Source organism: Candidatus Accumulibacter meliphilus (assembly GCF_036625345.1).
Lineage (GTDB): Bacteria > Pseudomonadota > Gammaproteobacteria > Burkholderiales > Rhodocyclaceae > Accumulibacter > Accumulibacter meliphilus.
Window position 1 is genome coordinate 519,045 of the sequence record NZ_JAZKTZ010000001.1, and the last position, 57,671, is coordinate 576,715.

The 57,671-nt window shown below is 62.2% G+C and carries 45 protein-coding genes and 2 pseudogenes (2 of these 47 cut by a window edge); 17 read left to right on the forward strand and 30 right to left on the reverse strand.

All coding sequences use genetic code 11. The features are described from left to right. The 3 genes from V5B40_RS02315 to galE form a co-directional block, all read right to left on the reverse strand. Positions 1 to 578, reverse strand: partial view of an MG2 domain-containing protein gene (locus V5B40_RS02315; protein WP_332352994.1) — the start only. Its footprint begins 4,585 nt before the window's first position; the window shows 578 of its 5,163 coding nt (coding positions 1-578); it begins with the start codon at positions 576 to 578; its stop codon lies off the left edge, out of view. 121 nt (positions 579 to 699) lie between these two features. Next, a complete protein-coding gene (locus V5B40_RS02320; RefSeq protein ID WP_332352996.1) occupies positions 700 to 1,518 on the reverse strand; it encodes a symmetrical bis(5'-nucleosyl)-tetraphosphatase in 819 nt (272 codons plus the stop codon). Positions 1,519 to 1,527: 9 nt separating this feature from the next. Next, positions 1,528 to 2,532 carry a UDP-glucose 4-epimerase GalE gene (galE, locus tag V5B40_RS02325; RefSeq protein WP_332352999.1) on the reverse strand — a complete coding sequence of 335 codons (1,005 nt, stop codon included), beginning with the start codon at positions 2,530 to 2,532 and terminating at the stop codon, positions 1,528 to 1,530. A 245-nt stretch (positions 2,533 to 2,777) separates the two neighbouring features. Here galE and V5B40_RS02330 point away from each other — a divergent pair, with 245 nt between their 5' ends. After that, positions 2,778 to 2,960 (forward strand): hypothetical protein, encoded by a 183-nt coding sequence (locus V5B40_RS02330; protein ID WP_332353001.1) that lies wholly within the window; start codon positions 2,778 to 2,780, stop codon positions 2,958 to 2,960. On the opposite strand, the gene V5B40_RS02335 is transcribed toward V5B40_RS02330, so the two are convergent. Together V5B40_RS02335 and V5B40_RS02340 are read right to left on the reverse strand one after the other, a co-directional pair. Then, the gene (locus V5B40_RS02335; RefSeq protein WP_332353003.1) at positions 2,957 to 3,265 is read right to left on the reverse strand and encodes an H-NS histone family protein; all 309 of its coding nucleotides are present in this window, start codon (positions 3,263 to 3,265) and stop codon (positions 2,957 to 2,959) included. The two genes, V5B40_RS02330 and V5B40_RS02335, sit on opposite strands and share 4 nt — an antisense overlap. Positions 3,266 to 3,528: 263 nt before the next feature. Next, a complete protein-coding gene (locus tag V5B40_RS02340) occupies positions 3,529 to 4,398 on the reverse strand; it encodes a flavin reductase family protein (RefSeq protein ID WP_332353004.1) in 870 nt (289 codons plus the stop codon). Positions 4,399 to 4,519: 121 nt separating this feature from the next. Between V5B40_RS02340 and V5B40_RS02345 the strand changes: the two genes are divergently transcribed. The 4 genes from V5B40_RS02345 to V5B40_RS02360 all read left to right on the forward strand — a co-directional run bounded on the left by V5B40_RS02345 (position 4,520) and on the right by V5B40_RS02360 (position 8,007). Continuing rightward, entirely contained in the window at positions 4,520 to 4,663 is a 144-nt protein-coding gene (locus tag V5B40_RS02345; protein WP_332353005.1) for a hypothetical protein, read from the forward strand. Then, positions 4,656 to 5,714, forward strand: a complete 1,059-nt coding sequence (gene mutY / locus V5B40_RS02350; RefSeq protein ID WP_332353007.1) for an A/G-specific adenine glycosylase — start codon at positions 4,656 to 4,658, stop codon at positions 5,712 to 5,714. The genes V5B40_RS02345 and mutY overlap by 8 nt, the downstream gene beginning before the upstream one ends. Positions 5,715 to 5,896: 182 nt before the next feature. Next, on the forward strand, positions 5,897 to 6,577 hold the full coding sequence (locus tag V5B40_RS02355; protein WP_332353008.1) for a heavy metal response regulator transcription factor: 681 nt from the start codon (positions 5,897 to 5,899) through the stop codon (positions 6,575 to 6,577). Continuing rightward, complete coding sequence (locus tag V5B40_RS02360) at positions 6,574 to 8,007, forward strand: heavy metal sensor histidine kinase (RefSeq protein WP_332353243.1); 1,434 nt, start codon at positions 6,574 to 6,576, stop codon at positions 8,005 to 8,007. The genes V5B40_RS02355 and V5B40_RS02360 overlap by 4 nt, the downstream gene beginning before the upstream one ends. A gap of 9 nt (positions 8,008 to 8,016) precedes the next feature. Here the strand turns inward: V5B40_RS02360 and V5B40_RS02365 are convergent, their stop codons facing one another. Then, positions 8,017 to 10,239 carry a carboxy terminal-processing peptidase gene (locus tag V5B40_RS02365; protein WP_434735814.1) on the reverse strand — a complete coding sequence of 741 codons (2,223 nt, stop codon included), beginning with the start codon at positions 10,237 to 10,239 and terminating at the stop codon, positions 8,017 to 8,019. Between the two features lie 413 nt (positions 10,240 to 10,652). Here V5B40_RS02365 and V5B40_RS02370 point away from each other — a divergent pair, with 413 nt between their 5' ends. Further along, positions 10,653 to 11,981: an alpha-amylase family glycosyl hydrolase gene (locus V5B40_RS02370; RefSeq protein WP_332353009.1), complete on the forward strand. Its 1,329-nt coding sequence runs from the start codon at positions 10,653 to 10,655 to the stop codon at positions 11,979 to 11,981. A gap of 104 nt (positions 11,982 to 12,085) precedes the next feature. Here the strand turns inward: V5B40_RS02370 and V5B40_RS02375 are convergent, their stop codons facing one another. Further along, a complete protein-coding gene (locus tag V5B40_RS02375; protein ID WP_332353010.1) occupies positions 12,086 to 15,259 on the reverse strand; it encodes an efflux RND transporter permease subunit in 3,174 nt (1,057 codons plus the stop codon). A gap of 11 nt (positions 15,260 to 15,270) precedes the next feature. After that, positions 15,271 to 16,470 (reverse strand): efflux RND transporter periplasmic adaptor subunit, encoded by a 1,200-nt coding sequence (locus tag V5B40_RS02380; RefSeq protein ID WP_332353012.1) that lies wholly within the window; start codon positions 16,468 to 16,470, stop codon positions 15,271 to 15,273. Between the two features lie 186 nt (positions 16,471 to 16,656). On the opposite strand from V5B40_RS02380, the gene V5B40_RS02385 reads away from it, so the two are divergent. Then, positions 16,657 to 17,268: a TetR/AcrR family transcriptional regulator gene (locus tag V5B40_RS02385; RefSeq protein WP_332353014.1), complete on the forward strand. Its 612-nt coding sequence runs from the start codon at positions 16,657 to 16,659 to the stop codon at positions 17,266 to 17,268. 84 nt (positions 17,269 to 17,352) lie between these two features. Here the strand turns inward: V5B40_RS02385 and V5B40_RS02390 are convergent, their stop codons facing one another. The 4 genes from V5B40_RS02390 to fabR form a co-directional block, all read right to left on the reverse strand. Next, positions 17,353 to 22,518, reverse strand: coding sequence for a HEAT repeat domain-containing protein (locus V5B40_RS02390; RefSeq protein ID WP_332353017.1), 5,166 nt, complete (start codon positions 22,516 to 22,518; stop codon positions 17,353 to 17,355). After that, positions 22,515 to 23,405: a TIR domain-containing protein gene (locus V5B40_RS02395; RefSeq protein WP_332353019.1), complete on the reverse strand. Its 891-nt coding sequence runs from the start codon at positions 23,403 to 23,405 to the stop codon at positions 22,515 to 22,517. The genes V5B40_RS02390 and V5B40_RS02395 overlap by 4 nt, the downstream gene beginning before the upstream one ends. After that, positions 23,398 to 24,714 (reverse strand): SIR2 family protein, encoded by a 1,317-nt coding sequence (locus V5B40_RS02400; protein WP_332353021.1) that lies wholly within the window; start codon positions 24,712 to 24,714, stop codon positions 23,398 to 23,400. The genes V5B40_RS02395 and V5B40_RS02400 overlap by 8 nt, the downstream gene beginning before the upstream one ends. A 258-nt stretch (positions 24,715 to 24,972) precedes the next feature. Next, a complete protein-coding gene (gene fabR / locus V5B40_RS02405; RefSeq protein WP_332353025.1) occupies positions 24,973 to 25,641 on the reverse strand; it encodes an HTH-type transcriptional repressor FabR in 669 nt (222 codons plus the stop codon). A 244-nt stretch (positions 25,642 to 25,885) separates the two neighbouring features. Here fabR and V5B40_RS02410 point away from each other — a divergent pair, with 244 nt between their 5' ends. After that, entirely contained in the window at positions 25,886 to 27,709 is a 1,824-nt protein-coding gene (locus V5B40_RS02410; RefSeq protein WP_332353245.1) for an acyl-CoA dehydrogenase C-terminal domain-containing protein, read from the forward strand. 76 nt (positions 27,710 to 27,785) lie between these two features. After that, positions 27,786 to 28,244 carry a hypothetical protein gene (locus tag V5B40_RS02415; protein WP_332353027.1) on the forward strand — a complete coding sequence of 153 codons (459 nt, stop codon included), beginning with the start codon at positions 27,786 to 27,788 and terminating at the stop codon, positions 28,242 to 28,244. Positions 28,245 to 28,843: 599 nt separating this feature from the next. Here the strand turns inward: V5B40_RS02415 and V5B40_RS02420 are convergent. The 3 genes from V5B40_RS02420 to V5B40_RS02430 form a co-directional block, all read right to left on the reverse strand. After that, on the reverse strand, positions 28,844 to 31,018 hold the full coding sequence (locus tag V5B40_RS02420; protein WP_332353029.1) for a tetratricopeptide repeat protein: 2,175 nt from the start codon (positions 31,016 to 31,018) through the stop codon (positions 28,844 to 28,846). Next, positions 31,015 to 31,983, reverse strand: a complete 969-nt coding sequence (locus V5B40_RS02425; protein ID WP_332353031.1) for a hypothetical protein — start codon at positions 31,981 to 31,983, stop codon at positions 31,015 to 31,017. The genes V5B40_RS02420 and V5B40_RS02425 overlap by 4 nt, the downstream gene beginning before the upstream one ends. Positions 31,984 to 32,721: 738 nt before the next feature. Beyond that, positions 32,722 to 34,011: an IS1380 family transposase gene (locus tag V5B40_RS02430; protein ID WP_332353033.1), complete on the reverse strand. Its 1,290-nt coding sequence runs from the start codon at positions 34,009 to 34,011 to the stop codon at positions 32,722 to 32,724. Between the two features lie 455 nt (positions 34,012 to 34,466). On the opposite strand from V5B40_RS02430, the gene V5B40_RS25100 reads away from it, so the two are divergent. Then, positions 34,467 to 34,658: an aminopeptidase gene (locus tag V5B40_RS25100; RefSeq protein ID WP_434735815.1), complete on the forward strand. Its 192-nt coding sequence runs from the start codon at positions 34,467 to 34,469 to the stop codon at positions 34,656 to 34,658. A gap of 12 nt (positions 34,659 to 34,670) precedes the next feature. Then, positions 34,671 to 34,841 carry a hypothetical protein gene (locus tag V5B40_RS02440; protein ID WP_332353035.1) on the forward strand — a complete coding sequence of 57 codons (171 nt, stop codon included), beginning with the start codon at positions 34,671 to 34,673 and terminating at the stop codon, positions 34,839 to 34,841. A gap of 71 nt (positions 34,842 to 34,912) precedes the next feature. Here V5B40_RS02440 and V5B40_RS02445 read toward each other — a convergent pair whose 3' ends face one another. Further along, on the reverse strand, positions 34,913 to 37,939 hold the full coding sequence (locus V5B40_RS02445; protein ID WP_332353037.1) for an ankyrin repeat domain-containing protein: 3,027 nt from the start codon (positions 37,937 to 37,939) through the stop codon (positions 34,913 to 34,915). Between the two features lie 322 nt (positions 37,940 to 38,261). Between V5B40_RS02445 and dnaE the strand changes: the two genes are divergently transcribed. Beyond that, a complete protein-coding gene (dnaE, locus tag V5B40_RS02450) occupies positions 38,262 to 41,738 on the forward strand; it encodes a DNA polymerase III subunit alpha (RefSeq protein ID WP_332353038.1) in 3,477 nt (1,158 codons plus the stop codon). A gap of 8 nt (positions 41,739 to 41,746) precedes the next feature. Continuing rightward, a complete protein-coding gene (locus tag V5B40_RS02455) occupies positions 41,747 to 42,223 on the forward strand; it encodes a WbuC family cupin fold metalloprotein (RefSeq protein WP_332353039.1) in 477 nt (158 codons plus the stop codon). Between the two features lie 40 nt (positions 42,224 to 42,263). Here the strand turns inward: V5B40_RS02455 and V5B40_RS02460 are convergent, their stop codons facing one another. Next, positions 42,264 to 43,067 carry a trimeric intracellular cation channel family protein gene (locus tag V5B40_RS02460; RefSeq protein WP_332353040.1) on the reverse strand — a complete coding sequence of 268 codons (804 nt, stop codon included), beginning with the start codon at positions 43,065 to 43,067 and terminating at the stop codon, positions 42,264 to 42,266. Between the two features lie 203 nt (positions 43,068 to 43,270). On the opposite strand from V5B40_RS02460, the gene V5B40_RS02465 reads away from it, so the two are divergent. The 4 genes from V5B40_RS02465 to V5B40_RS02480 all read left to right on the forward strand — a co-directional run bounded on the left by V5B40_RS02465 (position 43,271) and on the right by V5B40_RS02480 (position 48,613). Further along, the gene (locus V5B40_RS02465; protein ID WP_332353041.1) at positions 43,271 to 46,804 is read left to right on the forward strand and encodes an AsmA family protein; all 3,534 of its coding nucleotides are present in this window, start codon (positions 43,271 to 43,273) and stop codon (positions 46,802 to 46,804) included. 161 nt (positions 46,805 to 46,965) lie between these two features. Then, positions 46,966 to 47,742: a DUF3750 domain-containing protein gene (locus V5B40_RS02470; RefSeq protein WP_332353042.1), complete on the forward strand. Its 777-nt coding sequence runs from the start codon at positions 46,966 to 46,968 to the stop codon at positions 47,740 to 47,742. A gap of 95 nt (positions 47,743 to 47,837) precedes the next feature. Further along, the gene (locus V5B40_RS02475) at positions 47,838 to 48,401 is read left to right on the forward strand and encodes a sugar transferase (protein WP_332353043.1); all 564 of its coding nucleotides are present in this window, start codon (positions 47,838 to 47,840) and stop codon (positions 48,399 to 48,401) included. Beyond that, a complete protein-coding gene (locus V5B40_RS02480) occupies positions 48,398 to 48,613 on the forward strand; it encodes a hypothetical protein (RefSeq protein ID WP_332353044.1) in 216 nt (71 codons plus the stop codon). The genes V5B40_RS02475 and V5B40_RS02480 overlap by 4 nt, the downstream gene beginning before the upstream one ends. 650 nt (positions 48,614 to 49,263) lie before the next feature. Here the strand turns inward: V5B40_RS02480 and V5B40_RS02485 are convergent. The 13 genes and pseudogenes from V5B40_RS02485 to V5B40_RS02545 all read right to left on the reverse strand — a co-directional run. Continuing rightward, on the reverse strand, positions 49,264 to 50,241 hold the full coding sequence (locus V5B40_RS02485; protein ID WP_332353045.1) for an alpha/beta hydrolase: 978 nt from the start codon (positions 50,239 to 50,241) through the stop codon (positions 49,264 to 49,266). A gap of 32 nt (positions 50,242 to 50,273) precedes the next feature. Continuing rightward, positions 50,274 to 50,498, reverse strand: coding sequence for a type II toxin-antitoxin system HicA family toxin (locus tag V5B40_RS02490; RefSeq protein ID WP_332353046.1), 225 nt, complete (start codon positions 50,496 to 50,498; stop codon positions 50,274 to 50,276). Between the two features lie 3 nt (positions 50,499 to 50,501). Beyond that, positions 50,502 to 50,711, reverse strand: a complete 210-nt coding sequence (locus V5B40_RS02495) for a type II toxin-antitoxin system HicB family antitoxin (protein ID WP_332353047.1) — start codon at positions 50,709 to 50,711, stop codon at positions 50,502 to 50,504. A 166-nt stretch (positions 50,712 to 50,877) separates the two neighbouring features. Next, a complete protein-coding gene (locus V5B40_RS02500) occupies positions 50,878 to 51,276 on the reverse strand; it encodes a GFA family protein (RefSeq protein ID WP_332353048.1) in 399 nt (132 codons plus the stop codon). Positions 51,277 to 52,236: 960 nt separating this feature from the next. Next, positions 52,237 to 52,440: a hypothetical protein gene (locus V5B40_RS02510; RefSeq protein ID WP_332353049.1), complete on the reverse strand. Its 204-nt coding sequence runs from the start codon at positions 52,438 to 52,440 to the stop codon at positions 52,237 to 52,239. A gap of 205 nt (positions 52,441 to 52,645) precedes the next feature. Then, positions 52,646 to 52,834 (reverse strand): annotated as a pseudogene (locus V5B40_RS25105) (head-tail connector protein); the annotation flags it as partial. A 4-nt stretch (positions 52,835 to 52,838) separates the two neighbouring features. Beyond that, positions 52,839 to 53,234: a hypothetical protein gene (locus V5B40_RS02515; protein ID WP_332353050.1), complete on the reverse strand. Its 396-nt coding sequence runs from the start codon at positions 53,232 to 53,234 to the stop codon at positions 52,839 to 52,841. A 71-nt stretch (positions 53,235 to 53,305) separates the two neighbouring features. Beyond that, positions 53,306 to 54,607 (reverse strand): phage major capsid protein, encoded by a 1,302-nt coding sequence (locus tag V5B40_RS02520; RefSeq protein WP_332353051.1) that lies wholly within the window; start codon positions 54,605 to 54,607, stop codon positions 53,306 to 53,308. Between the two features lie 277 nt (positions 54,608 to 54,884). Beyond that, positions 54,885 to 55,511, reverse strand: coding sequence for a hypothetical protein (locus V5B40_RS02525; RefSeq protein WP_332353052.1), 627 nt, complete (start codon positions 55,509 to 55,511; stop codon positions 54,885 to 54,887). 185 nt (positions 55,512 to 55,696) lie between these two features. Then, positions 55,697 to 56,038, reverse strand: coding sequence for a hypothetical protein (locus V5B40_RS02530; RefSeq protein ID WP_332353053.1), 342 nt, complete (start codon positions 56,036 to 56,038; stop codon positions 55,697 to 55,699). A 109-nt stretch (positions 56,039 to 56,147) separates the two neighbouring features. Then, a pseudogene (locus tag V5B40_RS02535) lies at positions 56,148 to 57,075 on the reverse strand (S49 family peptidase). Continuing rightward, entirely contained in the window at positions 57,072 to 57,509 is a 438-nt protein-coding gene (locus tag V5B40_RS02540) for a phage portal protein (RefSeq protein ID WP_332353054.1), read from the reverse strand. Before V5B40_RS02540 ends, V5B40_RS02535 begins: the two are co-directional and overlap by 4 nt. Further along, positions 57,394 to 57,671, reverse strand: partial view of a phage portal protein gene (locus V5B40_RS02545; RefSeq protein WP_332353055.1) — the 3' portion only. It continues 400 nt past the right edge of the window; only the last 278 of its 678 coding nucleotides appear in the window; its start codon lies off the right edge, out of view; its stop codon occupies positions 57,394 to 57,396. The genes V5B40_RS02540 and V5B40_RS02545 overlap by 116 nt, the downstream gene beginning before the upstream one ends.

Below are 57,671 nucleotides of genomic sequence, written 5' to 3' on the forward strand. Positions count from 1 at the left end.
ATCGAGAAGCGCGCTTCCTGGTCGAGCTTGCTGCCGTTACTGGCTATCAAACCGGGCTGGACGCGTAGCACGTAGCGTACCTGCGGCTTGATGTGCGGGAAAAACAGCAGGTGCGGGTTTTCACCGACGACCCAAGCGCCGGCAACCGGCTTGCCGCCTTCGAGTTCGGTATCCTGCGGCGAGGTGCTGGTGGTGCTTTGCGCAGACCGGTCGTCGTTCTCTGCGTCTTCCTCAGTGGCATCGTCCACGCTGTCGTTGCGCGCCGGGCGGGCCGCCGCCGCGGCCGGCATTTCCAGGACCTGGACGAATTTGTCGTAGTTGCGCTTGCTGTCGAGGGGCAGGCTGAACGACAGGGCCAGCGCCGGCGAGCCGTCGAGTTCGCGATGCGCGCCGTCGACCACCTCGAAGCGCACGCCAGCCGTTGTCGCGTCACCTGCCTCTTTGTTTGGCGAATGGCCGATGGCCAGAAAGATTGAAATCGCCATAATCACGGCCGCGACAATCGCCAGCATTTGCGCCTGGCCAAGCTGTCGCCAGCCTTGTCCGCTGTCGTGTTTCGCTTGTCGTTCGCGCTGCATGGCTTTCTCCCGAGGCAGGTTTCCCCAGGAATTCTAGCAGGCGGCGGCGCGGCTGGTCGCGATGTTCACGGGAAAGCGGCGCGCGGGGCCTGGTGCTTGCACGCGCACGGCGACAATCAGCTCAGCTTCGGGCTTCGCCAAGCGCGCAGTCGACCTGAAAGAGCTCGCGGTCTTCAAGGCGAATGGCGGTCAGATGGCGGCCCCAGAGGCAACCTGAATCGAGGGCCAGCAGATTGGCTTCGATTTTCAGCCCCAGCGCTGACCAATGCCCGGTGACCAGCACGTCGTCGGCGCTGCGTTGGCTGGGAAGCTCGAACCACGGCATCAGCTCGGGCGGGGCGCTGCTGAGCTCGCCCTTGGTCTTGAAGTCCATGACCCCCTCGGAAGTGCAGAAGCGCATGCGGGTCATGGCATTGACGATGACTCGCAAGCGCGGCCATCCTTCCAGATCGTCCGACCACGCCGCCGGTTCGCTGCCCCACATATTGGCCATGAAATCGAGATAGGTCGGGCCGCCCAGGACCGCCTCGACTTCCGCCGCCAGCTCGCGAGCCCTGTCCGTGGTCCATTGCGGCAGCAGTCCGGCATGCACCAGGCAGAACGGACCTTCACGGTGACAGAGCGGGCGATGGCGCAGCCAGCCCATCAATTCCTCGCAGTCGGGCGCGTCGAGGATGTCGTCGAGCGTGTCGCCCTTGTTGCGTCGGTCGAAGCCCGCGGCGGCCATCAACAGGTAGAGGTCGTGATTGCCGAGCACGGTGGTTGCGGCAGCGCCCAGGTCACGCACAAAGCGCAGGGTTTCCAATGAGCGCGGGCCGCGGTTGACCAGGTCGCCAACGAACCACACGCGGTCTCTGGCCGGGTTGAAGCGGCATTTTTCCAGCAACTGCTGCAGCGAGTCGAAGCAGCCCTGGATATCGCCGATTGCGTAAGTTGCCATGATCGTCGGTCAGGTCCTGGCGCACTGCTGCTGCCAGCGCCAGGCATCGCCGCACATCTCGTCGATGCCACGCCGCGCTTGCCATCCCAACAGCTCTGCGGCGAGCGCAGGATCGGCGTAGCAGGCGCCGATGTCGCCGGGCCGGCGTGGCACCAATGCGTAGGGTATCGGGCGTCCACTGGCGGCTGCAAAGGCGTGCACCATGTCCAGCACCGAGTAGCCGCAGCCGGTGCCGAGATTGACCGTCAGCAGGCCACCCCTGGCGAGCAGATAGTCGAGTGCCGCCAGATGGCCTTCGACGAGATCCATGACGTGAATGTAGTCGCGCACGCCGGTGCCGTCGGGCGTCGGATAGTCGTTGCCAAAAACACTCAGTTGCCGGCGTTCGCCGGCCGCCACCTGGGCTACGTACGGCAAGAGGTTGTTCGGAATGCCATTCGGCTCCTCGCCGATCAAGCCGCTGGCGTGCGCGCCGACGGGATTGAAATAGCGCAGGCGTGCGATCCGCCACTGCGCATCGGCTTGCGCCAGGTCGGCCAGAATGTCTTCGATCATCAGTTTGCTGGCGCCGTAGGGATTGGTCGTCGAGCGCGGGAAATCTTCCCGGATGGGAACCGACGCCGGGTCGCCATAGACCGTCGCCGAAGAGCTGAAGATCAGCGTTTTCACCGCGCTTTCGGCCATCACTTCGCAGAGGCTGATCGCGCCGCCGACATTGCAGTCGTAGTAACGCAAAGGTTGAGCGACCGATTCTCCGACCGCTTTCAAGCCGGCGAAATGAATCACCGCGTCGATCGGCGAGGCGGCAAAGACCCGCCGCAAAAGGGCTCGGTCGCGGACATCGCCCTCGAAAAAGACCGGCCGCTGGCCGGCAATCCGAGCAACACGATCGAGAACTTCGGGGCGACTGTTGGACAGATCATCGACGACGATCACGCTATGGCCTGCAGCCAGTAGGGCGACGCAGGCGTGCGAGCCGATATAGCCGCTGCCTCCCGTTACCAGGATATTCATTCTTAGCCTCACATGAATGCGCTTTCGAGCGCTGCTCGCGCGCGTGGCAAGCGCCGTGCTGCGCGATCAGGCCCTCGTCGGGCTCGCTTTCGCGGCCATCGACCCGCGACAAGCGTGCCCTATCGGTCCCGGATTCGCTGGCTCAATTTTTCGCACCTCGGCCCATGATGACGCAGCGCCTGGAGCGAAAACGGGGCGGCGGGGAATGATAACAGGCACACAGGCAACAGACACGCAGACAATTCTTGCGACAAACAGTTGTGGTGAAGTACACCTCGGCTCACCCGCAGGTGGCGGCGATTCCCCGCAGTTCCCAGTACTTCCCGGTGGTATCGGGAACGGCACCAGCACGCGGACTGTTCGCCGACAACTCCGGCCTCAATCGGGCGCGGAGTGCCGGCGTCAAGCGGCGCTGCGCGCCCTGCTAGCGAGCAACGAGAAACTCGTCACGATGCCGACCCTCGCCCTCAAGGCTGGTCAGCCAGTTTGGCGCCTTGCCGCGACCTGACCAGGTTTCACCGTTCGGGCCGCGAAACTTGACAGCGACGGTTGTGCGTATTTTTCCTGCCACGGCGCCGAGGCCTCTGAAGCCACAATCGGCGGCTGTCAAACCATAGTCGGCAATCAGTTCCCTGGCCTGGGTGATCGCCGCCGACACTTCCGAACGCCGCGCTTCGGCGATCTGCTGTTCCAGGGAATCACGCTGCTCCAATAACTCTTTGTAAGTCGCCATACTTATCTCCTAGGGTAAAAATGTGTTATCGAAAAAGCAATTTAAACAGGCTGCAAGCCACCCATCAAGGGAAAATCTCACAAACCCATGGTTTCTCTCTGTCGGTCGGAAGGCCGACTACAGAGGAAATCGTGCAGGCAAGCCAGCCCCTCACCGCCTTGCTTTGCCCGGTAGACCACCATCACCGCTGCAGCCAGACACGGCTGCGGCGCAAGCGGACCCCAAGCGGCCGGGGCCGGAAGTTGCAATCTGTTCTCTCAGCCTTATCGCTCCGTGATTCCGCGCAGCTGGCGATAGCAGCCACCATGAAAAATCAGGGGTTCACTGGCTTCGCCGCGGGCAAAACGCTGCACCCGGCCGAGAAAGACGAGATGGTCTCCGCCTGGGTGCTGAACTTCGTTGACACATTCGAACCAGGCCGAGCAGCCTTCGATGAGCGGTATGCCGGCGATGCCACGGCTCGTCGCCACGCCGTCGAAACGATTGCTATTGTCCGTGGAGGCGAAGCAGTCCGAGAGGTCTTGCTGATTGGCCGTTAGCACGTTGACCGCGTAGTGCGTCGCACGACGGAAAGCTTCAAGCCTTGGCGAGTGCGCCGACAGGCTCCAGATAATCAGGGGTGGGTCCAGAGAAACCGAGTTGAAGGAGCTGATGGTCACGCCCATCGCCTGTCCATCCTCGGTCAGCGCCGTAAGTACGGTAACACCGGTGGCAAAGCTGCCCAGCGCATCGCGGAAGTCACGGCAGACAAGATCTCTGGTCGCCAGCGCGCGGCCCGTGTCGCAGGTCTCGCACGCTAGAGGCTCGGCGAGCGCGGCAATGGACGTCGGACATGCCTGGGAATCGAAGCGCTGGGGCATCAGGGGGCGCCGATGCGTGTTCGAGGCATGCTGAAATTCGTGGTCGGCAAAAAGATTCGTGAGGTCCTCAATGGCAAAAACATACTGGGCGTTGGCGTTGATTTCATCGCCGGATTTGACACTTTCGATATTATGGTTGCTGCAGGCATGATCATGTCCGATGCCGGCGATAATACTAGGGACAGGATTATCCTCGTGTAGCCTTTCTGTGTCGACATAATTCTGGCCTTGACTCATAAGAAAGTCTACGGCATCGGCTTGGCAGAACTTCATGGCTTGTCACTCATAACCCCGGGAAAGAGCGCAGTAGCCCGTTTTAATTGGGAAATTCTCGCACGCAGCAGGGTGGGCCGGTTTGTGCACGACAAGACAGTGCGAAAAAGAGGAGAATCGCTTGCTTTCTCAGAGGAGCTTCCGCTTGATCCGTGCCGCTGATTTTTCCATCCGTCGGGGACGCCGCCTGGCGTCGCTAGCCGCCCCTGCGGCTGGCGAATCGATGCGCGTCGCCCTGGGCCTGGGAGCGCTGATCCATGGCTGACTCTCTGGATGCAGCGCAGCGCGGTTTCGCCCGCCGCATCATCGTCTGGCAGGCAGGCCATGGCCGCCACGATTTGCCCTGGCAGAAAACACGCGACCCTTATCGAATCTGGTTATCTGAAATCATGCTGCAGCAAACGCAGGTGCAGACGGTGCTTCTCTATTACTCGCGTTTTCTGATGCGTTTCCCGACTCTGGAAGTCCTCGCTGAAGCGCCGCTTGAGAGCGTCCTCGAGCTCTGGGCGGGGCTCGGTTACTACGCTCGTGCGCGCCATCTTCACCGTTGCGCGCAAGTCATCGCCGCGGGCGACGGGACGCTGTCGGCGGATCCCGAAAGAAACGCACGCTTACCGGGGATCGGTCGCTCGACAGCTGCCGCGATCAGTGTTTTTGCCTTTGGTCGCCGGGCGGCCATCCTCGACGGTAATGTTAAACGCGTGCTCGCCCGTTGTTTCGCTGTCGAAGCAGCCGCCACGGCCGCGCAGGATGAACGCCGGATGTGGGCCCTCGCTGAATCGCTGTTGCCGGCCAGCGGCATCGAGAGTTATAGCCAGGGCATGATGGACCTGGGGGCAACGGTGTGCTCCCGCCACAAGCCGCAATGTGAGCGGTGTCCGCTCCGCGAGATCTGTCTCGCCTGCCGTGACGGTCGGCAGGTCGAGCTGCCGCGGCGGCGAGTGAAACGCGCACCAGCGCAACGGCTGAGCAGTCTGCTGCTGCTCAGCGATGGTCGCCGCATCCTGCTCGAACGCCGGCCGCCGACCGGCATCTGGGGTGGACTGCTGAGCCTGCCCGAAGGCAGCGGCGATTCGGCAGCTGTTTTCGCCGAACGCCACGGCTGTCGTCTGCTGAGTAGCCGGGAACTGACGCCCATCGAACACAGCTTGACCCATTTCCGCTTGACCATGCAGGTGCTGCACTGCCAGGTCGAGGCGATCGGCCTGCAGGCCAATCAAGCCCCGCTGGAATGGTTGCCGGTCGATGAAGTCGTCGCGGCGGCCTTGCCGGCGCCGATCAAGAAGCTGCTGCTGGCGCTGCCGCGCGTGCGCTGAACAACGCAGACTACAGCGCCTGCGCGACGCACAGGCAATCGAGGAAGCGAGCGTCGCCGATGATGACGCGCATGCCACCCGGTCGGAAAGCTGACTGGGTGATTACATTTCTGTAACAGGCCGCCCAGCGGCGTTGCAAGCAGGCACAATCTGGCGCAATGACTGGGCAGCGGGCGACGCACATGAAGATACTGATTGTCGAAGATGAGCCAAAGACTGGCGACTATTTGCGCAAGGGCCTGCTTGAGGCGGGTTTCGTTGTCGATCTTGCACGTGATGGTCTCGATGGCCTGCACCTGGCGCTGAGTGGCGATTACGATCTGATCGTGCTCGATGTGATGCTGCCGTCGCTGGACGGCTGGGGGGTCCTGAAAACGGTGCGCCGTAGCGGTCACGAAACGCCGGTGCTCTTTCTCACCGCCCGCGACGGCGTGGAAGACCGGGTGCGCGGGCTGGAATTGGGCGCCGATGACTACCTCGTCAAGCCCTTTGCCTTTTCCGAGTTGCTTGCCCGCGTGCGCACCCTGCTCAGGCGTGGCCGCGCGCAGGAAGTCGAGATGCTGCGCGCCGCCGATCTGGAGTTGGATCTCTTGCGCCGCCGCGTCAGTCGCGCAGGCGTACGCATCGATCTCACGGCCAAGGAATTCGCGCTGCTCGAACTGCTGTTGCGCCGCCAGGGGCAGGTCTTGCCGCGCTCCCTGATTGCCTCGCAAGTGTGGGACATGAACTTCGACAGCGACACCAATGTGATCGACGTCGCGGTGCGTCGCTTGCGTGTAAAAGTGGATGAACCCTTCGAACCGAAGCTGATCCGCACCGTGCGCGGCATGGGCTACGTGCTCGAAATTCCGGAAGCTCTCTGAACGTGCGAGCGTGGCCGAGGTCGCTGACCACCCGTCTGGCGCTGCTCTTCGCGCTGCTGACGGCGACCTTGTTGCTGGTCGTCGTGCTGGTGCAGGGGAGCGCCGTCGAAGGCCATATGCGCGAGCTTGACGATCATGAGCTGACCGGCAAGGTGACGCTCATCAAGAATGTCCTGCACGATGCCGAACCGTCCGCAAGCCTGTCACGTCGGCTTGACGACGCTTTCATCGGACACGACATGTTGGCCGTGGTACTGCGTGACGCCGAGGGCAGAGTCGTCTATGCACTGCGTCCGGAGTTCTTCGGGGAACGGCAATTGGCCGCGGACTCAGTGCTGGATGTCACGACAACATGGGAAAAAGGCAGTGAAAAAAGCGGGGAAAAAGGGGCGGAACGGGGCCGGGACGAAAGCAGCAAACAATACCTTGGGCTGGAAACGATCGTCGAAGCGCTTGATTCCCGCTCCAGGCCGACGCGCTTGCGCGCGCTGGTCGGCCTCGATGTTTCGCATCACCTGCGCTTCCTCGAAGAGGTGCGCGAGCGCTTGTGGATCGACATCTTCTTCGCTGCGATCATCGCGGCATTGTTCGCCTGGTTCGCGGCACACCGCGGACTCGCCCCGTTACGGCGAGTAACCGCTACCGCCCGCGGCCTGTCGGCAGGACGTCTCGGCGAGCGCCTTCCCGAGCGCGACGCGCCGAATGAAGTTCGCGACCTGGTGATCGCTTTCAACGGCATGCTCGAGCGACTGGAATCCTCATTCCGCCGCTTGTCCGATTTCTCGGCCGATATCGCCCATGAGTTACGCACGCCAGTCTCGAACCTGATGACCCAGACCGAGGTCGCCTTGTCGCATACCCGGAGTCCGGACGAGTACCGCGACGTTCTTGCCTCCAACCTGGAAGAGTACGAGCGCATTGCACGCATGGTCAGCGACATGCTGTTTCTTGCCCAGGCCGAAAACGGGCATCTGCTGTACTCGTCCGAAGCGGTCAATCTGGCCGATGAGGCGCGGGCACTGATTGACTTCTACGAAGCGCTGGCCGAGGAGAAAGGCGTGCAGATCGTGCTCACGGGGGAGGCGAAGCTTACTGCTGACCGTTCGATGATGCGTCGTGCGCTGTCCAACCTGTTGTCGAATGCCCTTCGTCATACCCCGTCAGGAAGCATCGTCGAGATTTCGATTACCCGTCAGGGCCGCTTGGCGATGCTGGCCGTGAAGAACCACGGTGATACGATTCCGTCCGATCAGCTGACGCGGATTTTCGAGCGTTTCCACCGTGCAAGTCCCGAGCGACACCGACACGGTGAGGGCGCCGGCCTTGGGCTGGCCATCACGCGCAGCATAGTCGAGACGCACGGCGGCCGGATCGAGGTGAGGTCCGACGCCGGCGTGACGACCTTCACACTGCATCTGCCGCTAGTGTGAGCTGCGCGTTTACAAACCAGTGGCGGGGGCAGCTTCCGACCATGGTATCTCGGCGGGAACCATCGACGACCCCTGCTTGCCACGTACAGCCACTCTGGTTTCGCGTTTGAGCAGTGCGACCTGATCGCTGAGAATATGCGCGGCCTCGTCCAGCAAGATATCTTTCGCATTTTTCCGCGCTTTTTCCGCCGCCAGTTCCTTCTTCAGGTCACGTTCGTCCGCCTGCAGGCCGTCGTCTTGCACTGATCCCGTATTCTTGGCCTCGGTTTCCTCGTCGTGAAGGCCCACCTGGGTATCCTCGTCAGTGCCCCGCAGTTTTTTTCGCAAGGCAATTTTTGCCTCCTGGTCTTCACGCTCTCGGCGTCTTTCGGCCTCGTTTAAAGAGACTGAAGTTTTCTTGCGAAGGCGGCTTGCTTCGGCCACGTCCTCTTTCAGAAACTTGAAATCCTGAACAGATTTGATCCGGGCTTCGTGGCGCATTTGCAGGCTGGGCAGGAGGGCTTTCTGATTGCCTTGCGGTGAATAATCAGCTGCCCGGACTTTGGTCCAGGGGAGCGCATTATCGAAGCTTGATTCGCCGGAGTTCTCTTCGTCTGTGAATGAAGGGAAGCTGATGTCGGGTTCTACGCCCCTGAGTTGCGTGGTGCCTCCATTGACACGGAAGAACTGGGCAATGGTCAGTTTCAGATCGCCGAGTTCCGGAGTCTCGTTCTTGACGATTTGATCGAGGTTGATCATTGTTTGCACAGTGCCTTTTCCGAAACTGCGCTCGCCAATCACAAGGCCTCGGCCATAGTCCTGAATTGCCGCGGCAAAGATCTCCGAAGCGGACGCGGAATTTCGGTTTATGAGAACCGCCAAAGGTCCGTCCCAGGCGACAATGGCGTCGGCAGCCTTGGCCACGGTGATGCTACCTTGAGCATCGCGTTGTTGTACCACTGGCCCGGCGCCGATAAACAGGCCCGTCAGCTGGACTGCTTCCGCCAACGACCCGCCGCCGTTATTACGTAAATCCATCAAGACACCGTCGACCTTGTCCGTCTTCAGCTCAGCCAACAGACGATTCACATCGCGGGTGGCGCTTTTGAAGTCCGGGTCACCTCTTCCTCGCGCTTCGAAATCCGCATAGAAGGCGGGCAGGGAGATCACTCCGATGCGGCGAGTGATCTTTCCTTCGGCCACCGAGATGATCGACTTTTTGGCCGCTTGCCGATCCAGTGTTATTTTCTTCCGAGTCAGCGAGACCAGTTTGTGCTTGCCATCAGGACCGGCATCGACGGGCAGTATGTCCAGCACTACGATGGTGTCCGGCTCGCCGCGAATTTTCGCTACGGTGTCGTCCAGGCGCCAGCCGAGGATATCGGCGACGACCCCGTTTTTACCCTGAGCAACGCCCATGATGCGATCGCCGGGCTTCAATTGTTCGGAGAGTTGAGCGGGCCCGCCCGGAACAAGTTCTCGAATGATCGTGTAATCGTCTTTCTGGGTCAGTACCGCACCGATGCCAACGAGGGAGAGCCGCATTGAAATGTCGAACTCCTCGGTCGCCCTTGAACCCATGTAGTTGGTATGCGGTTCGATGGACGTGGCGTAGGCATTCATGAACAGCTGGAAGGCGTCTTCACTCTTGGTCAGGGCCACTCGCTGAAGGGAATTCTCATAGCGCTTGTCGAGCGTCTCAATGATGGCCTTGTCGTCTTTTCCGGCCAGTTTGAGTCGCAACCAGTCGCTCTTTACCCGTGTACGCCACAATTCCTTGATTTCCTGCTCGGATTTCGCCCACACTGCCTTTTCTCGATTGTATTGGTAAAGCTCATTCTTGCGGAAATCGAAGCCGTCTCTGAGCAAGCTGCGAGCGTAAGTGAAACGCTCGACGACCCGTTGCGTGTAGAGGTTGAAAATGGCAAAGGGAAGGCCGAGGTATTCATTGTAGATTGCGTCATCGAAGCTGGTGCGCGCGGCTTCGAGGTGATCGATGTCGCTTTGCACAAAGAAACGCTTCTCGCCGTCGAGCAATTTCAGGTAGCGGTCGAAGATCTTCGCCGACAGTGCGTCATCCAGGGGGACTGGCTTGTAGTGGTGTCGGGTGAGCAATTCGGCCGCCAGGTGTGCTGCCTTCGGCTGCTCCGACAGGGGCTTCAAGGGCGAGACAGCTTGCGTCGCGAGGTCGGAGGTCGCGGCCTGCACCCCCATTGCTGCCACAAATACAAACCACAACAGTATCTTTTTCATTGATCTCCTGCCTCATCGAGCCGCCGAGTCCGGTGACTGGGTGCAAAATCGGTATGTCTGCCGTGACCTTCCGGGAACTCGCCGAACGGTCGCCGCAATTCTTGACTGCGCGCAATACTAGTGGGTTTGTCGGACAACCGATAGACACGAACTGTAACCAGATGTGCGTGCTTTGCGGTGCAGCACCGCCATCCTGGTCCTGGCTGGCGTGGTCGCCGAAACCGGCGTGCTGCTGATCTACCTCGATCAGTCGTGGCAGGCAAGCTTCGCCAAGTGCCGCGATCAGCTTGCCGGGGCGAGTGGCGTTGTCTCGCATCGGCCTGGCGCGTATGCTTCGCCCGACAAAATCGCTAGCAGCGTGCGAACGCTGGCGCTGAGACTGATGCGCAAGTTTGCGAGAGGCAGGAACAAGCATGGAAGGGCAGCTCATGAAACGCAGTGAAATCTGGTACCACCTTTATCCGCTCGGCTTTCTGGGCGCGGAGGAGCGGAATCCTGCTCCTGGTGCGGTGGACGGCCCCATTTCACACCGCTTGACGGACCTGGTGGGCTGGCTGGACCATTGGGTCGATCTTGGGGTGACGGCATTGCTGCTAGGCCCGGTGTTCGAATCGGAATCGCACGGCTATGACGTCGTCGATCCCTTTCGCGTCGATCGCCGACTGGGCAGCGAAACCGACCTGCTCCATCTCATCGATGCGTGCCACCAACGTTCTCTGCGCGTGGGGCTCGATATGGTTTTTAACCACGTCGGGCGCGGCCATGCTTTTTTTGCCGATGTCGTGGAGCATGGTCGTGAATCTGCCCGCTCGGACTGGTTCCACATCGATTTCGATCGACCGGGTCACGACGGATTCAGCTATGCCAACTTCGAGGGTCACGGCCAGCTGGTCAAACTCAGGCATGCCAATGCCCAGGTTCTCGACTGGGCCGTGGATGTCGCCACTTATTGGCTGGATCGTGGCGTCGATGCCCTGCGATTGGACGCGGCTTACGCGATCCCGGCCGGGTTCCTGGCGAGCTTTGAGAAACGCGTGCGTGCCGCGCGGCCGGATTTACTACTGATCGGCGAAGTGATCCATGGCGACTACGCAGCAATCGCCCAGGCGTCACGCCTGACCTCCGTAACCCAATACGAACTATGGAAAGCCATCTGGAGTTCTCTCAACGAGCACAACTTCTACGAGTTGGCACATGCGCTGGAGCGGCACATTGATTTCTGCACTCATTTTGTGCCGTGGAATTTCGTGGGCAACCACGACACCACGCGTATTGCCAGCAAGCTGCGCGACCGGCGCCATCTGCCGCATGCGCTGGCGATCCTGTTTACGATACCTGGCATTCCGGCCGTCTACGCCGGAGATGAACAGGGCGCAGAAGGCAGGAAGTACAATCGAGCGGGAGGCGATGCGGAGATTCGCAGGCCCTTGCCGCATCACCCCGCCGACCTGGCCGGCGACAGTCTGTTCATCTGGCAAATGCACCGTGAAGTGATCGCCCTCCGTCGCGCTCGCCCCTGGCTCGTCGATGGCGTGTTAAAAGTTACGCAGCTCAGTAAGCGCTCGATTGCCTTCGAAGTGCGCGCACAGAAAAACCTGCTGGTGACGGTGTTGAACACGGGTGAGCGCTCTGTTTCGTGCCCCCTTCCACCCGGCCTGGTTCTGGTCGCCGGGCACGCAATGAGCAAGTTGAAGGCGAGCGAGTTGCCCGCGCAGGGATGGGGAATCTGGTCGTCAGCGTGAGGCTCGTCACGCTTCGGGTCCGTCACCTGCCAAGGCCTGCTTGACGGGCGCCAGCGAGTTGCTCAGCAAGGCGGCCAGCGAGCTGGTCAGCAAAGCGATGCGAGTCATGGAGCTCCTTCGTTGCGGACTTCGTCAGTGGTCTCGGTGACAGCCTCCGGCGCTGCCGGCTTGTCCTTGAAAATGCGCTTGATCAGCACATAGAACATCGGCACGAAAAAGAGGCCGAGGACGGTGGCCGAGATCGTGCCGCCGAGTACGCCGGTGCCGATCGCGTTCTGGCTGCCGGAGCCGGCGCCGGTACTGATGGCCAGCGGCAGCACGCCCAGTGCGAAGGCCAGCGAAGTCATCAGGATCGGGCGCAAGCGCATGCGCACTGCACTCAGCGTGGCGCTGACCAGATCGTGGCCGGCCTCGACCTGGGCCTTGGCGAATTCGACAATCAGAATCGCGTTTTTCGACGACAGGCCGATGGTCGCCAGCAGGCCGACCTGGAAGTACACGTCGTTGGACAGGCCGCGACCGCTCGCTGCCAGCAGCGCACCAAGCACGCCCAGCGGCACCACCAGCATCACCGCAAACGGGACCGACCAGCTCTCGTAAAGCGCTGCCAGGCACAGAAACACAACCAGCAGCGACAAGGCATACAGCGCCGGCGCCTGCGCTCCCGAGCGGCGTTCCTCGTAGGAAGTGCCCGACCACTCATAGCCAATGCCCGGTGGCAGCTTGGCGATGAGTTCCTGAACGGCATTCATCGCGTCCCCCGAAGAAAGCCCGGGGGCTGCCTGGCCGAGCAGTTCGATCGACGGCTGGCCGTTGAAACGTTCGAGAAGCGGTGAGCCAAAGCCCCATCTGGCCGTGCTGAAGGCCGAGAAAGGCACCATTTCGCCTTTGCCGTTGCGCACGTACCATTTCTTGAGGTCCTCCGGCGTCATGCGGGCAGCCGCCTCGGCCTGAAGATAGACTTTCTTGATTCGCCCGCGGTCGATGAAGTCGTTGATGTAATTGCCGCCCCAGGCCGTGGACAGCGTGTCGTTGATGCTCGCCACACTGATCCCGAGGGCGCCGGCCTTGGCATGGTCGATTTCGAGCTGATACTCGGGCATGTCTTCCTGACCATTCGGGCGCACGCCGACCAGCCGCTTGTCCTCCCGCGCCATGCCCAGGAACTGGTTGCGTGCTGCCACCAGGGCATCGTGGCCGAGGCCGCTGCGGTCCTGTAGCTGGACGCTGAAACCGTTGGAAGTGCCCAATTCGATCACCGCCGGCGGGACAAAGGCAAAGACCATCGCTTCGCGGATCTTCGAAAATGCGGCCATCGCGCGTCCGGCGATCGCCTTGACGCTCATGCCCGGTCCCTGCCGCTCGCTCCAGTTGCGCATATTGATGAAGCCAATGCCCATGTTCTGGCCGCGGCCGCCAAAGCTGAAGCCGGCGACGGTGAAGATCGAAGCTGCGGTGTCCTTTTCGTCGTCGAGGAAGTGGCGCTCGACTTTCTTGAGCACCTCGATGGTGCGCTCCTGGGTGGCGCCTGCAGGCAGCATGACCTGGGTGAACATCACCCCCTGATCCTCTTCCGGCAGGAAGGAGGTCGGCATGCGCACGAAGAGGAAGCCGAGCACCACCACGATCAGCGCGTAGATCACCAGATAGCGCCCGCTGCGCTGAAGAATGCGCCCGACCGCGGATTCGTAACGTCCGGTGTTGCGTTCGAACATGCCGTTGAACCAGCCGAAGAAGCTGCTGAACCAGCCGCCCTCGCCGTGGCCATGGCCTTTGGCCACCGGTTTGAGCATGGTGGCGCACAGCGCCGGGGTGAACACCAGGGCGATGAGCACCGACAAGGCCATCGCGGCGACGATGGTGATCGAGAACTGGCGGTAGATGACGCCGGTCGAGCCGCCGAAAAAGGCCATCGGCACGAAAACCGCCGACAGCACCAGGCCGATGCCGATCAGCGCACCGGTGATCTGGCCCATCGACTTGCGGGTTGCATCGCGCGCCGAGAGGCCTTCCTCGCTCATCACCCGCTCGACGTTCTCGACCACCACGATGGCGTCGTCCACCAGCAGCCCGATGGCCAGCACGGTGCCAAACATGGTCAGGGTGTTGATCGAAAAACCGAAGGCCGCCATTACTCCGAAAGTGCCGAGCAGCACCACCGGCACGGCGATGGTCGGGATCAGGGTGGCGCGGAAATTCTGCAGGAACAGGAACATCACCAGGAACACCAGCAGGATGGCTTCGAGCAGGGTCTTCACCACTTCCTCAATGGAGATCCTGACGAAAGGCGTGGTGTCGTAAGGGATGACCACGTCGACGCCGGCCGGGAAATAGCGCTTCATCTCTGCGAGCGTGGCACGCACCGCAGTGGCGGTTTTCAGCGCATTGGCGCCGGCCGCCAGCTTGACGCCGATACCCGCCGCCGGCTGGCCGTTATAGCGGGCAATGGTGCTGTAGTCCTGGGCGCCGATTTCGATCCGCGCCACATCCCCGAGTCGTACTTCGCCGCCCTCCCTGGAACTGCGCAGCAGGATGTTTTCGAACTCCCCGACGGTCTGCAGGCGACTCTGGGCGGTAATCGCGGCAGTGAAACCCTGCCCGGGCAGCGCCGGCGTGCCGCCGAGCTGGCCGGCCGAGACCTGCGTGTTCTGTGCCTCGATCGCCGTCCGGATGTCGGCCGGCGTCAGCCGGTAGTTGTTCAACTTGGCAGGATCGACCCAGACGCGCATTGCGTACTGCGATCCGAAAACCTGCACCTCGCCGACGCCGCTGACGCGCGACAGCGGATCCTGCACCGAGGAGACAATGAAATCCGCCAGGTCGACATTGTCGAGCGTGCCCTGTTTCGAAACGAAACCGATCACCATCAGGAAGTTGCGCGCCGACTTGGCGACCTGCACGCCCTGCTGCTGTACCGCCTGCGGCAATAGTGGCAGCGCAAGTTGCAGCTTGTTCTGTACCTGCACCTGCGCAATATCCGGATTGGTGGCGGCATCGAAAGTCAGCGTGATGGCGGCGCGACCGAAGGAGTCGCTCGACGAGTTGATGTAGAGCAGGCCGTCGAGACCGGTCAGTTTCTGCTCGATGATCTGGGTGACGGATTCCTCAACCGCTTTCGCCGAGGCGCCCGGATAGCTGGTGTTGATCACCACCGCCGGTGGGGCGATCGACGGATATTGCGAAACCGGCAACTGCAGAATGGAAAGTGCGCCCGCCAGCATGATGACGATGGCGATGACCCAGGCGAAGATCGGCCGGTCGATAAAGAAATTGACCACGCTTCAGGCCCTCACTTCGCGGCCGCTGCGGGCGCCGCAGACGCGCTTGCTCCGGCACCGGCGCCGGCTTTCAGCACCGTCACCGCTGCCCCCGGCCTGATTTTCTGCAGCCCGTCGACAATGATCCGGTCGCCAGCGGCCAGTCCTGCGCTTACCAGCCACTTGTCGCCGATCGAACGGGGCGCGGTCACCTGGCGCGCCTCGACTTTGTCCTCTGCACCCACCACCATCACCACGGCATTGCCGCGCCGATCGTGAGTCACCGCGGCATGCGGCACCAGGATGGCTTTTTCGATCTCGCCCTGTGCGATTCGGGCGCGGACGTACATGCCGGGCAGCAGTTCCCCCTGCGGATTCGGAAAGACCGCACGCAGAGTCACGCTGCCGGTATCCGTGTCGACCGAAATGCCCGAGAAGGCAAGCCGGCCGCTGGCCGCGTATTCGCTACCGTCCTCGAGCAGCAGGCGTACCGGAACCACCTGTTCTGCAAGCTGCTGCAGTGTGCCGTCGGCGAGATCGCGCTTGAGGCGCAGGAGTTCGACGCTCGACTGGGTGAGGTCGACATAGATCGGGTCGAGTTGCTGGATGGTGGTCAGCGCGTCAGCCTGATTGGCCGTCACCAGCGCGCCGGCAGTGACGCTCGAGCGTCCGCTGCGGCCGGCGATGGGGGAGGGCACGCGGGTATAGGCGAGGTCGATGCGCGCTTTTACCAGCGCAGCCTGCGCCGAAACGACGTCCGCCTCGGCCTGCTTGAGAGCCGCCACGGTGTCGTCGTCGGCCTGCTTGCTGATCATCCCTTTCTTCCCCAGGTCCGCGTAGCGCTGGGCTTTCAGCCGGACAGCATAAAGGTTTGCTTCGGCGCGGCTGAGACCTGCCTTGGCGCTTTCCAGGGTGGCGCGATAGCTTGCCGGGTCGATCTGGTAGAGCGTTTGCCCTTCCTTGACCTCGCTGCCTTCGGTGAACATCCGCCGCTGCACGATGCCGCCTACCTGCGGCCGTACTTCGGCGACCATGTACGCCGCCGTGCGGCCGGGGAGTTCGGTGGTCAGCCTGACCGCCTCGGTGCTGGCCACGATCACGCCGACCGGAGTCGCTGCGGGAGCGCCGCCGGCTGCCTGTTGCGGGCCGCCGTCGCTGCATGCGGCCAGCGCCATGGCGCTGGCGAGGGCGAATACCAGGCTTGGGGATGGCCGCCGTGATGGGAGATTCATGTTGTGCCTCGGCGTAGTCGGTGGAGTTGGTAGCATCGGTGGCGTCGGTAACGTCGGAGACTCCTGGGCAGGAGCGCGTGGATAGGTGGCGAAGGATAAACTAGAATGAACGTTCAATCTAGTGTATCTTTCCTGGCGCATTGCAAACTGATTGCGAACTTTTCTCAGCCACTCCGTGGACCGTCGATGACCGAAGAAATGCACCCTGTCGCGGAGTGCTCGCGCGCTGAAGCGCGGCGCACCCAGATCCTCGATGCCGCCGAGAACTGCGTTCGCGAATACGGCTTCCACCGCGCCAGCATTTCGAAGATCTCGACAGCGTCCGGCATGGGTGCAGGCCACATCTATCACTATTTTGCGAACAAGGAGGCCATCGTTGCCGCCATTGTCGCGCGTGAACTCGAGCGCTTGCTGACGCTTACCGCCGAGGTGCAGGCGGCAGAGAACATGCTCGAGGCGTTGGCATTTCGTACCGAAACGGGTGTGCTCGGAAACCTGGATCCCCATGCCGCGGGACTCAAGCTGGAAATCGTCGCCGAGGCATCGCGCAACCCGACGATCGCCGAAATCGTGCGTGCGGCGGACAGCCGGCGTAGCGCCGGTCTCGAAGAAACCCTCAGGGCCTTGCGGCAGGCGCACGGCCTTGCCGACGACGCGGCGACAATTTCAACAATTGCCGAGGTGATCGCGGCAATGTTTGAAGGTCTGATGGTGCGCGCCATACGCAATCCGGCCGCCGACCGTCAATTGATCGCCAGAAAATTCCAGCAGGTGGTCCGCGATCTGGTGCTTTCGTGAGCCGGCAGCGTGCGCGGCAGGCGTAAGCGGGGGGGGCAAGCGTGTTCTGTCGCCGGTTCTCGCGGTTCTCTGTCACTACCCGTTTCAGCCTTCGGGCTTGTTGCTTTCAACGCGAATTTCCGCTGACCGAGGCACGGCGGCCGCCTGGAGCCGCTTTCTGAACTCAAGCACATCGGCGATGACCGGAATCGTCCAGTCGATGCGCTGCAGGATGGTCTTCTGGACCCGGCGCTGAGTGCTCCATTCGGGCTTCGGAGTCCGGTCCTTGGCCAGTTTCTCGGTCCACTCTTTCTGCAGGGACTGCAGCCTTGCCAGGTCATTGGTGTCGCCGACTACCTCCAGGCGTTGCAGCAGGCGGTCGATGGCGCGGTACAGCGCGAAGCGGTACAGCGGATTGTTCTCTTTCGCATGCCTGTCGATCAGCCAGCGCACCCTTTCGGCATCGCCGCTCTGGGCGAAACCGATCCAGGCGCCGCGACGGATGGCGTAGGTCGGGTCGCGCAGCAGTTCCTTGGCGCGCTGTTCGTCCAGACGGGCGATCTGGCGGGCGAACCAGGTCTCCAGCGGCTCGTTGGGCTGCAGGGCCTTGAGCTTGTCCTCCCATTCATCCTTGGTCTGACTGAGTTCCGGGTCTTTGTCGAGGAGCTTCGGGTCGTTGAATGCTTCGCGCCAGGTCGCGCGGTGCTTGCGCCAGTCTTGCCGGCGTTCTCTCTGCGCGCTCAGGCCCCGTTCCATAAAGGGCAGGGCGGTCTTCGATGCGATATTGTCCAGGGCGCTGTAGATCGGGTTGGCCAGGGAAGGATTTTTCGCGATGAGCTCGACCAGGAATCCGGCCACCGGATCTGACTCGGTGTAGCCCAGTGCACGAATGGCCGCGACGCGCATCGGGTGGGTTTCCCGCCCATCCCCGGCCACCGCTTGGAGACGGGCTATGGCAGTCGGGTCGCGGGTCTTGCCGAGGGCCAGTAGAGCGGCAGCGCGGTGGCTCTCGCGCGTTTCCCGCTCATCCCCGGCCACCGACTGGAGAGGCGCGATGGCCGTCGGGTCGTGGGTCTTGCTGGTCCGAGTCTCCAATTCCAGCAGCTTCGTCAGGATCAGCGGGGATGGAAAGCGGGCGAGCTCGGGCAGAAAGGTGTTGCGCGCTTCGTCGCTGAGCGCCTCGATGTCGCTCATGAGCAGCGCAGCATTTTTGTCTCTCATCGACGCTTCGGCATCTACGGTGTGGTTTGGTGCGGGCTTGGCAACTATCGCGCCTTGATGCGGTGCTCCGAATACAGGCTGGTCCGGATTCATCAGGGCCAAAGCCATCCGTGCTGGAAAGCTTGATGCTCCGGTACCGGATTCGGCGAGGTGCCGAAGGGAGGCGGTCGTGGACTTTAGATCGAGGCGACCCGCAAAGCGATTGAGGCCGCCGGCCGCCCTGCCGCGGACATCCCGGTCCGGGTCCTTGAGCAGCTCGACCAGCGGAGCGACGGCCTGTTCGCCGCCGGGCTGCCCGGCAAAGCCGCCGAGGGCGCGAACCGCGCTGAAGGGGACATCCCCGACCTTGAGTAGCTCGACCAGCGGAGCGATGGCCTGTTCGCCGCCGGGCTGTCCGGCAAAGTCGCCGAGGGCGTCGGCCGCGCTGCCGCGGACATCCCGGTCCGGGTCCTTGAGCAGCTCGACCAGCGGAGCGACGGCCTGTTCGCCGCCGGGCTGCCCGACAAAGCCGCGGAGGGCGCTGGCCGCGCTGCGGCGGACATGCCGGTCCGGCTCTCTGAGCAGGGCGACCAGCGGAGCGACGGCTTGCTCGCCGCCGGTCTGCCCGGCAAAGGCGCCGAGGACGCTGGCCGCGCTGCGGCGGACATCCCGGTCCGGGTCCTTGAGCCGGGCGACCAGCGGAGCGACGGCCTGTTCGCCGCCGGGCTGCCCGGCCAAGCCGCCGAGGGCGCGAACCGCGCTGAAGGGGACATCCCCGACCTTGAGTAGCTCGACCAGCGGAGCGATGGCCTGTTCGCCGCCGGGCTGTCCGGCAAAGCCGCCGAGGACGCTGGCCGCGCTGCCGCGGACATCCCGGTCCGGGTCCTTGAGCAGCTCGACCAGCGGAGCGACGGCCTGTTCGCCGCCGGGCTGCCCGACAAAGCCGCGGAGGGCGCTGGCCGCGCTGTGGCCGACATCCGGGTCCGGGTCCTTGAGCAGAGCGAGCAGCGGAGCGACGGCCTGTTCGCCGCCGGGCTGCCCGGCAAAGCCGCCGAGGGCGTAGGCCGCGCTGCGGCGGACATCCGGGTCCGGGTCCTTGAGCAGGGCGACCAGCGGAGCGACGGCCTGTTCGCCGCCGGGCTGCCCGGCAAAGCCGCCGAGGGCGTAGGCCGCGCTGTGGCCGACATCCGGGTCCGGGTCCTTGAGCAGAGCGACCAGCGGAGCGACGGCCTGTTCGCCGCCGGGCTGCCCGGCAAAGCCGCGGAGGGCGTGGGCCGTGCTGTCGCGGACATCCGAGTCCGGGTCCTTGAGCAGAGCGACCAGCGGAGCGACGGCCTGTTCGCCGCCGGGCTGCCGGGCAAAGCCGGGGAGGGCGCTGGCCGCGCTGCGGTGGACATCCGGGTCCTTGAGCAGAGCGACCAGCGGAGCGACGGCCTGTTCGCCGCCGGGCTGCCCGGCAAAGCCGCCGAGGGCGTAGGCCGCGCTGCGGCGGACATCCGAGTCCGGGTCCTTGAGCAGAGCGACCAGCAGAGCGACGGCCTGTTCGCCGCCGGGCTGCCCGGCAAAGCCGCGAAGTGCGTCGGCCGCGCTGTCGCGGACATCCGGGTCCGGGTCCTTGAGCAGAGCGACCAGCGGAGCGACGGCCTGTTCGCCGCCGGGCTGCCCGGCAAAGCCGCGGAGGGCGTGGGCCGCGCTGTCGCGGACATCCGAGTCCGGGTCCTTGAGCAGAGCGACCAGCAGAGCGACGGCCTGTTCGCCGCCGGGCTGCCCGGCAAAGCCGCGGAGGGCGTAGGGCGCGCTGACGCGGACAACCGGGTCCGGGTCCTTGAGCAGGGCGACCAGCGAGGCGACGGCCTGTTCGCCGCCGGGCTGCCCGGCAAAGCCGCCGAGGGCGTAGGCCGCGCTGCGGCGGACAACCGGGACCGGGTCCTTGAGCAGAGCGACCAGCGGAGCGACGGCCTGTTCGCCGCCGGTCTGCCCGGCAAAGGCGCCGAGGACGCTGGCCGCGCTGCGGCGGACAACCGGGTCCGGGTCCTTGAGCAGGGCGACCAGCGAGGCGACGGCCTGCTCGCCGCCGGGCTGCCCGGCAAAGCCGCGGAGGGTGTAGGGCGCGCTGCCGCGGACAACCGGGTCCGGGTCCTTGAGCAGGGCGACCAGCGGGGCGACGGCCTGTTCGCCGCCGGGTTTCCCGGCAAGGCCGCCGAGCATTGCAGCGACCTGTCGCCTCACCCCCGGGGCTTTATCGCGCGAGGCGTGTTCCAGCAGACGCAGTGCGTGTGTGGTCGGAAGCTCCCGCCATTCCACGACGAGTTGTTCTCTTCTCTTCGGATCGGACTCGTCCCTGAGAAAGTACTCAACAGCCGCACCGGTATCAGGGTTACGGAACCGGGCCAAACGAAACATCGCCTTCGCCGACGCATCCCGGTCGCGACCGATCAGTGTCTGCGTGAGCAGTTTCAACCCCTGCTCATCGAAGCCTGCCTCGCGGTAGGCGTCGATGCGCTCGATGAGCGACATCAGCCCAATCAGTTCGATGTTGAGCTGGTCGTAGTCGCCTACGGGCGCGTGTTCGAGCTGTTGGTCTGGTGCGACCTCGTTGCGAAGGAGCCGGGTCTCGGCCCGGAAGGTCCTCTGGCCGATCAGGTCGAAGTCGTGGTGGGTACCGCTCCACAGCTCGATACGGTCCGACAGGCCGGCCGGGGGCGGCAGGCGCAGGTGGTCGTGCGTGCGCTGGTAGACGATGTTCCAGGCCGCATAAAGTAGCAGCGCGCCGGCGGCCGCGCCGGCGACCCCGAATAGGGTGCGGCGCTGGGCACGGCTGATCTTGTATTCGCGGTTCCAGTCGTTGACCGGCTTGGCGAAGAGGTCGTGGTAGAGCTCGTAGTAGGGCTCCCACTCCGTTCGGTCGCTCTTGGTTTCCAGGCGTTCCTGGCGACGCAGTACGCGGGCCTTTTCGAGGTCCTCCAGGACGAGCGCAAAGGCATTGGCATTCCGTACGCCGGTGCGTTTGAGCAGCTCGTACAGCGGGTAGGCCATCTTGGTGCCCTGGCTGCTGACCAGGAAGTCGAAGGCGCGCGACGCGAGGTCTTGTTGGCCGGTGCTCAGTGGCGCGACCTTGGCTTCGAAATAGCGCTTCAGCAGGCCGTCGGTGCCGCCCATGCTCTGGTAGGTGCTCTGCCGAAGCTGCCGGCTGTCGTCGGCGTGTTCCTTTTCCCAGAGCTGGGTGCAGATGATCTGGATCTGCGCCGGTTCGATGCGCGCTGGCGGGAGCTCCAGCAGGCGACCGCCGGGCTGTGAGCCGCTGTCCGGCTGCTGGTCGTACTTGCCGAGGTCGTTCAGCAGTGCCTCGAGCAACGCCGCTTCGCAGTCGCAGTCGACGCGCTTCAGCGGTGCCAGGATCACGGTCTTTGCGTTGTCGCGGCTGAGCGCCTCCAGCCGGAAGTAGTTGTCGAACAGCAGGGTCGGCAGCTCGGGCTTGAAGGCGTTGAGCTCGAGAGCGAAATCCTCGCGCATCGAGAGCAGGAAGCGGGTCGCGCTGGCATCGTCGCGGATCGCGGCGGACAGTTCGTGGATGAAGGGGCGGAACTCGGGCCGGTGGCGCTGGTAGTTAAAGAACTCCTCGAACTGATCGAGGATCAGCACCAGGGGGGCGCTGCTGAAGAGGGTGCAGCGACGCAGGAATGGTGCCAGTGGGGCGTCCAGGGGCAGTGGGTAGTCCTGGGGGATCTTGTCGCGGCGCCTGAGCTCCTCCACGACTTTCGTCTTGAGGGTGACGCCCGGTTCCTTGACCCAGTCGTTGCAGTACACCACGTCCAGGGCGTCGTGGCCCGGCGGCTCCGGATGCTCCAGGGCCGGCAGCAGCGCGGCCTGCAGCAGCGAGCTCTTGCCGATGCCGCTGGCCGCGAACAACAGGGTCAGCTTGCGGCTGAGGAGCTTGTCGGTGAGGATGCGGGTCTCGCCGTCGCGGCCGAAAAAGTTGTCCTTGTCCGACTCTTCGTAAGGGCGCAGGCCCTTGTACGGGCACTTGCCGTCATCCTTTGCCGTGCCGGTGTCGTTCGCCGGCGTGCTCATTGGCGGTCTTGCTTCATGGCGGCCTCGATGGCCTGGTACAGGGTTTCGAAGTCGCTGCCACGGTGCATCTCCGGGGTCAGGACGAGCATGTTCCTGAGAATGTCGGTCAGCCCGGCGATCTGGTTGCGGATGCGCGTGTACAGGTCGATGTCCTCGCGGATGCCGTGCAGGTTGGCGCTGCCGACTTCCTTCATGGCGCTGTCCAGCTCGGCGATGCGCTGTTCCCAGTACTTGATGTAGCGAATGCGCTCGATGGCCTTGTAGATGTCGGCGCCTTCGAGAACGATGGGGAAGATGCGTTGCTGGAGGTCGCCGTGGCCGGCGATCTCCAGCAGCTCGAACATGCAGTTCTCGGACTTCAGGTATTTCTCGCTGATCACGACGATGACGTAGCGCCCGCGCCCGATGCTTTCCATGAACGCCTTGATGCTGCCCTTGTAGCCGAGATTGCGGCGGTCGCGGATGATCTCGATGCCGCGAGCCTGGAAGTTACGTTCCAGATCGTCGACGATCTCCTCCCAGGGTTGGCCAAAAGCGTAGCTGATATAAATGGCCGCTTTGCTCTCGGCGGAACTGGCGCCAGCGGTCACCGTGCTTGTGCTGGATGGTTTGCGTGGTTCGGGCGGAGCTGTCGTGTCCGGCGCCGGCGTGGGCAGCGCGTCGTCCGGCCAGTCCAGTTCTGGCCGCAGCTTCCGCCCGGTGCGGACCAGATCGTCCAGGCGCTTGCGGCGCTCAAGGTACTTGACCAGCTCGCGGGCCTGCGCGGGCCGAGCGCTGCCGGCGAGGTCCTCGAGCTCGACTCCCAGCCGGGTGGCGACCTCGTCCAGCTCGTCGCGATTGAAGTCGGCGAGCAGGTCCATCAGCGGGATCAGGCGGGGATCAGCCATTCATCTTCTCCGCGAGCTTGTCGAGGAAATCCTTGGGCTCCAGCTTGCAAAGGTCGATCTTGCGGGATTTCCAGTAGTTTTCGGCGAAGGAGCCCGGCCGTGGCTGGATGGCGAGGCTGCGCCCCGGTTGCTTGTCCTGTATCACCTGGATCAGCAGGCGCTCCTCCCAGCCGTCCGGGTAGTGGCCGAAGTACCACAGGCTGCGGCCCTTGAGCTGTCGGACCAGGTAGGCGGGCATCAGCCGGTCGAACTCGCGGGCGAAGCGGAAGTAGTCGCGCTCGGAAAGGGTGAGGGTATCCGACGCCGGGGTGGACTTGATGAAGCTGAAGCAGCCGCGGATCTTGTAGATCAGTGAAAAGCCCTTCTTCAACGGATCAAGCTCCGACAGCTGCTCGGCCGTGTGGAGTTGCGGGGCGCCATCGCTCCCGTCCCTGATCAGTACATTGCCGGCTGACGCAGCCCCGCTGTCCTGGCTGTGGGTCAGTAGCTTGAAGGGCTTGCTGCGGGCCTGAAAAGCCTTTTCCAAGGCATCGCCATAGGTAGCCGAGATCAGCAGCTGGGGCTGATGGACTTTGTCGGCGAGCAGTTTGTACAGTGCCTGCTGGGCGCCGTCATCCTGCGCCGACTCCTGGTTCTGGATGTCGCTGATCTTGCGCAGCAGGGTCTGCCGTCCGTCGCTCTCCATGAATTCGCAGATCTGCGAGAAGCTGCCCTGGAACTTATCGAGGCGCGCCGCCCGGGCCAGTCCGTCGACCATGGAAGGCGGGTAGCAGGCCCCGAGGAACAGGACGATCTCGCCGTGCTGCAGGCGGTCGGCGAGGTCGACATAGTCAAGCTCCGTTCCCGCCACCGCCTGTTGTTTGCCCTGCTCCTTGTGCCACAGGCGCACCAGTTGGGCTCCCGATATATCGCCTTCGCCGAACATCTCCAGGGTGTTCAAGAAGATTTCGTCGGCAGCGGTGATGCCCTGGTTTTCCAGTCGCTTGAGGTAGGTAATCAGCTCGGGAAAGATCTCGTCGACCTCTTCGGAGTCCTGCTTTCCAATGGCCCGCCTGAGGGCGCCGAGGCGCGCACCGGGGAGCTGAGGCCAGTCCAGTTCGTGACGCAGCTCGCGACCTTGCTCGAGCAGTTCGGGGATCTTGTTGCGCCGTTCGAGGTGGTCGAGGAATCCGTTGATGAAGGGCGTCAGGGTGTGCGGGAACTCGTCCTTGTTTTCGTCCAGCCTGAAGCACAGGTCGTGGAGCTCGTCCATGTTGAAGCCGTCGCTCAGGACTTTCTGCAAATTACGGAGCGTAGTTCTGTCGGTCATGTGGATAGCGCCTCTTGCGAAACGGGCACTGCAGGGCTGACTCCTTCGCTGCCGGGAGCGACAGCGGAGGGTGCAGGCGGTCATTTCCGGCTGGATGGTTTACTCAAGACCAACATCATGACACTCGCGAAATGGATACTACTCAACACGAATTGATCATGCAACGCTGGAACGGGGTTCAGTACCGGTTCCAGCCTCTGAGGTGGGCTTGCTCTCGCCCGACGCGCCAGATACAAAACCCGTAGCTGTCTGTCGCCGTCAGCTTCTGCTCAATTCCTCATTCAGGCGGGTCGCGCCAAACAGGATGATCTTGAGTTGCTGCACGAAGTTTTCCGACATTTCGGCTTCGAGCAGGGCCTGTTCGGGCGGCAGGTCGAGAATGTCGGTTGCCGCCGCGAGCATGGTCATCACGATCATCCCGCAAACCATCTGCAAACTTGCCGTTGGCAGTTGCGTGTAAAGGCCGCGCATCCGGAAATCCTGCGCCATTTCATTGGTGAAATGGGAGACATCATTGCGAATCGCCAGGCGCAGGATGCGGCTGCCCCCTGATCGCTCGCTCGAAATGAACATGAACTGCAAGCGGTTGAGCTTTACGTACTCCAGATAGACGCTGACGGAACGCCGCAGCATGTCGCGCGGTGCCACCGCCATCTTGCGTGCCTCGCGCAACAGCCGCCGCAGCGTAATCCCGACGTCCTCAACCAGTACCAGGCCCAACTCATCGGTATTGCGGAAGTGGCGATAGAAGGCATTCGGGACGACGCCGGCTTCGCGGGCGATTTCACGCAATCCAAGACTGGTGAAACTGCGCCCTTCGCCCATCAAGGTCAGCGCGGCCTGCAACAGATTCGCGCGCGTCAGGTCCTTGCGCGCGCTGCGTGTCAGGTACTCGGGATTCTTCGATGCCGTTCTATCGGGGGGCATGGCAGCACTCCTGTTTCAGTGGCTACAAAAACACGTGTATCGAATGACGTGCATGAAATTGACCTATTATCGCTTAACAATCATGTTCCTACCTATAGACGGCAAGAGAAAGCTTGCAATCAGAAAGTTTTCAGAGGACACTCGTGCACTAAGCGTCGCAGCCCGGCAAAAGTGGCCGCTGATCGCTGGTCACACAGCGAACGCGGCACCGAGTCACTTTGCCCTCTTCTCGAAGGACAGCAGCATGCCGACCTATAAAGCTCCCCTGCGCGACATGCGCTTCCTGATAAACGAGGTACTGGACTATCCCGCGCACTACGCGGGCCTGGCCAACGGCGGCGAGGCGACACCCGAGCTCGTGGACGCCGTACTTGAAGGCGCCGCTACCTTGTGCGAAGAGGTCCTCGCGCCGATCAATCTTTCCGGCGATCGGGAGGGCTGCCACTTCAACGCCGGCGAAGTCACTACCCCGGCTGGTTTCAAAGAGGCTTACCGCCAGTTCGTCGACGGTGGCTGGCAGGGGCTGTCATTTCCAACGGAATACGGTGGCCAGGGGCTGCCAACATCGCTGAGCCTGTTCAAGACCGAGATGATGGGCGCCGCCAACTGGTCGTTCAACATGTATCCGGGACTGAGCCTGGGCTGCATCAACACCCTTTTGCGCTACGCTACCGAGGCACAAAAATCGCTCTATCTGCCATCGCTCGTCAGCGGCGAGTGGACCGGCACCATGTGCCTGACCGAGCCGCAGTGCGGCACCGATCTGGCGCAGGTCAGGACCAGGGCCGCGCCGCAGCCCGACGGCAGCTACAAGCTCACCGGCACCAAGATGTTCATCTCGGCCGGCGAGCACGATCTGGCCGGGAATATTGTGCACATCGTCCTCGCCCGCCTGCCCGACGCCCCGGCCGGCACACGCGGTATTTCGCTGTTCGTCGTGCCGAAGTTTCTTGTCGCCATGGACGGCTCTGCCGGCCAGCGCAACACCGTCAGTTGCGGCTCCATCGAACACAAGATGGGAATTCGCGGCTCGGCAACCGCCGTACTGAATTTTGACGAGGCAACCGGGCACTTGATTTTCGAACCCAACAAGGGCCTGGAAGCCATGTTCACCTACATGAACACCGCCCGAATCGGAATCGCGATCCAGGGTGTCGCCCACGCCGAAGCCTCTTTTCAGGGCGCGCTGGCCTATGCCAAAGACAGACGATCAATGCGCGCCCTCTCGGGAAAGAAGGAACCCGAGGCCAACGCCGACTCTCTGATCTGGCACGCCGATGTGCGACGCATGCTGCTGACCCAAAAGGCCATCGCCGAAGGGGGTCGGGCGATGATCTATGCGGCCGCCCAGACAGCCGACCTGATGTTCAACGCCACGCTCGAAAACGACCAGGCCAACTACGAACGCTACGACAACGAACTCGGCTTCTACACCCCCATCCTCAAGGGCTTTCTTACCGAAATGGGCCTCGAAGCCGCCAATATCGGCATGCAAGTGTTCGGCGGGCACGGCTATATTCACGAGCACGGCATGGAGCAGATCGCCCGTGATGCACGCATCTCCACCCTGTACGAAGGCACCACCGGCATCCAGGCGCTCGACCTGCTCGGACGCAAGGTATTGATCGGCACCAAAGGAAAGTGCGTGCGCGAATTCACGCGCCTCATGCTGCGCCTGGCAAGAGCCAACTTGTTTGCGCGCGGCCCCACCGGCACCATGGCGCGTGCGATCATGAAGCGCGCCGTGGAGTGGAATCTCCTCACGCTGCGCATCATGCTGCGCGCAGGCAAGGATCGAGATCTCGTGGGGTCGGCGAGCGTGGACTACTTGATGTATTCAGGCTACGTCATGATGGGCTACTTCCTCGCCTTGCAAGCGGAGAAAGCGCAAACGCTGTTGCTCAACGGCAAAGGCAGCGAATCCGCGGATTTCTATCGCGCCAAGATTCAGACGGCCAGCTTCTACTTTGCCCGCCTCCTGCCGCGGGCAGACGCCCATCGCAGCAGCGCACTGGCACCCACGCACTCGCTGATGCAGATGGACAACGCAAATTTCGCGTTCCTGTGATCCGGCTTGAACAATGCGGCAAGGCACGCCATCTACATCAAGCCACACCGTAACCCGACAAAGCAAAGGAGAAATTGTGCCGAGCACAACAAGGTCATCGACCAAAGCCGCCGACACTCCTGCCGCCAGGACAGCCGCCAAAGAGAGCATTCCGATAGCCGCCAAAACGCCGCGCACGGCCAAAGCCAAGGCCAGCACTTCCACCCAGCCATCCCTGCGCTTCTATCACTCAGAGGCGCTTCGTGAGAAAACGGACACAGTCCTCTCGGCACTCGAGACACGGCCAACCGAGCCCCGCCACGGAGAGGCCATCGCCGACCTGGTCACGGAGTTGATTGATGCGGGCATGGATTACTATTTCCTGAAACCGCTCAAACAGGCTGAAGTCGGCTTTGTCGCCGAGCAGTCGGCCCGGCTCGGCATATCCGGGGCGGTCAAGCTGCTCAGCTCGGTCAGTCGCAAATTCCTCACGCGCATGGATCACGCACAACTGCTGATCGTTGCCAAGCATCTACGCACGCTTGCCGCTCGGTAACAGCCGGTCTTGCCGCTTGCGGCCAGCGCGGCAGCCGCAGATGAGACTTGAGCAGCGACCGTTCGGGAACGAGCGCGGAGGAGGCCAGTGCTCTGGCCGCCGCCGAAGCTTGTCCGGGCGATGCCGGCATGGGCCAGAATATCGCGCATCGTGTTGGCGGCGTAAGACCGTGCAAATCCGGTGGCTATGAGCGCAAGCGCAAGCGCAGTCGGAGCGACGACAATCAACGACCGGCACTTGCCTTCAAGCGGGCAGTCGCAAAGAGGCGCCCTTCGTCTGGTCGTCGCCCGTTTCAGAGACTGGCGCCACGCTGCGCCGACGTCCGGCAGCGAGCCTTACCCGGTCGCAGGACGGAAAATCGCGCCGAACGGCTGCTTCGACCTTTTCGCTACGCCCGGTTCCGACCCAATCCGGACCTTCAGCCAGCCGCGTGCTGAATGGTGGGTAACAAAGTAGAGCTGCCGTTCCAGCCGACTGATCACTGGCAAGGCCTCGGTCGGAGCTGAGGGTGGCACGGGCCAATGCCCGGTTCTAAACGCTGAACAGACGAAAGAAAACACTACAAAATGCCAGCCAGTACAACGTGCGTAAGAGCCGGTTCAAGCAGCCAGCGGCGTGGCATCCAGGCCGACGTCCACCGCCTGAGTCAAGGCGTTGTGGGCCAGGGTATTTAGGTCGACCCCGATTTCGTCGCCCTCCAGATGACGGTGAAGCATCCCCTTGAGGTACTCATCCCAGCCGTTATCCCAGCGGGTAGGCTCACGGCACCACGCGGAGAGGGCAGAATGAACTGCGTCGTCCGCGTGTCCCCGGGCCAGTTGGACAAGATGGGTCAGGTGCTGTCCTTCCGGGAAGTTCCTGACCAGATCCCGCCAGTGTTCGGCGGTGACGTTGTCCGGGGTGAATGCCAGGCGAACCGGTAGTGATCCGGAGAAGCGACCGGTCCGCCCCACCATTTCGACGCGGTATTCGGGCAGCGCCAGACCTTTCACCACCTGCGCGTAGGAGTCGGCTGGATCGGCCAGGGCCGCATCCACCAGCCGCAGGGCGTCGGTGCGGCGCTCTGTTCCCAGCTGGAAGAGCAGGTCGGCTTGCGCCACTCGGCCAATCTTCACCAGTCTGGGGGACTCAGTCTGTTCGGCCGCCAGCGCCCGTTCCGCACTCTCCCTGTCCCAAGGACCGCCCGAAGTCTCCCCGGTCCGCCGCGAGGCGCGTAGGTGCTTCCGCGACTCTTCTCGACCATCCGTTCCGGCGGAGACCAGGCGCGTGAGAGTCAAAGCACTGCGGTTCATGCCGTAAGCGCAGCGATATCGTTCCAGCACCTCGGCCGCCTCCCCACCTCGTCCTTCGGCGACCAGCAGGCAGCCGAGGGTGTAGAGAGCGCCATCAGTTTCTGTGCGATCGAGGAAGTCGCGCAGGAAGCGGATGGCGTCGTCGGCACGATCAAGCAGCCACAATACCCGGGCCAGTTCGACGGCATTCGGAGCGTCCGTTGGATCAAAAACGGTGGCCTTGCGCAGCAGAGTCTCCGCCATGTCAAACTCGCCGCGCTCGACCCAGTCCAGGGCAAGCTGGTTGTATGAGGCGGCGTTGGACGGAACCCGGCGGATCGCCTCCCACAGTACTGCCAGGGCGAGATCGGGGCGGCCTAGGCGGTCGAGCGCGGTAGCGCGCACGCTCCAGGCGTAGCCGTTGGAGGGTGACCAGAGCAGGGCACGGCGGGTTAGAGTAAGGGCATGGCCAGGAGCACGGTCCAGGATGATTCTGGCAATGTTGGTGCAACTGGTGACTAGGTAATAACTTTCGCCGGTGGCGTCGGCGTAACGTTCCACCTGATCGAGCAATGCCGCCATCTTCCCCCACAGTGGTTCACTCAATCCCTGCTCGCGGTACTCCCGTTTGATCTCGCCGATGTCGCCCGGAATGTCCTTCGGCAGCAGCGGTACCCGGCGCGCTTGCCCGGCCTTGGTCGGCGTTTGCAGGGCCGGGTCGGACTCCCGCAGCCAGGTGGTGAACGGGTGGGCGCCGATGCGGTCATCGTCCAGGATCGCTTCCCACTGTCCGCGCCAGAAGCCTGGCTGGCGCGGGAAGACGCCCTTGAGGGCGCGCCACTCCCGCACCACTTCGCTCTTGGCCTGGTCGTCCTTTGGCAATCGGGCGGCCCAGCGCGCCAGGCCGATGATGAGGTCATGAGAGGGGCCTCCGAGCGGTCCCTCGGGAGTCTTGACGAGGCCCAGCAGGGCCGTGTCGAGCCGGTGGCGCAGGCGGAGTACAGCCACCTCCTCGCAGATGCGCAGCCAAAGGAAGCGGAATTCGCTGCCCTGCTGCAAATGGGCGGCGGCGGCGAGCACCGCCTGGCCCAGATCGAAGGTGGCATCAAGGCTGAAGCAGTCAGCCCAGCGCAGCAGGTCGAATAACTCGGCGCGAATCCAGGCGCAGCTTTCGGGGAGATTCAGCCGCCAGGCGGCCCGAAAAGCCTCGCCAGTCTCGCGAATGAATCGTTCCACCCCCCCCGGCCGGCCGAGGAGGCCGTCGGTCACTTTGCGCCGTGTCTGAAGCCAGTTCAACAATGCCTGGTCGACTAATCCCCATTCCGCCGCCTCCGGTGGCAGGTCGCCCAGTAGCGCCATCAGCGCTTCGCTGGGGCTGGCCCGTTGCAGACCAGGAAGGTGGGCAACCCCGCGCAGCAAGGTGTCTACCGCCCGCTCCGGCTCGGTGGCGAGGCGATGGAGCCAGGGATGGCGTGACGGGGGTATGTCCAGAGTGGCGTTCATAGAATTCCGAAATCATCCCGATCGCTGAGAAGTTGCAGGCAGGCCAAGTGGTCGCTGCGCAGCCTTGCCAGCCGCTCCGACGAGGTGTCCGCCCGCGTCGTGATGGCACCCACCTTCCAGAGGTTGCTCGGGGCGTAGTCTATCCGCAAGTGCAGAACCTCGGAGGCGAGCCGGTCACAATCGCCAGCACCAGCGAGATCCAAGGTCCGACCGTAATTCTGTTCCCGCGGCGAAGGATGGAAAATTTCGTAGGGCTCCGCATCCAGTACCGTAGGCACCGCGAGAGGATGGTTCGCATTGAGTTTGCGGGCATGTTCAGCAACATCTTTCACGGTGTAGCGCATCAGCGCCACAGGGTGAGGTCCGAAAGCGTTGGTGGGCGCTAGGTGCGCCAGACCGAGGCGGTCGCGTAGCCGCAAAGGCCAGTCGTGGGCTTCGCTGTCTTCCGCCAGCTCCTGGGCAAAGGCAGCGAAGCGTGGCCGCACCGCATAGGGGTTCTGGTTGAGTGAGCGGCACACTTCGTGAAGGAGAGCCTTGGCGTCGCCAGCAGTGACGTTCGGGTCACGGCGCTGGTTGTTGTAGATGGCCAGGACATTTTCAAGATTCGCCAACGAACCAACCTTGGATTCTCCCAAGGCATAGTCCAGAGACTCCACACGGATAAGTATCTGCCCCTCGCCAAGGTCGGACGTTACGGCGGCCGGGAGGGCGGCTTCGGAATTTACCGAGAGGAAAGTCTCGGGCAGTGCCGTGTAAACAAGACCCTCCAGATAGTCCTTGTGGCTTTCAAGCCAGTCCTCATAGGAGGAGCCGGCCGGCGGATGCTCGGCTTCATAGCACCCCCACCTCTGCTGACTAACACGCTCTTCGAAGCGGACATTCTCCGCCCGTGCCCGCAACACGACATCGCTCGATCCAAGCAGATCGTCGAGCAGGTGGCTGAGGGTGGCGTGGGACGGAGTCACTGGCGTATCACATCTTCAACATTTAAGGCGTTAAATTATGCCACACAACCATTCTGGCCAACCCGTGGGTGGAAATTCCGTTCCACCGTTGCCGGTATAGGGGGCACACGTAGCATTTGGCCGTCTCAAGTTTGAAGTGCAATGCTCGCCTCGCGATCAATGAATTCGGAAACCCGCGACGTCGTGCAAGCGTTGCATGATCGTCCCAAAGCGCTGGATTGGGCTGCCTCAGTCTAGGTGGCCGCGAGCGGACGTAAAGCTCGTTGCCAAGGGCGTCAAGTTGCTCCTCGCTGAACACCGATCGGTCAGTGGCCTTGGGAGGGGTACACGTTACAGCGGACGCAGGAAAGTTAACTCGTCACCATTGGCCCCGGCCGAGTTGCTGGCGTAGGCTTTCCGGCAGGTTTCAGAACCAAGTGGCTGTTCAGATGGCTGCTGTGGCGGTAAGGCGACCGGCCGCAACTGGCCGATTGTACGCATACAGGAACAGCGCCGAAAGCCGCCGCTGTCCCCCAAATTCCGCGATCGCGTATGTGGCGGCCCAGCGACGGCGGATCGAGAGGCTCCGGAGACGTCCGAACGAGCGCGCAGGAAGGCGCGAAGCCACGGCGAACGCCCTCGGGTGTCGTCAGGCGGGCTGGCGAGATCCCTCTGGCATAATCGCGGCCGCTCGGGACGAACGGGACCGCCCGTGCCTCACCGCAGGGGTTTCGTTACCGCCGTGGAGGAAGCGAGGAACTACGGGCTGGGATTCGCCGTAGCGCAGGCGAAGCTGCGGGCGCGGATACGCTGGAACAGGTCGAGGTTCTCGCTGGCGATCTTCAATACCCAGGCGCCGGCATGCCGCACGAGCTTGCCCGGCAGGTGAAACAGGCGCCAGCGTACGGTGGCGACTTGATGGCGCTGCCAACCCTCGCCGAGAGCGGAATGCTTGAAAAGTACGAAGAGATTGTGCGCGATGACGCCGATGCGGAAGAAGGCGGCATTGGCGGCAAACTGCCCACAGGGCATGCGCTCCATGCCAAAGCCAATCTTCAGTTCCTTAATGCCGTTCTCGGACACCTCGCCGCGCTGCCGATACCAGATCAGGGTGTCGGCCGCCGATTCGACCCGGTTGCTGGCAATCACATGATACTTTGGCGCATCGTCGAACAGTTCGGCCTGGCGCGGGTACTTCACGACAATCAGTCGGAAGGCTTTCTTCGTCTCGCCCATGCTGTGTACGGTCTCGGCGACAGCGCAGTCGGCGTACGTTTTCCACGAGGTTTCGGGAATCTCGGCAATGGCCTGCAGGGTGGGTGCGTCCAACCGTCCGCCGATGGCGAAGGTCTTGCCGGTGTCTTCACAGTAATTGAAGAGGTCGGCTTGGTAACCGGCGGAGTCGAGACGAACCTGGGCAATGCGGTGTCCCTTCGGCAAGCGCGTTTCGCACGCCTGGATGAATTCGAGGTTCTGCGTCGCCGGGGCGATGTTGCCTTCCCGAAACTCGTCGTAGATCACGACACCCGCTTCGGCCAGGTGACCGATCATCGGCATATAGCCCTGTTCACCTTTGTACGTGAAGTGTGCGGCTTCCTTCTCGGCCACGATCTGCGAGGCGTCTCCGTCCAGCGTGTGCGCCTTGATCCCGATCTGTCGAATGCGCGTCGCCACCGCTCGCCGGTTGATCCGATCCAGTCCGTCCAGTCCCGTGCCGATACCGGTCCGGCGCAACCAGTCCCCCACCGCGTCCGTGCTCGGCAAGACGTCCTGCTTGAGCACCTGGTTCAGCGCCGTGTCGTTCTTGAGCGTACGCAGGTCTTCCAGCGAACGTCCGCCACCGGTGAGCATCAGCACCAGTGGCGTGACAAAGGCATTCGCCGCATAGCCCCGCGCACTGCCTGGCTTGGGCATCTCAGTGGTCAGCCAGCGCTTCAGACCCAGGCCTCCGATGAACTCGCCGAACAGCGCCAGACCGGCATTCGCCGTCAGCCGCTCCTCCGTCGCTTCCACCTTGAACGGAAGCACAGTCTGTGCCAGTTCCCTCATCTTCCTGCCCCCCTGGATCACCCAACCGGTGCTCGTTTCGACACCGATAGTTTACCGGAAAGCCTGCAAATACGGCCCCTCCAAGGGATCTATGCGGTTCGAATCGCGGAATCTGGGTGTCCGGACCAGAGAACAATCAGACTTCGTCAACCAGTAGTCATGTTGAAACGCGTGGATATAGCCGAGCGAGTTTGCGGCGGGCATCCTGCACTGTGAACCGCCGCTTGACGGGCTGGGCTTTGGCATTGCGCTCGCGAATGTTGGTCTCCACATGGGGTCGCAAGGTCTCTTCGGCAGGAATGCGCTGTGAGAGGGACATGTTGGACAGGACGGCCAACTCCATTTCGGCGGTCTCGTCATCCTGGAGATGGATCCGCGCCTGCGCCGGGCGGTGTTCCTTGGCACACCCCTGTCTGGGCAGCTACCGCGCGCGACGATTGACTGCGGTGCCGGGAATGCCGGCACTGCTCGGGCACTCGATCATGGAATGGCTGTCGCGAACACATGGCGCCACCGCCAGCGATCCGCGACTGCGGCAGCAACTGGCGGAGGCGAAGGCCATAGACGACTTCGCTAGCCGCGAGTTCGGCCTACCCGACAACGACAACGACAGCTATCGCGCCTGCGCCGACCTGGGGCGTCCTTAGGTGGTGTGGAACGTGTTCGCTGCACCGGAGTTTTCTCTGCACGTCAAGCGCTGGCGCCTGCTGGCGGTCGGCGGCGTCAGCTGCCGTGGCTACTACGACCGGCGCGACGGACGATTCCCTCAAGCTTGTGGATTGGGCATGCAGCGGCTGTCCGCAGTGACCGCCCTGCGCAGCCAGCGCTGACCGTCAGCCGCCAGCCACCGTCTCGTCTGCCGTCCCGGCAGCGCTTCTGCGGCGGAAAGCCGTCGGTCGGGTCAGCCCTTCTTGCGGGCCTCGATCTCACGTCGGACACGTTCGAGCTCGATGCGTTTGGCCTCGGCCGAGCCCCAGCGGGCCAGCCGCTCCGCCGCAGCCGCCCGCTCCGCCGCCCGCGCTGCCGCGCGCTGCGCCTGGAGGGTTCGCGCTTCGGCCAGACGTTTTTGCTCCTGCGTCCTGGCGCGTTCGGTGGCGATCGGCAGGCTGCGCTGTGGCAGCCCCGCCAGGGTGAGATAGCTGTCGATGGCCTTCGGGATGCCGTCCCGCCAGTCCCAGTCATTCTGGCGGGAGAACTCGTTGATCAGCGGCAGATTGAGCGCCGCATAGACCGGCGTCCAGGTCTCCTCGTCGCCCTGGCGCCGCCGCACGGCGAGTTTTGGATTGAACTGATACCAGCCCTGGGCGACGCGTTTGAACAGCGCCCGGTTGTACGCGTAATCGCGGTCCACTTCATTTCGGCCGAGCACGCTGCTGAGATGCGAGCGCCGGTTGCGTTCCGGACGGACGATATTGGCCGGCAGATGCTGCCAGGAGTCGAGAATGGCCTGCGTCTCGAAGGCGCCGTTGGTCCGCCGCTGGCAATGGGTGAAGCGCGACTTGAAGAGAACCCATAGCGTCTGGAAAAGGAAGTACTCGGACAGATGCCGGTCGAGGCGCACCAGGCGTTCGCCGGTATTGACGTCGACGCTCATCGGGGCGAGCTGTTCGTAAAGCGCGGCCAGTGGGCCGCGGGCGAACTTCGCATCGCGGAATCCCTCGCGCAGCGCCCAGTGCAGCGCGTTGTAGCCATAGTGGTCGACGGCGTCGCGGTCGGCGCCGCGTTCGAGCAAGGCCTCGACCAGCGGGACGTTGCCGGCCGCCGCCGCGGCCATCAGCGGCGTCAGGTTCATCGGCAGCCGATGCTCGCTCCCGTACTGCTCGCACTGCTTCAGGATGTCCTTGAAATGGCTGGCGAAGTAGGGAACGTAGGTCTTCCGTCCGAAGGTCGGGCGTTGCTGCGCGAAGTTCGCCGCCTGGTCGAACTTCGCCTCCTCAGCCAGCCATGTGGCGAGTTGCGGTTCGTCATGGCAGGTCGCGTATTCATAGAGCTGCTGCTTCATTCTGGCGCCGGGGAGCTGCTCGCGGAACACCTTGACCAGCAGCTCGACGACTTTCGCTTCGCCGAAAACCGGCCAGGGAACCGGCGTCTGCCTGAGGATCGTCCGACGGATCGCCTCGGCCTGTTCCTGCTTGCCCTGCAGTTCGAGCTTGCGCGCTTCCTTCTGCCAGTCTTCGAGGCTCGACTTCCTGGCTTCGACCGTGACCTGCCCGAGATTCATTTCGAGCAGCCCGAACAGCGAATGGCCGGTATCCGACTCGATCACGTAAACATTCCTGATCGCGCGTGTCAGCGCCACGTAGAGGGCATTGACGAAGAACTTGTAGACCTCGAGTGACTTGTCGGTCTTGTCTTTCGCCCGCCGGTAGTCAAGCGTATCTGTGGCCAGATCGGCCGCCTCCACACCGTCGACGATCTCGCTGAACTCGGCGCGGTGGTCGGAGATGAAGCGGTAGAGGACGATATTGTCGTATTCGAGTCCTTTCGCTTCATGGATCGAGAACAGCAGCGGCGTTGCGAAGTGCTTCCTGGCTTCGGCCTTGTCCTCGTCGCGCATCACCAGCACGGCGAACTGCGTCGATTGGCGAATCTTCTGGTCGAGCTCGCGCTTGCTGGCGTCCTTGTCGGGCACCAGCGCGACCTGCCCGGCTTCGCCGCCGACGGCCTGCACGAGGAAGTTGCTCTCGCGGTCGATCGAGCCGAAGCGCCGGTGCTTGATCTTCAGCAACTGGTTGGCGACACGGGTGGCCTCGAGCCCGTTGCGGAAGTTGGCGGTGAGCACGCGCAGTTCCTGCCGCTCGGCCAGCTTCTGGTCTTTCCAGAACAGGCTCTTGACCTGGCTCCAGGAAAAGAAATTGGGATGGACGATCTGGTTCGAATCGCCGCAGAGCAGGAAGTGGCCCGGCCTCTTCAAGGTCCTGAGGACCAGCGCCAGTTGCACCGTGGTGATGTCCTGCACCTCGTCAATGACGACGAAGTCGTAGCGCGGTGCCGCCAGCGCCTGCCAGTCCTGGGCGACCAGATTGAGGTCGTAGAGCTTCGCCTCGGCGAGCCAGCCGCGGTACTTCTCGAAGAGGTCGTAGAGTCGGTCGCGCTGATCGACCGGAAAGATCGACTGGCGCACGCCGAGCGCCAGATAGTCATCGCGCGAGAGGACGCCGCCGGCGCTGGCCGCAAGCACGCCGCGGATCTCCTCAAACACCTGATGGCCGTCGAATTCCCGGAAGGTCTGGCGCAGGCGTGCGAACCAGCCGGCGAAGTCGCGCCAGCTCGCCTCGCGACCCGGCGGCACGCGGATCGACTCGACGAATTCGCGGTAGGAGAGGAAAACGGCTTCCTGGCCGCCGTGCTCGAAGCCGTTCGCGTAATAGAGGTCGCGGGCACTTTGCGCGAGGTAGCTGGAGTGCGTGACGTAGAGCACTTCGCCTTCGGCGTGCTTGAGTTTCTCGAGGGTCAGCGCGGTCTTGCCGCTGCCGGCGCTGCCGACGACGATCAGCGGCGCTGGCTGGCGATAGATCGCCTCCTGCGTATCGTCGAAGGAGATCGGCTTGTCGAGCAGGTGAATCGTCGTCCGCTCCGGGTGCAGGTAGCGCACCGGCAAGGCTTCACCGATCGCCTCGTCGGCGTCGATGTCCAGGATCCGGCTCTCGTCGATCGCCGCGCCGCGCAGAAAGCGCGACTTGTCGTAGTCGTGATTGGCGATCACTTCCAGCATCAGCGCGCAGACTTCGTCGCCGTGTCGAACCAGCGAAAACAGCAGCCGGTCGGCGTCGTCGAGCCGGGCGCGGTAGAACCTGCCGTGGCTGAGATTGACCAGCTTCTTGACCTGTGCGGCACGAAAGTCGTTGCGGGCGATGGCATCAGCCACCTTGCGGTAGCTGGCCTTGACGCGCGAAGTGTCAAGACCGGTGTATTCAAGAATTTTCACGGTGAGTTTCGGCGAGGAGGGTGTGACAACGAAGCCGGATCCTACTTCACCGCAGTCGGTCCCGGCCACTTATCCAATGACAGCGACTCTACGGGCATGGGCGGCGAAGTCGAACACACTCGGGTCAAAATCGTCGTTCAGCGTAGACAAGGGAGTTTCGTGCGTCTTCCAACTGGCTTCTTTCACATTAAGCTGCTGCGGCAGCTGATCGCGAGCCTCGCAGGGCGTCGGCGTGGGCGCGGTCCCGGCCATGGTTTTCGTGATCCGGGGTGTCTCTCCATGTCGTGACCGTTTGCGTGCCGCGTCGGCGTAAAATGGCCGGATGCCTGAAACCCCGTTCGTCCATCTTCGCCTGCACAGTGAGTATTCGGTTACCGACGGCATCGTCCGTCTCGGTGATGCGCTTGCTCGCGCAGGCAGCTACGGCATGCCGGCTCTGGCGCTCACCGATCTGGCGAATGTCTTCGGTCTGGTCAAGTTCTACTCTGCCGCACGTGGCAAGGGAATCAAGCCGCTGCTCGGTAGCGATGTCTTCATTGCCAACGAAAGCGATCCCGATCGTCCGTATCGACTGCTATTGCTGGTTCGCTCGGGGCAGGGCTACCGGCAACTTTGCGAGCTACTGTCGCGTGCCTATCTGGCGCCGCGCGTGCGTGGCCGTGCCGAGCTCAGCCGGCGCATGCTCCAGGAGGTGGGCGTCGATGGTCTGATCGCGCTTTCGGGCGCCGCCGGCGGCGATGTCGGTGAAGCCCTGCTGCAGGGCAGATTCGAGCAGGCGACGCTGTGCGCGCGGCGTTGGCAGCAGCTCTTCCCGGACGCTTTCTATTTCGAAGTGCAGCGCTACGGGCAGCCTCAGCAGGAATTCCTGGTGACGGCGACCGCCGACCTTGCGGCCGAGCTGGAGCTGCCGCTGGTGGCCACGCATCCGATCCAGTTTCTCGAACGCGACGACTTCAAGGCGCACGAAGCGCGCGTCTGTATTGCCGAGGGCTACATGCTCGGCGACGTCCGGCGTCCGCGCTTGTACACCGAAGAGCAGTATTTCAAGTCCACCGAGGAGATGGTCGCGCTTTTCGCCGACCTTCCCGAAGCGCTCGAGAACGCGGTCGAAATTGCCAAGCGCTGCAATCTGCAGATCACTCTCGGCAAGAGCTACCTGCCCGATTTTCCGACTCCGGATGGCGTCACCCTTGCCGATTTCCTGCGCCAGGAAGCCGTCGCCGGCCTCGAAGTGCGCTTGCAGCAGCTTTTTCCGGATGCCGCGGAGCGCGCTGCGCAGCGGCCGGCTTACGATGCGCGCCTGCAGCTCGAGACGGACACCGTCGTGCAGATGGGTTTCCCCGGCTACTTCCTGATCGTTGCCGATTTCATCAACTGGGCCCGGCACAACGGCTGTCCGGTCGGACCGGGGCGTGGTTCCGGCGCCGGTTCGGTGGTCGCCTACGCCCTGGGAATCACCGACCTCGATCCGCTGCGCTACGCGCTGCTTTTCGAGCGTTTTCTCAACCCCGAGCGGGTGTCGATGCCCGACTTCGACATCGACTTCTGCCAGGACAATCGCTGGCGGGTGATCGAATACGTGCGCGAAAAGTACGGCGCCGCGGCGGTCTCGCAGATCGTCACTTTCGGCACCATGTCCTCGAAGGCGGTGATTCGCGACGTCGGGCGCGTGCTCGACCTGCCCTACACTTTCTGCGACCAGCTTTCCAAGCTGATCCCGGTGGAAACCAACAAACCGCTGTCGCTGGCCAAATCACTGCTCGCCGAACCGCAGTTGCAGGCGCGCATCGATGAGGAAGAGGAAGTCAGGGATCTCTTCGACCTCGCGGCCCGTCTGGAAGATCTGACGCGCAATGTCGGCATGCACGCCGGCGGCGTGCTCATCGCGCCCGGCAAGCTGACCGACTTCTGCCCGATCTATTCGGCGGACGGCGGTGGCTCGGTGGTTTCGCAGTACGACAAGGACGATGTCGAGAAAATCGGCCTGGTGAAGTTCGACTTCCTCGGCCTGCGCAATCTGACGATCATCGAACTGGCGCTCAAGTACGTCGAGCAGCTGAGCGGCGAGCGCCCGGATTTGGCGAGCCTGAGCTTCGATGATCCCAAGACCTACCAGATTCTCAAGGACGGCAATACCACCGCCATCTTCCAGGTGGAATCGGAAGGCATGAAGAAGCTGGTGCGCAAGCTCGCGCCCGACCGCTTCGAGGACATCATCGCCGTGCTCGCGCTGTACCGGCCGGGTCCGCTCGGCTCGGGAATGGTCGACGACTTCATTCTGCGCAAAAAGGGTCAGCAGAAGATCGACTACTTCATCGACGACCTGAAGGCCTGCCTCGAACCGACTTACGGGGTCATCGTCTATCAGGAACAGGTGATGCAGATCGCGCAGATCATCGGCGGCTATACGCTGGGTTCCGCCGACCTCCTGCGCCGCGCGATGGGCAAGAAAAAAGCCGAGGAGATGGCCAAGCATCGCGACATGATGCGTGACGGGGCGAAGATCAAGGGCTACGACGAAAAACTGGTAATGCAGCTTTTCGACCTGATGGAGAAGTTCGCCGAGTACGGCTTCAACAAGTCGCACACCGCCGCCTACGCGGTGGTCACCTATCACACCGCCTGGCTGAAGGCACACCACTGCGCGGCCTTCATGGCGGCGACCCTGTCGTCGGACATGGACAACACCGACTCGGTCAAGATTGCCCACGACGACGCGCTCAACAACGGTTTGCAGATGCTTGGCCCGGACATCAACGCCTCGCAGTATCGCTTCACGCCGGTCGATCGACAGCGCATTCGCTACGGACTCGGCGCGGTCAAGGGGACTGGCGAACAGGCGGTGAATACCATCATCGAGGCCCGTGCAGCGGCTGGCCCGTTCAAGGATCTTTTCGATTTCTGTCGGCGCTCGGACAAGCGCATGGTCAACCGGCGCACTATCGAGGCGCTGATTCGTGCCGGCGCCTTCGACGCGCTCGATGATCATCGAGCGCGTCTGCTGGCCTCGGTCGGCATCGCCATCGAAGCCGCCGAGCAGGCCGAGCGCAACGCCATGCAGGTCAGCCTGTTCGATCTCCTCGAATCGGATGGTGACGCGGACGGTAGAGCGCACGGCCCGCGCTACGTCGAAGTGTCGCGCTGGAGCGAACGGCAGCGGCTCAACGAGGAAAAAATCGCCCTCGGCTTCTACTTTTCGGGTCACCCTTTCCACGAACTGCAGGCCGAAGTGTCCCGTTTTGCGCACAAGCCGCTGGCTGCGCTGGAGGCGCGCAAGGAGCCGCAGTTCCTCGCCGGCCTGGTGGTCGGCGTGCGCAGCAAATTCACGGCGCGCGGCAAGATGGCCTTCATTCAGCTCGACGACGGCAGCACTTCGCTCGAAGTCTCGGTGTTCAGCGAGTTGCTCGATGCCGAACGCGCCAAGATCAGGGAAGACGAGGTGCTGATCGTCGAAGGCAAGGTGCAACGTGACGATTTTGCCGGCGAAGGTCGCCTGAAAGTCGTTGCCGAACGCCTGTTGACGCTGGCCGAAGCGCGTGGCCGCTTTGCTCGCCATCTGCGCCTGACACTCAACGGTCAGGCCAGTGGCGGCAATGCCCGGGCCGCGGCACAACGCCTGCACAGCCTGCTGGCACCGTACACTCCGGGCAATTGTCCGGTACGGCTGGCTTATCACAACGGCGAGGCGACTTGCGAACTGGCGTTCGGTGAAGCCAGTCGGGTGCGCCTCGAGGACGATCTGCTGACCACTTTGCGCGCCTGGCTGAGCACGGAAAACGTCAGCGTCGACTACCCCTGAGCGAGGCCATGAAAATCCCCTTAATAATCGACCAGGCGCTGCTCGATAGCGTCAGTCTCGAAGCCAGTCGCAGCCCCCGCCAGCGCAAGAACCGCAACTTCCACGCCGACGATGCGGCGCCCGCACATCGCTTGCTCAACGCCATTGAGCCCGGCTCCTACCTGATGCCGCATCGTCATCTCGACGCCAACAAGGACGAAACGATGATCGTTCTGCGCGGCCGCCTGGGTGTCGTTTTCTTCGACCAGCTTGGCCAGGTGCAGCAGACCGTGGTGCTGGCGCCAACGGGCCCGGTTTGCGGCGTCGACATCCCGCACGGCGTGTATCACACGATTCTGGCGCTCGATCCCGGGACGGTGATGCTCGAAGCCAAGGGCGGTCCCTACCTGCCGCTCGCCGAGGCTGAACGTGCGCCATGGGCGCCCGCCGAAGGGGCCCCGGAGGTGGCCGCTTACGCGCGCTCATTGCGCGAGCGCTTCGCGTAGCGAAACGGCAGTCCGGCGACTTGCAGGCGACTTGCCCGGATCATCCCTCTTTGGGCTTGCTGGCCAGCCGATCCGGTACCGTCAGGTTCCAGTGGATGGCCGCTGCGCGCAGCGCGAAGATAAGCACTATTGCCGTCGCCGCGCCGAGCGATCGATACTCGGGAGCGAATGCCAGTAGCGCCACGTAAAGTGCACAGCCGAAGCTTATCGGTATGGCGTAGATCTCGCGCGTCATCAAGAGCGTTTGTCTTCCCGCCAGTACGTCACGAATCAGTCCGCCACCAATCGCCGTGATGATCCCCAGGATGACCGGGGCCAGTGGCCGGCCGAAGTCCAGTGCCCAGACCTTGTCGGTCGCCGCGATCGCAAACAGGGAAGCGCCGAGCCCATCGAGATAGAGCATCAGGCTGTAGATCTCTTTGCGCGTAAACAGCGAGTTGGCAGCGAAGGTAGCCAGACTGGCAGCCAGCGCGACCCAGATATAGGCCAGATCGGCGGCCCAGAAGACCGGCACGCCGAGGATGATGTCGCGGATCGTGCCGCCGCCGATGGCGGTGATGATTCCGAGGACCGTCGCTCCGAAGAAATCGATGCCGCGGGGCGCCACGGCAAGCACCGCGGTGACTGCGAAAGCGGCCGTGCCCGCCATCCCGACCCAGTAAGTGAGCGCATTCAATAGCGATATCCCTCCGAAAAAGCTGGTACGTGTTTTTTTTCTGGTGGTGGTGCCGTTCAGGGCGCTTGCTCGGCGGCCGTTCCCGGCCGACAGGGTCGCGCGGCCGGGCTTGTCGATCTCGATCCGCTGTTTTACGGTGACATTATCGGCGCTTACGGGCCTTCTCAAACGCCCTGCTGGGCAGCGAAGGCGCGAGTCGTGCAGCGGATCTCTCGTACAATCGGGAACCATCGGGATGGACTCCCCTGACGGAGCCGCAGGCGCCGAAGTCCGCTCAAAGTCCGCGAACGCTTCCCCTGCCGGTCGATGGCTTGATTAGCCACCGCCTGAGCTTGCCCCCGACAATACATGAGGCCTGTCCGATCACTGCCATGCAAACGACAACCAAGGTAAACGCCAAGCGCGCTTGGGCAAAGTACGTCCTGCTCGCACTGGCGGCGCTGATTCTTGCCCTGGTCAGTGCCGCGAGCTGGTTTGTGCTTGACGGTGAGCGCATGCGCGTGGCGCTCGAAAAAGGCGTCACCGCCCTGAGCGATCGCCCTTTCCACGTCGACGGCGATTTGGCGATCAGTTTCGGTCGCATCACGACCGTTCGTGCTGCCAATATTCGCTGGCTGAATCCGGCATGGAGCAAGCAGCCGGACATGCTTTCGGCAAGGAATCTGTCGCTCTCCATCGACCTCTGGAGTCTTTTTCGCGGCCCGATCGTGATCAGCATGGCGCAGGCTGACGACGCCAGGCTGCTCTTCGAGTGGAGCGAAGAAGGGCAGTTCAACTGGGCAATGGGGAACAGCGACAGGAGCAAATCTGACGAGCGCTCAGGTCCGCTGCGCCTGGTTCTCGGTCAAACCGAACTGCGCAATGTCCAGATCCGCGTCCGTCACCCCGGTATGACTGACGAGTTGCTTGTCGACCTTGTCCAGGCAAGCCAGCAACAAGATGCGGAAGACATGCTGCTGATCAGCACCGACGCCGTGATCGACAAGCGCCCGATCAAGGTAAACGGTCGCGTCGGTCCTTTCCACGAGCTCATCGCCGGGGGGGCGATAAACTACGCCTTCGATCTCGAAGGGCCGAACGTCAGCCTGAAAGCAAGCGGCCATCTCGATCGCCTGAGCGATCCGAGAGCGCCGCGCATGAATGTCGATCTGTTCGCGACCGACGCTGCTGACGTCTTGCGTACCCTCGAGCTTCCCGAACTGACCACCGGCAATATCGAGCTGCACGCCGGGATTGCGCCTGGCGGCGAGCATCTGGACGGTACGCTGCAGGGCAACTTTGGCGCCTTCAAGCTGGATGGCAAGTTGACGACGACGAGTCTCTCTTCGCTTGACGATTTCTCCCTGCTGTTGCACTCGGACGGTCCCGGTGTGGCTGCCTTCGGCAAGCTGCTTGGCGTCGATCGTCTGCCAAACGAACCCTACTCCTTGCAGGTCGATGTCAGTCGGAATGGCAAGGAGCTGCAAGTCAGGCAGCTGTCGTACACCAGCGACGGTCTGCTGATCAAGGCATCAGGCGCGGCGTACAGCTTGCCGGAACTCGGCGACCTCGATCTCGATATTGACGCCAAGGTGGCCAACTTGCAGAGCTTCGGCAAGCTGTTATCGCTGCCGTCCTTGCCGACATTGCCACTGACGGTCAAAGCCAGCGTGAAGCGCAAGGGGGTCGGCGGTGGCAACGAGTTGCAGGGCGACTTCGCCCTCGGCAATATCGCCGGCGAAGTATCCGGCAAGCTGAGCGACCGTAAGAATCTGGCCGGCTCCACCTTCAGCTATCGTGCCGGCTCAGCGGACCTGCGCGAACTGGCACGGGCGCGTGGTATCCCTCTGCCCGCGGAGAGCCCGCTTCCCGCACGCTTGAACGGCGAGCTGGCGCTGCTTTCGGAGCAGCTACGGATCGACCGCTTTGCTGCGGACATTGCCGACAATCATTTGTCCGCCAGCGGGCAGATCGACTTCCGATCCGCCGACACGCTTGTTGAACTGGAACCGCAGATAAAAGGCGCGGACCTGCATCGCCTGGCGCGATTCCTCCTTGGCGAAGAGAAAGCCGTTTATTTTCCCGTTGGACCCTATGCGCTTGGCGGCAAGTTGAGGCTCCAGGGTTCTCGGCTGCAGTTCAACAGTAAGGACGCACAGGCGGGAAACAGCGTGCTTGGCTTCGCTGGTTCGCTCGATTTTGGGAAAAAGACGCCCAGTGTGGATGCCAGGGTCACCGCCAAGGGCGGGAGCCTTGCGGCGCTCCTCAAGCCGGAGATTCTCGAGGGCGTGCCGGCGGCGGCGTTTTCGCTGAGTACCACTTTGGCAATGTCCGATCAGGGAATGGTGCTGAAGGACCTGCAGTTCTCGCTGGCAGATAGCACTTTGACCGGGCAGCTGTCGACGGGCTGGCCTCGCGAGCCCGAACGGATCGGCTTCGATTTGATTGCCGCCGGCAGCGATCTGCGCGCCTCCTTGCCGGCGACTCCTGGCTACGTCGCCGCGCCGGTTGCCTTTCGCGTCGAAGCCAAGGGCACGGCTGACCCGGCCAGTGTCCAAATCGAGCGACTGGATGGCAAACTCGCGGAGGCCACTATCGCTCTCGCCGGCAAGCTGGTCTTGAAACCGGTTTTCTCGGCCGATGCTCTCCGCCTGTCGTTGAAGGGGCCGAAATTGTCGGCGCTTGGCAGCCTGACGGCGTGGCCCGTGGTCGATTTGCCCTTCGCGGTCAGCGGCACCATGACCGGCAGCAAGGATAGCGCGCGCATGGACGATTTTCAGGCCACCCTTGGCAACAGTGACCTCAAGGGAAGTTTGCGCATTACGACGACGGCGAAGCCACGAATCGATCTCGACGTTCGCTCGGACTACCTGGATTCCCGCTTGCTGCGGGCGTCTCCGAACGCGTCGGCCGATGCGGCGAGTGCGGTCAATAAAGCAAGTGAAGCAAGTGAGGCGAGTGCGGCGAGTGCAGCGAAAATGGCGAAGCAGGACGACAAGAGCGGCAAGCTCTTCTCGGATAAACCGCTGCCTTTGGAAGTGCTGCGCACTTTCGACGGGACCCTGCTGGCGTCGCTCGCCAAGGTGGAAGGCGTACAACAGCAGCTACAGGACGTTCACGCCAGTGCGAGCCTGCAAGACGGCCTGCTGGTGGTGAAACAACTGCAGGGCCAGGGGCGGCAGGGCAAAGTGACTGCAAACTTCACGCTCGATGTCCGGGATGAGCAGCCGGTCGTCAAAGGGCAGCTCAAGGCGAGTGACGTGATTTTCTTTGTTCGCGGCATGGCCAAGGAGGATGAAGCCAGGCTCCCGCGTCACACCCTCGAAAGTCACTTTTCGGCAAGTGGGAACAGCATCAGCGCCTGGGCCGCAGCGCTTGACGGCTATTTCTGGCTGCGCAGTTCCCCGGGGCAATTTCGCTCGCTGGACATGGACGTGCTGTTCGGCGATTTCGCCTCCCAGTTGTTCAGCACGCTCAATCCCTTTGCCAAAAAGAACACCTACTCGACCCTGAGCTGCGCCGGCGTTTACCTCGAGGCCAGCAAGGGACATGTCGAGACCGCGCCTGCCGTGGTTCTGCAAACTGACCGGCTTTCCGTTGTGTCGCGAGGAACGATCGACCTGCGCTCGGAGAAGATCGACTTCACCTTCAGAGTCGCACCGCTGCAAGGAGTCGGCTTCAGTGCCGGAGACCTGATCAAGCCCTTCATCAAGCTGGGCGGCACTTTGACAGCCCCGGCGCTGGATCTGGATGTCGCCAACGCCGCGGTTGAAGGAGGCGTTGCCGTCGCCACTTTCGGGGCATCGCTGCTCGCCGGCAGTCTCTGGGATCGCTGGATTAGCTCGCCCGGGGCCTGCGCGAAGATCGAGGAGGAGGCACGCAAGCTTCGCCTTTCGCGAGGCGAGAAGGATGTGCCCGGGTTGTGACCTCAGGATGGCTATGTTATGTGTACCGCCTTACGCCAGTCAGCGAGCAGTGACCGGTGGGCGAATCGGGGCCTTGGAGGGCACGAATTTGACGGCCGCGAAGCAAAGGTGACTGGCCTGTGCCAATAGCCTGTGTGCCTGTCCTCAAGAGGTTGTTACAGATGAAAATCACGGCATCCTGGCCCTTACGGCTTGCCTTGGCGTTGCTGCTGCTGCTCGTCGTCCCGGTCGGCGTGGCCCTCAGCCGCCATTTGAGCGACGACAGCCGCCCAGGCGACTGGCGAAGCGCCCGGCACGATAGCAGCGGGCAGGCGCCCGATGCACGCAACACGCCGGAGGCCTTGATCCAGGTCTATGCGGCGCGCGCTTTCGGTTGGCGCGGCGTCTTCGGAGTGCATACCTGGATCGCCACCAAGGAAAGCGATGCCGACCGCTACACCCGTCTGGAGGTGGTCGGCTGGGGCGTAAGCCGGGGCATGGATGCGGTGCGCATCCACGACGGAGAAGCTGACGGCTATTGGTACGGCAGCGAGCCGACGCTGCTTCGCCAGCTCCGTGGCGGCGTCGAGGTGGACGCGCTGATTGCCCGCCTGCACACAGCGGCGCGTGCCTATCCGCATAATCACGAATATCGACTGTGGCCGGGTCCGAACAGCAATACCTTCATCGCCTACCTGGGCCGAGCCGTTCCGGAGCTCCATCTCGACCTGCCTCCGACGGCAATCGGCAAGGACTACCTGCCGGACGGTGGTCTCGTGGCCAGCGCACCGAGTGGCGGTGGTTTGCAGTTTTCCCTGGTCGGCCTGCTCGGCGCGACGATCGCCGCCGAAGAAGGCATCGAGGTGAACCTGCTCGGCTTGTCGCTCGGCATCGATCTCTCGCCGCCAGCGCTCAAGCTGCCCGGGGTGGGCCGAGTGGGGATGTCGGAGGTCGATTGACGGCTCGTCGAGACGCCGGGGGTTGGCCCGACGATGGTGCCGGTCATGGCCGGTGCAGGCCCGACAAATGTTCACGAAAGCGGATCAACGGAAAGATGGCCAAGCGTTCCCTCGATGTATTGCTGAGTATCGTTGCGGCGCTGGTTCTGGCGCTTCCCATCGTCGTCATCGCCCTGCTCGTGCGTCTGACTTCGCCCGGTCCGGCGCTCTACTGGTCTGACCGGGTTGGCAAGGGCAACCGCGTATTCCGGATGCCCAAGTTCCGCAGCATGCGAGTGGGAACGCCCGTAGTCGCGACTCACCTGCTACAGGATCCGAAAGCCCATCTGACTCCCATCGGCTCCTTTCTTCGCAAGAGCAGTCTGGACGAGCTGCCTCAACTCTGGAACATTCTGAAAGGCGAGATGAGCTTCGTCGGCCCGCGTCCTGCGCTGTTCAATCAGGAGAGTCTCATTGCCTTGCGTACGAAGTACGCTGTGCACGAGTTGCTGCCAGGGCTGACCGGCTGGGCGCAGGTCAATGGGCGAGATGAATTGCCGATTCCAGAAAAGGTAAAGCTGGATGTCGAATACCTTCGTCGGCGGTCGCTCGGGTTCGACCTGTATATCCTATGGCGGACCTTGGTGAAGGTTGCACGGCGCGACGGAGTGTCACATTGATGCTGCTGCCGCCTCGTTTCGTGGGGAGCGGGCGCCGCATTGATAACGACTGGCCGCGTCAAGAATTTCCCACCGTCCCCGGGCGTTTTTTTCATTCGCCGGGCAAGGTGGTGCGTCATGCCAGGTCCCGGGTGTTGCCAATCGCCGAAACCGTCGACTCGTTCCGCCGCCTCCGCACCCGCAGCTTCGCGCAGGCTGCGGCAGCCTTTTAATAGCCGCGACCGCTGCTCGACACTTCGGCAACGATTCCTCCGCGCACCCTTGCGTGAGCGTCGGTTTGTTCGGAAGTTATGCCCGCATGCTATCTGGAGCCGGCGCTCCAGCCTTGGCGTGCCTCGGCGATCGGTCGGCGACGATGTCAAGCATTGCATTTGGGACGAGGCATTTTCAGTATTTTCCAATTCAGGTATGAGGTCGATCCAAACCCCTCCACGCCACCGCGCAAGGAGCCGACCAGCGATGCTTTGCACTCGTGCTGTGGCACCGCGATGGCGATCGTCGGGCCGCGGATTCGATCGACATCGCCCGCAGTCGTCGCTGCTCCAGCGCTCGTCGCGGTCGCCATCTGGTCATGTAGGACTCCCTCACAGCGCTGTCTGGCCGCGTTCGGGACTTCAGCTTCCCCAAGCTGATTGATGCCGTAGCACGGAATTCAGTGGCCGGAACGCTAAAACGCCCGGATTTGGGAGATCTTCGCTGCCTGCGCCGCAGCGCGCCGCAACTTCTCATTCCCGGCCCTCCGGCATTCATGCCTGCGGGGTAAATCCAAAAAAGATATTTGCAGAGGGGCGCTCAGCCCTCCGGCCCGGGCTCGTCCAACAAACGGATCAGATCGTGGCTGCGCATGATCTATCCTTATTCGTTAGATTTCACGAATTATTGTTGAGCGGCGTAACTCATCTTCAGGAAAAACTCTGCCAGTTTTTAAGCACGCGTATATATGATCAAAAACCAAGCCAGGCTTCCCTTTTTCTTTACCACTCCGAAAATATGAATGTCCCTTCGGATTGTCATAAGTATTGTTCACGTCGTCGCAGTCCACTACATAGACATTTTTTGGCGTCATCTCCATGTTTTCCGGCCCGGTATGTCCCAAGCGACGAGAGGCAATCTTATTTTTCAAGTTTGCTGCTTTGCTTGCGCGCAAGGCCAAGTCATCTGAAGCAAAATAAACAACTACATTCCGCGATGCGTCACAGATTAATTTGGCTCTCTCAGTCCGATGAATGGACTCGTTCTCTATGTCTGCTGCAACGAGAAACGTATTGCGGAAGATGAGTGGGACGCCGTGGGCGAGATCATATTTATCCCATGCGCACAGAGTTTCTCGGAGCACTCTATTTCCCATGGAGTGGGCAAGAACGTTGATTCGTTTTAGGCAAGGGTCAGTATCTGGTGAGTTTAGATCTGACTCTCGCCACTCAATGAATCGACTTAACGCCCTTGATAGCGATAATGCACTTCCGTCAGCGGACTTCTGATCGTCCCAATAGTCCTTGATAATTCCAAAGTCGTTATCACACGGCCAGATTACTGGAACCACCAAAACCTCTTCTGCATCCTTTTGATCACATAGATTTTGAAACTCAGTAGCGGCTTCAAAGATATCGTCTGGAAGATTGGAGAAACCATGAATGTAGAGCACGATTTGGCGGTATTTAGAGCATTTCAGTTCTGATAGGAAGTTCATTCCGCCAACCTCCGTGAGGCTTCCGTCAGCATTTCTCCGGCAGAAATATACGGAGTTGCTTGGGGCGTTACTTTTCAAATCAAACTCAAATTTTCTACCTGCTTTTGTTTGAATCGAACCCTTTGGAAACCTATTCGTTATGAACAGCATGGCAATTCCTCCGTGTGGACTATCGGGTTGGGCTATCTGTGTTTAAGAAACTCATCAAGCGCGAGGCCAATGTCTTTGGCGATTTGACGGAGCAAGATCGGTGAGATGTCTCGATCTTGATGAAACGGCACGGTGGTGCAGCGACCGGCAGCATTGCGAAATTGTTTATGCGAGCCACGTTGGCGCACTTCCGTGAAGCCGAGTCGGAGAAGAATGGCAATAACCTCGGTGGGCTTGAGGACGGGAACATTGCCCATAGCTCAAGCTACGGCAACGTTTTGAACCCCAACAAACTCGGATTCAAGAGTGGGTTCGCCGTCTTCCAGAAGCATTGTGATCACGTCGTGGAGATTGTGATTGATTTCATCCAACGTTTCTCCCTGGGAATGAGCACCGGGAAAACCGGGAACGAAACCTACGAACAGGCCTGTTTGTGGGCACCGTTCGATTACCGCTGAATAGACTTTCATGGCTGGCTCCGAAATCATTTGCGAAAGCAGATTATCGTTCTACGCTCTGCGATAGGCAACCGACGATGCCCAAAGTAAAGGTGACCGGCGCTGCGCGGCTCTATCGCGCAGCGTCCAGAGAGCGAAGCGAACGGGGTCGACCGACGGGTTGGGCGTCATCTTCGGCCTACACTGGAAATCTTTCGAACTCAGGAAGTTCATTAATATGCTTCATCCAGCCGAGCCGTTCGGCCGTCTGTATTTGTACTGTTGGTGGTAGTGCCTCGGGATGGTCAAGTGTTGAGGACTGTACGTCGACAAGTCCAGGGAGTACTCCTGCATTCCGGTAGAACAACCCGCTTCCGCAGTCAGCGCAGAAACTCCGCATAGCAGTACCTGAGGAGTTAATCGTCTTTGGCCGCCCTTTCGTCAGGGTCAAGGCAGTTTCGGGAAACATCGCCCAAGCCACCATGGGCGCGCCTGTGCTTCGTCGGCAGTCGCTGCAGTGGCACAATGCCACGGCCTTTGGTTCACCCGAGAGCTGATAGCGAATGGCGCCACATAAGCACTGTCCAGAGTAGATCATAACGGAAACTCCTTGGTATTCCACGAATAATCACCAAACGCCAACCAAATTCCATAAATCGAAGAACTCATCGCAGCCTTAAGTGGCGAGATCCCTGTGGCGCCCAACGTAGAGCTAACCGGCGCTGCGCGGCTTTATCGCGCAGCGTCCAGCGACCGGAGGGGGCGGGGTCGACCGCCGGGTTAGCGCTATTTGCTGGGAGAGGACGGTTCATTTGCATTATCTGACGCCAAGCGTTGCAAGAACCAGCCTGTGAAGTAGAGCAGGCCGAACGTGGGGATGGCGATGACGGCGTAAGCTGCAACCCACGATAGATTGGCAAGCAGTGAGCCAAGCCCAAGGAATTGCAGTGCTCCGCCTTGAAGGGCGATAGGCAGTTGGAGAAAGACAAACTGCCCTTTGAGGTCACCACCAGCGGAGAACGCTAACGCAAGACAGATACAGATCGCTGTCGCGTAGATTGCACAGAAGAAAAGACCGACTCGGCTCATAGCGCTAACGTTTAGTCGACACCGATTTCGGTGTATATCTCGGCGTGTGCGGGTGTATACCCGTGTCCGGTAGATGTAAGTAACTGATTTTCATAGGGGTGCCAGACATGAATGCGCCTGACGACTCGCAAAACACGCCTCCTGAACCTAGGCTTCTCGACCAACTCCGAGATCGCATCCGCCTCAAGCACTACAGCATACGAACTGAGACCCAGTATGTCCACTCGGCCAGGCGGTACACAGCCCTGAAGCATGACCCAGCCGAATCGGGCCCGTTTGCCGGTTACGCCCGCTTTTGCGGTCGAGGCGGTCAGATTGCGGTTGGCTGGGGACGAAGGGCGGGGGAAATGGAGTCAGTCAGGAGGATGTCGAAAGGCTTCTTTTGGGCTTCGGTACGATAGCCAGGCGAGCTTTTCCGGACGCGGCTACACCGCGCTTGAGAGGATGTTTCGGTGATGCCTGAGTGAGGTCACTCAAGTTGAAGCAGGAATGGCTCGGCGAGGAGCACGCGAATGCGTGCTGGGTCGAGCCAGGGGGCGGCGCAGGAGCTTCGGATGAAGGCGATGGCACCGCGCACGCCGAGTTGCTGATAGAGCTCGCGTAGCTGTCGGCTGAAGCGTGCCAGGGTATTGAACACATGCGCCAGGCGCATCAGGAGGTGATAGTCCTGCATGGCATTCCAGTTGAAGGCGAAGGCGTGCTCGTAGTGGTAGCCCTTGGTGCTTTTCGATTAGGAAGCCCGCTTCGATGCACCAGCGCTGGCGGGCGCCGAGGTTGCAGCGCTCATGGACCGGGCATTTCAGCAGCAGGATCGCGTGCCCCGGCAGCGAGAACGACAGTCCCGCAGGAACGCCCATCAGGCTCGGACCGGGAAAGCTGTCGAGCACCAGTTTCCAGCGCGCGGTGACGAACTGGCGGCCGGTGAGCGTCTCCGCGGCTTGCCGTGCCGCCGAGATCAGCGAAGCAATCAGCGCATCGTCGTCGGCAGACTCCACCCGCAGGTGGCGCTTGGCCTCGGCGAGCGACACTGGTTCCTCTGCGGCTGGAGTGATGAGTTGCAGCGGCATGGGATCAGATCGCCTGGACCACCGCGGCCTGGTTGAAGACCTCCGCCGTGGCGTAGCGCGGATGCACCCCGATGAGCTTGCCGGCGACGATGCTCGCGGCGACCTCGACGGTCAGCGACAGACGCAGGAACGCGAAGCCGTTGTTGCTGTCGAGGTTCTCGGGCCTCAGGTTGATTAGCGCCTGCTTGTTGTCGCCGGTACCGGTGGCGTCCCGCGCCTGCTGGATCTTGGCGTCCAGGGTCGCTGCGGCGCCGAGGACGCCGGTCTCGACCACCGCCAGAAACGCATGGAAATTGACGACTGACACCCAGGCGGTGGTGACCGTGCCGGCCGCCCGGCTGGCCGGGTCGATGGTAGCGAGAATCGACAGCGTTTCGCTGCCCTTGATGTTGGGGTACATGGATGTCTCCTGTGGGAAGCGGAAGGGAAAGCCACGGGGCGCGGTGGTCCCGCTGTGGTTCCTGCCCGCGCCTATCGCGCGGCAAGCTGGATGTAGGGCGAGAGCGCGTTGGCTCCCTTGGCCGGGGCGATCGGGTTCTGGATCTTCGATTGGCCGTCCATGCGGAAGGTCGTGCGAAAGGCGGTCAGGTCCGCGTCGAAGTAGAGGTGCATCGAGGTCGCGGTCTGCATGCCGCCGGCCTTGGTGATGGTCTGGTAGTACGAGAGGTCGACCAGCAGCACGTCGCCCTGTGACGAGAAGGTGTTGGCGTGTTGGGAAACGAACACCGGGCGACCGAGCAGCGTGCCGTAGGGCGAGAACTGGATGCCGCCGACCGACTGGCGGACCGGCAGGTAGATCGGGTAGTTGCCGAGCGTCAGGGTGAAGAGCGCCGGCAGGACATCGTTGTTCACGATCCAGACAGCGTTGGTGAACGACCCTGGAGGCAGGCGGGCGATCATCTTGGCGAGGTTCTGCGTCAGCAGGGTTTGCGTCGCTTGACCGGACTCTTTGGCCACCGTGACGATGGCACCGCCGTTCATGCAGCCGAGCGGGATGCCGTTGCCGGCGCCGAAGAGAATCGACTCGTTGGCTTTCCAGCGAATCGACACCGCCACCTTCTCCGGCAGGTAGCTGGTCAACGCGTTGGCGTCGTCGAGCAACTCGTCGGTGGTCGGGACCAGGGCCATCAGTTTCTTCAGGCGCAGAGTGGCCAGACCCAACACCGGCTTGGTGGGCATTCCCGAGGATGCCTCTCCTTGCCAGTAGGCGCGGATGCCGTTGGTGCCCCAGGGCGTTGTCTCGTCCTTCGGAAACGCCATGCTGTTGCCGCTGATCTCGACGTTGTCGGTGAGCGGCAGGAGGGAATCCTCGCCGAGCGACAGCCTGAAGATCTCCTGCGAGAACTGCGGCGGAACGAGAAAGCCGCCGTCCTGACCGACGGCCTCGTTGCCGTAATTGCTGGGCGCGGCGGCGCCGATGCCGCCGAGCAGTAGCCGGGCGTCGATCGACTGGCCGGGTTTGTCGGCCTGGTACACCGCCTGCATCAATTCGCCGACCGATCCGAAGCCACGGCGGGGATCCGCTTCGCGGTTGTCGGTGACGATCGGGCCGATGACGTGGTCGACACCGATGCGTGCTTCGTCGGCGATCAGGGCGGCTTCGCGGTCGATGGCCGCTGAGGCGGCGTCGATGCGGGCGCGCAGGGCGTCGAAGGCGGTGACTTCGTCGTCGGTCAGGTCGCGGTTCTCCGAAGCGGCGAGGTCGGTGAGGCCGCGGGCTTCTTTGACCAGGGTGGTCTTGCGAGCCTGAAGCTCCCGCAGTTGCTTGCTCATGTGGTTCTCCAAAAGCAAGAACCCGCACGGGGCGGGTTCAATGGGCATAAAAAAACGCCGGGAGGCGGTTGGGGTGGGGGACGGGCAAGGGGTCGTTTCAGAACGGGGCGGGGGGCACGGGAGAGGCGCTGGAAAACACATCAGCAGTTCTCACGAGCGCCATCTGAATACGTGAAGCAAGCGGCGCTTCGATTGTTTTTGGCGTAGCGTGCCAGGGCACTCGCTAACCTCCATGGTCTTGAAAAGCAGGCGTTCAACGTCCAGGCTAAGCTACCGGCTACCCGGCACGAGATCCGATGGCGCGAGCGTTCGGTTGGACCGCTTTAGCCGCGACCTTGGCTACGTGCCGAGTGAGGTATTCCTCGATTTGTAACAGCCGCATCACAGGACACTGAAGCTCTGAGGTTGCTGTACTGGCAAACTTACGCATCTCTTGAAGGCACGAAAGGAAAGCATCATTTACCACGCACTCAAGCTCAACGTCGTGTGACGATTTGATACTCGCTTTGATGGCGGCAAGGTGCCCAAGCTGGTTGTAAATCGCTTGGCCCTGACTGTCTTTAACTACCGGGCTCCAAAGCATGAAGTGGCGGTCGTAGTCCGACAGATACTTGTTGGCGTACTCGATGTCTCTTGAAAATTTGTCGGTGAGCTTCTGTACGTTGTTGGGCCGTTTATCCTTGACGTATTGAAGCCCTGTAGTGAGGTGAATGGCAACCTCACAAATGTAGACTTGCTTATCTTTGAGATTGATGCCCACGACGTCGATCTCGCCGTGAGCCTCGATGGTATATAGATTGGTTTGAATGAAGTCACATTTGCGGATGTACCTCAAATATGACGAAACCAACTGTTCTCCGACATTCAGCACCACGATTTCCCTAGCAGCGAACGCGTTTGACATGAGAGGAGTGCCGCGCCTTGCTGGGGCACGTCATCTCGATTGAACGTAGAGCGCACTTCACAGAGTGCTCGCGCAATCCAGACGCTCAGCAATTGACAAGGAGAGAGGAAGCACTTTGATTCGACAGGGCTTGTGCTTTCGTCGGACAGCATCTCATGCAATATGAATTGAAGTTGAGCACCATCCTAGAAGCTCAGCGTAGCCGCTTTTTCGTTCTCCACGAACACGAAGCACCTTGTGGAAGAACTGACTAATCCTGTGTTGGTGGAACAACTGGCGGTGATCCTCTTGCCACGATATGACGAACGGAACTCTCCATCTCCAGAAAGAAGAGAAAGGCGCTCATCAATCACCTTCGTGCCGTTGATCAGAATTTTTACGTTGGTGAAATCGAACAACTCACCGCTGATCTCCCAGGGAGCTTCGGTGGAGCCAGATGAGCGATAGCCCTGGCTTGGCGCGACAGTTGTGCAAGCCGTGGCGAAAAGCGCAAGCAGAGAAGCAAACGAACGCAAGGTCATTGCCACTGCCCTTCATTGTTGATGTTGATGTAACCTCAGCGGCCATTGCTCGCTTGGACAGAGGCTAGCCCTTCGCCGAAAAATCTCCCACCTGGGTTTCGACGAGTGCATGTCATTATGACAGAATCGCAAGGGCATTCCTCGCCTGTGCTAGGCGGGACGCTCGCGGTCTGGCAATGAACCTGGCATCCCGCCGCATCTTCCTGACGACATCGTCGAACGTGACCATCCCATCGATCATGCCTTGCGCCTTTGCCGCATCCGCACCGAGCACACGACCCTGACCCATCCCCTCGCGCACCTGGGAAATCGGCACCCCACGCCAGCGCGCCACCGCCTTGGTGAAGGACGCGTAGTAGTCATCCACGCGCGACTGCATGAAGCCCTGCGCCTCCTCGTCGAGCGGCACATACGGATTGCCCTCGACCTTGTATTTGCCGGCCGAGATCAGCGTCGGTGACGCCCTTGGTGACAAACGCCTGCGAGTAATCGAAATGCGCCTGCCAGACGCCGATCGAGCCGACCTCGCCGCCCGGCGTGACGTAGAACTCGGACGCCGAGCAGCCAATCCAGTAGGCGGCACTCGCGGCGAGGCTATTGGCGATCGCTACCACGGGCTTCTGTGCCCGGGCACTGACGATCTCGTCGGCGAGTTCGGAAACGCCGTAGACGCTGCCACCCGGACTGTCGATGTCGATCAGGATCTGACTGACCGAGTCATCGGCCAGCGCCTGGCGCAGGGCAGAGGCAAACTGCTGCGTGCTGACGCTACCCGGGCCCGAGACATCGTCGACCATGTTGCCGCGCTGGGTGACGACGCCGTACAAGGGCAGGACAGCAATCCCGCCACTGGACACCGCAGTGGCCGCCTGCCGGCGTGCCTCCCGCACGTTGCGGTCAGCGGCGATCGATGCCAGGACGTCCTCACCAGCCGGAATGTCCTGCGACCAGCGCGCCAGCACTGCCGCGACCGCATTCAGTCGTTCAGGCATCAGCGCCCAGGGGGTGGCCAGAAATTCAGCAACCAGCAAGTGGTGGTTCATCGTGTCATCCCCATCGTCATTCGGTCTGTGCAACTTCGCCGTCTTGCGGTCCAGTTACATCCTGCGCGGGCCGCTGCTCCTGCTCGGCATCGCCTTCCAGTTCCTCCGCCGAACCCTTCCTCGACCATGTTCAACGGCCGCAGCGGCTCATCCAGCCCGTCGAGCGGATTGAGGTTCTCGGCGATGCGCGCCTCGTTGCGCGTCAGCCAGCCGTTCTGGATTCCGCTCTGGTAGTACGACGATCGGCTGGCGGCATCGCCGCGCATCAGGTTCGCGAAGTCGAACTCGACTTCCAACTCGTCGCCATCGAGCAGCAACTCAGACTCGATGCTCGCTTCCCAGCGCTCGGCCCACGGCGTCATCGTGTGCATGACGAATTCCAGGCTCTGCTGCTCGATGTTCGAGAAGGTCGCGCGATCCAGATCCGCAATCATGTGCGGCGGCACCCGAAACAGCCGCGCGATGTCGGTGATCATGGAACTTGCGGAGTTCGAGGAACTGCGCGTCCCGGTTGGTCACGCCCACCTCGTGGAACTTCATGCCGTTTTCCAGCACCAGTACCTTGCCGCGGTTGGCCCCGGACTGCGCCGCCTGGT

Coding starts and splice junctions, on each gene's coding strand:
- fabR (WP_332353025.1), bottom strand. CDS start 25,641: ATGCCCCCCGATAGAACGGCATCGAAGAATCCCGAGTACCTGACACGC.
- V5B40_RS02390 (WP_332353017.1), bottom strand. CDS start 22,518: ATGAGCACGCCGGCGAACGACACCGGCACGGCAAAGGATGACGGCAAG.
- V5B40_RS02465 (WP_332353041.1), top strand. CDS start 43,271: ATGCAAACGACAACCAAGGTAAACGCCAAGCGCGCTTGGGCAAAGTAC.
- V5B40_RS02370 (WP_332353009.1), top strand. CDS start 10,653: ATGGAAGGGCAGCTCATGAAACGCAGTGAAATCTGGTACCACCTTTAT.
- V5B40_RS02515 (WP_332353050.1), bottom strand. CDS start 53,234: ATGTACCCCAACATCAAGGGCAGCGAAACGCTGTCGATTCTCGCTACC.
- V5B40_RS02385 (WP_332353014.1), top strand. CDS start 16,657: ATGACCGAAGAAATGCACCCTGTCGCGGAGTGCTCGCGCGCTGAAGCG.
- V5B40_RS02410 (WP_332353245.1), top strand. CDS start 25,886: ATGCCGACCTATAAAGCTCCCCTGCGCGACATGCGCTTCCTGATAAAC.
- V5B40_RS02320 (WP_332352996.1), bottom strand. CDS start 1,518: ATGGCAACTTACGCAATCGGCGATATCCAGGGCTGCTTCGACTCGCTG.
- V5B40_RS02495 (WP_332353047.1), bottom strand. CDS start 50,711: ATGAAAGTCTATTCAGCGGTAATCGAACGGTGCCCACAAACAGGCCTG.
- V5B40_RS02355 (WP_332353008.1), top strand. CDS start 5,897: ATGAAGATACTGATTGTCGAAGATGAGCCAAAGACTGGCGACTATTTG.
- V5B40_RS02340 (WP_332353004.1), bottom strand. CDS start 4,398: ATGAAGTTCTGCCAAGCCGATGCCGTAGACTTTCTTATGAGTCAAGGC.
- V5B40_RS02365 (WP_434735814.1), bottom strand. CDS start 10,239: ATGAAAAAGATACTGTTGTGGTTTGTATTTGTGGCAGCAATGGGGGTG.
- V5B40_RS02475 (WP_332353043.1), top strand. CDS start 47,838: ATGGCCAAGCGTTCCCTCGATGTATTGCTGAGTATCGTTGCGGCGCTG.
- V5B40_RS02420 (WP_332353029.1), bottom strand. CDS start 31,018: ATGAACGCCACTCTGGACATACCCCCGTCACGCCATCCCTGGCTCCAT.
- galE (WP_332352999.1), bottom strand. CDS start 2,532: ATGAATATCCTGGTAACGGGAGGCAGCGGCTATATCGGCTCGCACGCC.
- V5B40_RS25100 (WP_434735815.1), top strand. CDS start 34,467: ATGCCGGCACTGCTCGGGCACTCGATCATGGAATGGCTGTCGCGAACA.
- mutY (WP_332353007.1), top strand. CDS start 4,656: ATGGCTGACTCTCTGGATGCAGCGCAGCGCGGTTTCGCCCGCCGCATC.
- V5B40_RS02380 (WP_332353012.1), bottom strand. CDS start 16,470: ATGAATCTCCCATCACGGCGGCCATCCCCAAGCCTGGTATTCGCCCTC.
- V5B40_RS02470 (WP_332353042.1), top strand. CDS start 46,966: ATGAAAATCACGGCATCCTGGCCCTTACGGCTTGCCTTGGCGTTGCTG.
- V5B40_RS02395 (WP_332353019.1), bottom strand. CDS start 23,405: ATGGCTGATCCCCGCCTGATCCCGCTGATGGACCTGCTCGCCGACTTC.
- V5B40_RS02485 (WP_332353045.1), bottom strand. CDS start 50,241: ATGCTGTTCATAACGAATAGGTTTCCAAAGGGTTCGATTCAAACAAAA.
- V5B40_RS02430 (WP_332353033.1), bottom strand. CDS start 34,011: ATGAGGGAACTGGCACAGACTGTGCTTCCGTTCAAGGTGGAAGCGACG.
- V5B40_RS02400 (WP_332353021.1), bottom strand. CDS start 24,714: ATGACCGACAGAACTACGCTCCGTAATTTGCAGAAAGTCCTGAGCGAC.
- V5B40_RS02490 (WP_332353046.1), bottom strand. CDS start 50,498: ATGGGCAATGTTCCCGTCCTCAAGCCCACCGAGGTTATTGCCATTCTT.
- V5B40_RS02525 (WP_332353052.1), bottom strand. CDS start 55,511: ATGTCAAACGCGTTCGCTGCTAGGGAAATCGTGGTGCTGAATGTCGGA.
- dnaE (WP_332353038.1), top strand. CDS start 38,262: ATGCCTGAAACCCCGTTCGTCCATCTTCGCCTGCACAGTGAGTATTCG.
- V5B40_RS02500 (WP_332353048.1), bottom strand. CDS start 51,276: ATGATCTACTCTGGACAGTGCTTATGTGGCGCCATTCGCTATCAGCTC.
- V5B40_RS02335 (WP_332353003.1), bottom strand. CDS start 3,265: ATGGCGACTTACAAAGAGTTATTGGAGCAGCGTGATTCCCTGGAACAG.
- V5B40_RS02510 (WP_332353049.1), bottom strand. CDS start 52,440: ATGCAGGACTATCACCTCCTGATGCGCCTGGCGCATGTGTTCAATACC.
- V5B40_RS02455 (WP_332353039.1), top strand. CDS start 41,747: ATGAAAATCCCCTTAATAATCGACCAGGCGCTGCTCGATAGCGTCAGT.
- V5B40_RS02540 (WP_332353054.1), bottom strand. CDS start 57,509: ATGATTGCGGATCTGGATCGCGCGACCTTCTCGAACATCGAGCAGCAG.
- V5B40_RS02520 (WP_332353051.1), bottom strand. CDS start 54,607: ATGAGCAAGCAACTGCGGGAGCTTCAGGCTCGCAAGACCACCCTGGTC.